This window comes from Kitasatospora sp. NPDC051702, assembly GCF_040681575.1.
Lineage (GTDB): Bacteria > Actinomycetota > Actinomycetes > Streptomycetales > Streptomycetaceae > Kitasatospora.
Window position 1 is genome coordinate 55,018 of sequence record NZ_JBFAZB010000004.1, and the last position, 55,901, is coordinate 110,918.

The following is a 55,901-nucleotide window of genomic DNA, read 5'->3' on the forward strand; positions in this document are numbered from 1 at the left end:
ACTTCCCCTGCGGGCAGGGGGACGCAAACAGCGGGGCCGAACGCCGCTGCTGTGCGAGCTCCTACCGTTCTGCCGACGGAAGGACGGGGGAGCAGGAGCGGCCCGCGTCCAGGGCCCGGCCGCAGAGCGAGCACCAGTCGAAGGGGGCGGTGGTGAGTGCGGGGACTGCGGCCCGCAGGGCGGATTCGGCTCGGTCGAGACCCGCGCCGTCCCGTGCGAAGCAGCGCACGATCCAGGTGTCACGGAGTGTCCGCGGCCTCCACCAGCTGTAGAGCTCCAGGTGGAAGGCCCACCTGCCGTCGAACCACCACGTGTCGGCGGGGCCGGTCGCCTCCGGTACGCGAGGTGGCAGGTGTTCCTCGGCGACGCGCGGGGCCACTCCGAGGCCGGTGGTGGTCCGCAGGACGAGGTGCGGCCACCGGTACACGCTCGCCAACAGGGCGTCGGCCTCCAGCCGCTGCTCGACGCTGCTGTTGAGCACCCTGTGCGCCAACCCCGGCACCGGTATCGCGGTGCGGCCGTCCGCGAGGACGTCCACCCGGACGGTCCCGGGGCCGTCGAGGATTCCGGGGAAGGCCCAGCCGTGGGACGTCCAGTGGGCGGACGGAACCCCGTCCAGACCGTACTCGTCGGGGTTGCCGCCCCGCGCTGAGTAGAACAGGCCGCCGTAGCGTTCCTCGAACCGGACCATCGCGTCCACGATCGAGGTCTCCGCGGGATGCTCGAAGCCGGCGTCGTCGACGGTCGTCGTCTCCTGCCTGATCCGGTCGGCAGACATCGGCGTATGCCGCCGTGCACGTGGCTCGAGGAAGCTGCGGAGCCGGGGCGACACAGTGGGGTCGTCAAGAATGTGTATGCCGCACAGGGTACGCCGCCCACGCCCAGTGAGTCCGTGGAATCGGCCGTCCAGGAGTGGGAAGTCGGCGAGGACGACTTCCCACGTCGAGCACCGGGAGTTGTTCGGGCTACGCGTCGAACTCGCCCGCGCGGACGGCGGTGACGAAGGACTGCCAGGCGGAGGAGTGGAAGAGGAGGGCGGGGCCCTCGGGGTCCTTGGAGTCCCGGACGGGCATCACGCCGGGGAAGCCGTCGGCGACTTCGATGCACTGGCCGCCGCCACTGCTGTGCGAGCTCTTCCTCCAGCAGGCGCCAGTCAGTTCGACATCCATTCGAGCTTCCTCCGTACCGAGCGGATCATGGCGAGTGAGTCGGCCTGGTTCATGGCCTCGACCACAAGCCGATCGTAGCTCCTGTCCAACTCCCTGGTCAGCGGAGAATTCCGCTCGATGTATCCACGGTGCTCAGTTTCCAGATATGTAAGCATTTTTTGATTCGGCATGGTAAGAAGCGTCACTGGACGAATGAACGGCCGGTTCTCGCCCAAGGAGAACGGGGCGATCTGGATGACGACGTTCGGCCGGGCGGCATACTCTGCGAGGTGGTTCAGCTGCTCCACCATGACCTCCTGGCCGCCGATGACGCGGCTGAGGCAGCTCTCGTCGAGTACCGCGTGCAGGAACGGTGGTGGTGTGCGGTCGAGGATCTGTTGCCGGGATACTCGGAACTGCACGCGTTCCTCGGCCTGTTCCGGAGTTGTGCTGCCTTGCCGCACATATCCGGCCTCGATTGCGGCCGCATAGGCTCGGGTCTGTAGAAGTCCGGGGATGACGCTGATCTCGAAGAGCTTGATCTGCTCCGCGCGCGTCTCGTAGTTGGCGTACTCCGGAAAGCCCTCCAACAACGCCGTGTGCTTGAGCTGCCAGTACATCAGGACCAGCGTGCCGCCGGTCTTCAGCTCCTGGTCGGCGAGTTCCGCCAGCTTCAGGCTCGGCGGCCGCTGCGCAAGTTCGACGTAGGAGAGGTGGGAGGCGGTGCAGTCCACCTTCTTCGACAGCTGGAGCTGGGTGAGCCCAGCGGCCTCTCGCGACCTGCGGAGTTGGACTCCGAAGGCAGCCCACGGGGATGACGTCGGGTCGATGGTCTTCTTGTTCATGGCAACCCCCAACTCGCGGCCGGCCCACCGGCAAGTCGCATTTCACTTCCGATGCTAGGCGACCCAGGGCCACCATGTGCACGGAACGTGAAAGAACGATCGCGGAGGGTTCCGTCCTCATGGCTCATGACCAAGCGCCCGAGCTCCACGGCTACGGGGTCCGGTGGGACCCCGAGGGGCGGTGCTACCGGGTGCGCAACGAGCGGGTGGGGGAGTGGCTGCGCCAACCCTCCGGGGAGCTCAGCGGGTTCACGTCCTTCGACGCGGCGTTCAGCGCGTGGCGGCAGTTCGAGCCGCCGCGCCCCCTGGGGGCGTGATGGGATCCGCCCTGAACCGCGTGACCGCCGACCAGCGCCGCCAGGCCGCCGACGCCCTGGACGACCTGACCACCGTGCTCGCCCTGGGCGGGGTGACGCTGCCCTCCGTCGAGGTGGACTGGGAGTACGGGCACCGCACCGGCTGCTACCTGATCGGCCTCGGATCCGCCCGGGCGCCCGAGGTGCTGCGCATCGTCGACCTGCTCCGCAAGGGGCTGCGCTACGAGCGCCTGACGTATGACGACTGACGATCTCCTCGCCCTGAGGAAGGACCCCTGATACGCGATCCCCGTTGCTGACCGTGCCGGACGAGTGGGAGGGCACTACGGTGGCGGGGCAGGGCGGTGATGCGGTCGGTGGTGACGGTGCCGCCGTCGAGAACGAGGACGAGGACGGGGACGCGCGAGGACGAAACGGCACACGGGCGGCCCGGCGAGAAGGCCACCTGCGACGTGATCGGGCCCCCACCGCGTTAGACAGACATGCACCGCACAACCACGAAGAGCCCGGAGCCGGGCGGCGAACCGCTCGACTTCCGGGAGTTCGCCGCGGCACGGGGGCGCCACCTGGTCAGGACCGCCTTCCTGCTCACCGGCGGCGACGCACACCTCGCCGAGGACCTCGCCCAGGAGGCCCTCGGCAAGCTGTACGGCAAATGGCGCCGCATAGCGCGCCTGGACAACCCCGCCGGGTACGCCCAGACCGTCCTGGTGAACGCCTTCCTCTCCCACCGCCGCCGGCGCAGCAGCGCCGAGCACGTGACCGACACCTTCGCCGAAGCCGCCGTCAGCGACCCCGACCCCGCCCTGCGGGTCACCCTGCTGCGCGCGCTGGGCGAACTGCCCGCCCACGACCGGGCGGTCCTGGTCCTGCGCTTCTGGGAGGACCGCAGCGTCGAGGAGACCGCCGCGGCGCTGCGCATCAGCGTCAGCGCCGTGCGCTCGCGCAGCGCCCGGGCCCTGACCAGGCTGCGCGCCGTCCTGGGCGCCGAGCTGGACGACCTCGCCCGCTCCTGAGCACCCACCTGCTCCCGAGCGCCCGCTCCCGAGCACCCGCCCGCTCCTGACGAGCGGACCCCCGGGCTCGGACCGACCGCCCGGGCACCCACCACCGACGAGGAAGCGGAGTACCGGCATGTCCCTTGACGCGCACGACGAACAGCTCGCCCGGATCCTCCGGGACGCGGCCGACCTGGCTCCGGACCCGCCCGGCGCGCTGCTGGCCGACGGCGCCGAGCGGCGCTGGCGCCGGGCCCGGCGCCGGAAGGCGGCGCTGGCCGGCAGCGCGGGCGTGGTGGCGCTGGCCGCCGTGGCCGCGGTGGCGCTGCGGCCCTGGGCGGCGCCGACCGACATCGCCCCCGCCGCGCCCGCCGGCGGCTGGCCCGAGCGGATCACCGCCGCGTTCATGGCGGACACCCTCACCGCGGTGCTGCCGCCCGGCCAGGTCACCGCCGCGGGCGGCAGCGGAAGCAACGACGGGCCGGTGCCGGGGCTGGCGCCGACGGCGCACCTGATCTACGACGACGGTCACGGCGCCGGGATGGTGACCCTGTCCGTGAACCGGGCCACCCTGCCGATCCGCGCCTCGACGTGGGGCACCGAGTGCCCCGACCCGGTCGAGGCGCCGACCGAGGCGTGCGAGCGGACGGTGCGCCCGGACGGCTCGATCGTGGTGGTCGCCAAGCTGAAGCCCGTCGAACCGATGAAGGTGCGCAAGTGGCAGGCGACCTACACCGGTGCGGACGGCCGGCAGGTGCAGATCTGGGAGGTCAACTCGACCAGCTTCGGTCCGCCGCTGAGCCGTGAGGAGCCGCCGCTGAGCGCCGACCAGCTCGTCGCGGCCGCCACCAGCAGCGCCTGGGACCCGCTCTTCGCCCAGCCCGGCAGCCCCGGCACGAGCCCGGCCGGCGCCGCCCAGGGCCGGACGCCGGAGCCCCAGGGCCCCGAACCGGAGCGCATCCTCGCCACCGTGGCGGGCGCGCTGCCGGCCGGCACGCGCACCGACAGCGGCGCGGCGCAGCACGTCCCGGGCCGGGCGCACGTCTCGGTCACGCTGGAGGGGCGCACCAGCATGCTGTCCGTCTCCGTGACGCCGGGCCCGGACACGGACGGCGGCGGGCGCGCGGGCTTCGAGGCGGATGCCGAGCCGGGGGCGCTGTCGCACACCGCCGACGGGTCGAGCGTGCTGGTGCGCGAGAGCGGTGCGACGAAGTCGGGCGGCGGGCCGACGGTGCTGTGGAGCGTGGAGGTGCGGCAGGCCGACGGGACGCGGGTGCGGGTGTCGCAGTGGAACGGCGCCGACGAGACCCAGATGACGCCCGGAAAACCGGCCCTGACGACCGATCAGCTCAAGGCCGTCGCCACCGCCCCCGGCTGGCGGCACTGAGGGCGCCGCGCCGGGCCCACCCGGGCCCGGCCGCGCGCCGGTGGACCGACCGTGCGCCGGCGACGGTGAACCGGGCCCCGGGCGGGGGGTGAACCCGCCCGCGCGGTGGGCACGTTCGCAGGAGAGGGGCGCGCAACGCGCCGCCGAACGGAAGGCCGAAGGAGCCACACCATGGGCATAGCACGTCGTGACCTTCTCAGGTGGAGCGCGGGAGTCGGCGGTGCGGCGGCCGTCGCCGGCCTCGGCGGCCTGGCCCTGCCCTCCACCGCCTGGGCCGGCGCCCGGACCACCCCGCGCGGGATGCCGACCGACAGCTGGATGCGCTACATCAAGGACGGCGTGCCCCTGCGCAGCCTCACGATCCCGGGCACCCACGACTCCTGCTGCGAGAACCCCAACTACGGCACCGAGTGGTCGCACACCCAGAACTGGGGCATCACCCAGCAGTTGCAGGAGGGCATCCGCTTCCTCGACATCCGCTGCAACGGCCTGCAGGGCGCGCCCAACGAGCTCGGGATCTACCACTCCAACGCCTACCAGTACATCCGGCTCCAGGACGTGCTCAACCAGTGCCGCTCCTTCCTGCAGGCGCACCCGTCCGAGACCGTCGTGATGCGGCTGAAGAACGAGAACGCCGGCGGCCAGGCGCTCGACGAGGTCGAGTTCCGCCGGCGGGTCAACTACTACTTCAACGAACTGGGCTTCCGCAGCCTGTTCCACTTCTACGGCTGGCCCACGATCGACGCCGCCCGCGGGAAGGTCGTGCTGCTCGCCGACTTCGCCAACGACTGGGGCCTGATCAACTGGTCCAGCAGTCAGAACAGTTACTTCGACACCCAGGACGTCTGGCAGATCGACGAGACCTTCCCGCTGGTCAAGAAGGGGAAGTACATCGTCGCCCAGTTCGACAAGGCCTTCCTGAACCCGGGCTCCTCGCAGATGTTCGTCAACTTCATCAGCTTCGCCAACGGCAACTGGCCCAAGAGCAACGCACAGACCCTGATGGACCAGACCGTCTACCCGTACCTGAAGGCCCGCACCGAGCAGCGGGCCCGGTTCGGCATCGTCCCGATGGACTTCCCGGACTTCCACGTCAACGTGCTGCACATGCTGATCGACAAGAACTTCGTCTAGCACGCGCCGGCCCCCGGCGGGCCCGGCGGTGGTCCCCTCCGGGGGAGGGGGGCCGCCGTCTCTCCACGGGGAATTGGCGTTTCGTCACATTCCGGGAGTGGCGGCGGGTGCGGCGAACGCGGCGACGTCCGCCAGCGACGGGTGGTAGCCGTCGGTGGTGTCCACGCACAGCCGGGGCACCGGCAGTGACAGGGGCGCGAAGTCGTCCAGCAGGTTGCCCGGCCCCGGCGGGGCCTCCAGCAGGGCGCGGTCCGCGTGCGCGGACCGGCCCGCCTGCCCGGCCCGTGCCGCCAGGCGGGCCCGGACCCGTGCGCGGGCCAGCGCCGGATCCACCCGGCAGTGCACGATCCGCAGCTCGGTCAGGCCGGTCAGCGGTGCCAGTCCGGGGCGCCACAGCCGGTCCTGGAACGCCGCCTCCGCCACCGCGCTCACCCCCGCGCGCACCAGAACCCCCAGCGCGTCGAAGAACGCCGCCCGCACCACCTCGTCCGGGTTCGAGGCCGCGGTCCCGGCGTGCACCAGGCCCTCCTTCACCTCGTCGCGGCACAGCGCCGGGCAGCCGACGGCCCGCGCCAGCGCGTGCGCCAGCGTCGTCTTCCCGCTGCCCGGCCCACCGCTGACCACGATCAGCACCGCGTCCTCCACCTGCCGCCCGGACCCCGCCGAACCCTCGCCGAACCCTCGCCGAACCCCACCGTAGGCCCGCCGCGGGCAGGTCAGCCGGATGCGGGCCGCAGGCCGTCCAGGAGCAGACCGAGGGCGAACGCGAAGCGGTCGTGCCCGGTGCCGGAGACCAGCTCGGCGGCATGGCGCCGGGTGTGCGGGAACTGTTCGGCGGGCAGTGCGCCGAAGCGCTCCAGCAGCTCCTCGGGGCCGAGCACCCATTCCTGGTCCTCGTGCCGGCGCCGCTGCCGGACCATCGACTGCTCCAGGGCGTAGGCGCCGACGTAGAGGGACAGCGCGTCGCGGGCCCAGCCGGCCGTCCTCGGGTCGAGGCCGCCCGCCAGCAGGATCGCCAGGATCCCCTCGCCGACCCGCAGCGTCGCCAGGTTGGTCGGCACCACGGCCAGCGCGGCGCGCGAGACCCCGGGGTACGTCAGGTAGAGGTCGCGGATCTGGGTGTACACCCCGACCAGCTGCCCGCGCCAGGCGCCCGGGTCCGGCGCGGGGACCACGACCTCGGCGTAGAGCCGGCCGACCAGCAGGTCGTCGAGGTCGTCCTTGTTGACGATGTGCGCGTACAGCGAGGACGGGCCGGTGCCGAGCACGGCGGCGACCCGACGGACGGTCAGCGCGTCGTACCCCTCGGTGGCGACGACCTCCAGCGCGGCGTCGGTGATCCGTTCGACGGTGATCGGCCTCTTGCGCGCCGGCGCCGCGGGGGCTTGCTCCGCGGGCTGGGCGTGGCGGGCCGCGCGGCGTCGGCGGGGATCGTCGGACATGCCGACCACTGTAGCTTGACGCGATCTAAGTTCGTCAATTAGAACTTAGATCGTCCGAACGAACTAAGTTCGTCACGATGTCCGGGAGGCATGTGATGCGAGTTTCCGTCGTCGGAGCCGGCCTGGGGGGCCTGACCCTCGCGCAGGGTCTGCGCGGGGCCGGGATCGAGGCCGAGGTGTTCGAACGCGACCCCGGCATCGCCGCACGCTTCCAGGGCTACCGCCTCGTCCTGGACCCGACCGGCTTCCAGGCGCTGCGCGCCTGCCTGCCGACGCGCTGGCACGCGCTGCTGGACGAGATCGTCATGCCCGCCGCCGCCGAACAACTGGTCCTGGACCCCCAGCTGAACGAGATCGGCAGGCTCGGCGCGGGCCGCACCGGCATCGTGGTCGACCGGCAGGTGCTGCGCCACCTGCTGCTGACCGGCCTCACCGTGCACACCGACGCCGCGCTCACCGGCTACGACCTGGCGGCCGACGGCCGGGTCCGCGCCCGCTTCGCCCACCGCGCCCCGGCCACCGCCGACCTGCTCGTCGGCGCGGACGGCATCACCTCCGCCGTCCGCGGGGTGCTGTCCCCGCAGACCGCCCCCACCGACACCGGCGTGCGCTTCGTCATCGGCCGCACCCCGCTGACCGACGAGTTCACCGCCCTGTCCAAGGCCTACGGCTCGAAGATCACGGGCAACGGCGTCAGCCTGCTGCTCGGCGCGATGCGCTTCCGCACCCCGCCCAAGCAGGCCGCCGAGCAGCTGGCCCCCGACGTCACCCTGCCCGACATCGGCGACTACGTGCGCTGGGCCATGATCCTGCCGCCGAACACCGCACCGACCACCGCGCCTGACACCCCGTCGGAAGACCCGACCGCGCAGCACGCCGTGCTGTCCAGGACGGAGGGCTGGCACCCGCAACTGCGCGCGCTCATCCGCCAGGCAGACCCGGACAACACCACACTGCTGTCCATCCGGGTGGTCGAACCCGGCGAACGCTGGGCACCCGGCCCCGTCACCCTGCTCGGCGACGCCGTCCACGCCACCTCCCCGACCGGCGGCAACGGCGCGAACACCGCCCTGCGCGACGCCGACCTGCTGCGCCGCCGCCTGACCGAGGCCGCCGAAGGCCGCCGGGACCTGCTCGACGCGGTCGCCGACTACGAGCGGCAGATGTTCGCGTACGGCGCCGAGGCCGTGCGCACCAGCCTGGAGAGGCTGCCCGCCTTCGCCCCCGACGCGAAGCTCGCCCGAGGCCGGTCCCGCTCGCGCGGACGTCAGGCCCGCGGCCCCAGGTGGGCGGAGCCGCAGCGCACTCCCCACGTGCCTTCGGGGGAGAGGACCTCGCCGGTCGCCCGGGTCACCGTCAGGACGCTCCTCATGCCGTCGAACAGGATCCGGTCGCCCGGCGCGAGGAACAGCGGGCTGCTCAGCGCGCAGTAGTAGCCGTCCGCCCTCCCGATGTCGTCGACCATCACGAACCGCGGGACCGGGGTCTCTCCATCCACAGCCAGGTGCATGCCCCGGATCGTGCCACAGGGGACGACGGACGCCGCGACCGGGGCACGGGACGTCAGGATCCGCCCACGGCGCGGTGCAGGCGCTCGGGGAGGGTGGGGTAGGGGCGGCAGTCCAGCACGGGCAGGTGGTGGGCGCGGGCCCGGGCGGCGAGCCAGTGCGAGTAGCGGGCGCTGACGGCCGCCCGGCGCTCCTGCGGGCCCGGGCCGGGTTCGCGCCGGGCGTAGTTGGCGCCGATCGCCGCCGGGTCGCCCTCGTGGAGGAACACCGCCCGCACCCGGCGGCCCGCTTCGGCGGCCTCGGCGCAGGCCCGGGCCGCGGCGGCCGGGGTGAGGTAGTCGCCCTCGACGACGGCCGGCACGTCCACGCTCAGACGGTTGCGCACCACGCCGAGCACGGCCTCCTCCAGGGCACGGGCGGTGGCGATCTGCCGGCGCAGCACCTCCTCGGCGCCCAGCGCCGCCTCCGGGTCCGGCCAGGCGTCGAAGAGGTGCAGGCCCGGGTGCTGCTCGGCGCTGGTGGCGGCGTGCAGGGCGGCGACGACGTCGTCGAACTCGACCACGAACGCGCCGAGTTCCCCGGCGATCCGGGCGGCCGCGCGGCTCTTGCCGACGCCGGAGGCCCCGCCGATCAGCAACACGTCCCAGGCCCTCGCGGTAGTTCGCACACGGGCACGCTACCGGCCCGCCCGCACCGGGCGGTAAGCGTTTTCGGGTGCCCCCGGGCTCCAGGAGGGTGGAGGGGAGGCCGGTCGGGGCTCCCCGAGCCCGGCCCCCGGCGCCCGACAGCCGGACCAGGCCCGGTCCCGTCCGTCACCCGCGCCCACCCGGGCCCCCGGGCCGCCACCGCGGCGCGGGTGACGGCCCACGGGCGGCACAGGAGCCGCGCGGGTCGGGTGCCTCGGACGCGATCGGGTTCGAAGTCGACAGCGGATTTCCCGTCCGGCCCGGCCGCGGCGGGCGGTCAGTCGTCGTCGGGCAGGGGGCGGCCCACCGCCCAGGGCAGGACGAACCAGAGCCCGGCGAAGATCAGCGCGACCACGCAGGCCATGGCCACGGCCACCGCCGTCCCCAGCACCACGTCCAGGACCAGCAGCACCGCGCCGGTGAGCGCGCAGGCGAGCAGCAGCAGGCCCAGCTGGGCGATGTGGGCGGAGATCCGCACGATCCGCGCCTTGCCCGGGTGGTGGAACAGCCCGCGGTGCAGCGCCACCGGGGTGGCCAGCACGGCCGAGGCGATGACCGCCAGCAGCAGGGTGGTGACGTAGATGTCCTGCTGGGCGTCGGTCAGCTCGACGAAGCGCGGGGTGAAGGCGACCCCGAGCATGAACGCGAACACGATCTGCACACCGGTCTGCAGCACCCGCAGCTCCTGCATCAGCTCCACCAGCCGCCGGTCGGCCCGCACGGCCGGGCTCTCCTGCCCGGGCTGCGCCCCGGGGGAGGGCCGCGGCTCGGGCCGCGGGTCGGGCCGCGGGTCGGGGTCGGGCTGGGACGGCGGCGGGGTGCTGGTCATGCGTCACATTGTGGCGCCGGGGCCCGGCACCGGGGTGGGCGCGACGCCCTGCCCGCGGGTGGCCCCGCCAGCCCGGACGGCCCGGCCCGCCGGTGTCCTCGGGCCCGGCGGTGCCCCCGGGGCCGGACAGCCGGCGTCCCCGCGACTCACCGACAAGCAGGTTTGTCTTGACAAATTTTTTTGTCGGCTGGACCCTGGAGGGGTGCTGGACGTCGCCGTGATCGAAGAACCCGCCGCCGCCGAGGCCTCCCTGGACCCGATACGGTCCCGGATCCTCGCGGCCCTGGCCGAGCCCGGCTCGGCCGCCATGCTGGCCGGGCGCCTGGGACTGCCCCGGCAGAAGGTCAACTACCACCTGAAGGAACTGGAACGCCACGCCCTGGTCGAGCTGGTCGAGGAGCGGCGCAAGGGCAACGTCACCGAACGGGTGTACCGCGCCACCGCCGCCTCCTACGTGATCTCGCCCAGCGTCCTGGCTGCCGTCAGCCCCGACCCGGCCCGCTCGCCCGACCAGCTCTCCGCGCACTGGCTGCTGGCCCTGGGCTCGCGGCTGGTGCAGGAGGTCGGCGCCCTGCTGGGCGGCGCCTCCCGGGCCCGGCGGCGGGTCGCCACCTTCGGCATCGACGCCGAGGTGCGCTTCGCCTCCGCCGCCGACCGGGCCGCCTTCGCCGACGGACTCGCCCAGGCCGTGGCCGCCCTCGTCAGCCGCTACCACGACGAGTCCGCCCCGCAGGGCCGCACCCACCGGGTCGTCGTCGGGCTCCACCAGATCCCCGCGGCCCAGCCCGACAGCCCGTCGAACACCCGGCCGGGCGCCCCGCAGGACGGGGACGCCGCGCAGCAGGAGGACCAGCGATGACCCACCCGTTCGAGATCGAGCTGGAGACCACCCTGCCGGCGAGCCCGGAACAGGTCTGGGAGGCCATCGCCACCGGGCCCGGCATCGACTCCTGGTTCATGGGACGCAACGAGATCGACCCGCGCGAGGGCGGCACCGCCGTCATGGAGACCGGCGGCCACCGCGCGCAGGCGCTGATCACCGCCTACGAGCCCGGCAAGCGCCTGGCCACCCGCACCGCCACCGGCGACGACGGCCGCTTCATGGCCTTCGAGTACCTCGTCGAGGGCCGCGAGGGCGCCGCCACCGTGCTGCGCGTCGTCCACAGCGGCATGCTCGGCGACGACTGGCAGGACGAGTACGACGCGCTGCGCCGCGGCTGGCCCTTCCACCTGCACACGCTGCACGAGTACCTGGCGCACTTCCCCGGGCGCACCGCGCTGCCCGTCTTCGCCGTGGCGCCCACCCCCGGGCGGCCGGTGGAACAGGTGCGGGCGGCGCTGGCCGCGGCCCTGTCGCTGCCGCACCCGGCGGCCGTCGGCGCCCGGGTGCACGCCGAACCCGCCGGCCTGCCGGCACTGGACGGCGAGGTGGTCTGGGCGGACGACGAACGCTTCGGGGTCCGCACCGCCGACGGCCTCTACACCTTCCACCACGGCCCCGGCGTGGTGCTGATGTTCCACCACCTGTTCGCGCCGGACACCGGCCGGGCCGCCGAGGCCGCCTGGCAGCGCTGGCTGAACGACCTGCTCGGCTGACCGCGCGCCGAAACCCGCGCGCCGAAACCCGGGTGCCGAACCCGGGGCGCCGAAACCCACCCCCCACCACCCCGTACCGAGACGTCAAGGAACTCCGATGCGCACTCTGATCAGCACCGCCTTCATCTCCCTCGACGGCGTCGTTGAGGCCCCTGGTGGCGAGTCCGGCTACCGCAACGCCGGTTGGACCTTCAAGGACGTCGAGTTCGTCCCCGAGGCCTTCGAGATCAAGGGGCGGGAACAGGAGGAGGCCGCCGCGATGCTGCTGGGTCGGGTCAGCTACCAGGCCTTCAGCCCGGTGTGGCCGGACATGGCGGAGTTCGCCCGCTACCGGACGCTGCCGAAGTACGTCGTCTCCACCACCCTCACCGAGGACGACCTGGTCCCGAACTGGGGCGAGACCACGATCCTGCGCTCGGTCGAGGAGGTCGCGGCCCTGAAGGAGGGCGAGGGCGGCCCGATCATCGTCCACGGCAGCGCCGACCTCAACCACGCCCTGTCCGACGCCGGCCTGGTGGACCGCTACCACCTGCTGGTCTTCCCGCTGCTGCTCGGCGCCGGCAAGCGCCTGTTCAGCACCACGGACAAGGACGCCCAGAAGCTGCGCCTGGTCGAGCACGCCGCCTACTCCAACGGCCTGCAGAAGCAGGTCTTCGACGTGGTCCGCTGAGCGCACCGCCGCCCCGCCGCCCCGCCGGGCCGCCGGCAGCACCGTCACCGGGGGGAGTCGAAGCCCGCTCACCCGCCCGGGAAGCCTCCGGGGGAGGCCTGCGCCTGGGCCGGCTGCACCTGGGCCGGCTACGCCGGGGAGGCTTGCGCCGGGGTGGCCTGTGCCGGGGTGGCCGCGGCGAGGCGGGTGATCTCGGCGGCGACGGCCCGCGGGTCGGCGGCGACGGTGACGCGGGCGACGCCGTCCAGGCCCGGGTGGGAGCCGACGCGCACCGAGTGGCGGGCGTTGCGCAGCAGGTCGAGGTCGTTGACGTCGTTGCCGAAGGCGTCGTACTCGTCGATGCCCAGCGAGGCCAGCGCCTCCCACTTGGTGGTGGTGCCGGGCGCGAAGTCGACGATGGCCTCGTCGAGGTGGCGGTTGACGGTCATGCCGAGCGCGCGTCCGGCCTCGGCGAGGGCCGCGAGGTCGGTGGCGTCGACGACGAGGAACTTCACCACCTCGGGCAGTTCGGCGAGTTCGACCCGGCGCGCCAGGCCGCCCTGGTCGACGCGGGCGCGGATCGGGTGGTCGGCCGGCCCGGTGTAGGCGTAGTCCCAGGGGCCGTCGGCGAGGTAGCCCGCCCGGTGGCGCTCGGCCTCGGCGAGCAGCGCGGCCAGCTCGGCGCGGCCGAACGCGGCCCGCGCCCGGACCCGGCCGTCGACCGAGACGAGGCTGCCGTTGCCGCCGATCAGCAGCGCCGAGGGGAAGGCCCCGCCGAGGACGGGCAGCAGGTCGCGCACCGGGCGGGCGGAGGCGAACACCAGCCGGCGCCCGGCGCGTTCGCAGGCCTCGAGCGCGGCGAGGATACGGGCGTCGATGGACCGGCCGTCGAAGCAGAGCGTGCCGTCGATGTCGAAGACCGTGGTGCGGGCGCTGGAGTCGATCACCGGGCGATGGTACCGAGCCGTCCCCGTACACGATCGACCGGCCGCCCCCGGTGGGGTGCCGGGCGGGGGAGCGGGGGTGCGGGGGCGCTCACGGGCGGCGGCGGGACCGGTCGGACGGGCCGTCGGCGGCCGGGAACTCCGCGCGCAGCCGGGTGCGGGTGCGCATCAGGATCCGGCCCAGCACGTTCCTCCCCGTCCCGGTGCGACCGCGCCCCCAGTAGTGGTCGGTGCCGGTGTCCTCGACGATCTCCTCGTCGCCGGTGGACAGCAGGACGGCCCGGATGTCGTCGTGGGTGCGGAACTTGGCCTCCACGGCGCGGCGCATCACGTCGTCCTTGACCCGCTCCCAGTCCCGGCGCAGCGGCCTGGACGGGTCCCGGCCCAGCTCGGCGGCGCGCAGCGCGGTGCGGGCCCGGCGCACGAGCTCGGCGTGGCGGGTGCCCGCGAACTTCTGGGCCTGGAAGTAGTGTTCCGAGGTCGGCCACAGCTGCCCGTCGAGTTCCAGGCCGTGCGCGGAGAAGTTGGAGAAGCAGCCGTAGGGCACGTCGTCCGCGCCGTAGAAGAAGATCGTCACCCGGGCCTCGAGGGTCGGCGGCCGGCACAGGGCGGCCGGCAGTGGTCGGTGGTGGGGCGTGCGCAGGGTTCCAGGCACCGGGCCGCACGCGCAAGCGGTTTCGCCCCGCCCGGCGCCGCACCGCCGGCCGTACCCCCGCGCCCGGGCCGGCGCCGAAAACCCGGTGACCGCGCGGCCCCGACGTCCCTACACTCGCCACTCGGACGAGCCGCAGCCCGCCCCGGACAGAGCCCGGGGCCGCGGCGCGCCCCCGTGACCCGCAGACGAGCAACCGAGAGGGAGGACCGGCCGTGCCGAAGCCGTACGCCGCCGCCCCCTCTCCCGCGTCGCGGTACGAGGTGATCCTGGTGTCCCCGCTGTTCCGGTGCCCGCTGCGCGGCCGGCACCGGGGCACGCCCACGACCGTCTGACACCCGCGAGCTCACACCCGCGAGCCGGAGGACCCGACCCGCCCGCCACCCGGCGGCCGCCGCGGGATCCCGGCGCCCCGCCCAAGGGGCCACCCCGGCACCACGTCTGACGAACCGTCGGCCCCATCGCGCGCCCACCCACCCCGCGGATCACCTCCGAAAGGCACCGGGCCATGCGCACCGACCTCACCACCACGACCGGCACCACCACCACGACGGCCACGGCCGGCACCACCACGGCCACCACGGCCGGCACCGCCGCAGCCGTCGCCGCCATCGCCGCCGTCCGCAACCTCGGCATCCTCGCCCACGTCGACGCCGGCAAGACCACCGTCACCGAACGGATCCTCTACCTCGCCGGCCTCACCCACAAGCGCGGCGAGGTCCACGAGGGCACCACCGTCACCGACTGCGACCCGCAGGAACGCGACCGCGGCATCACCATCTTCTCCGCCGCCGTCACCTGCGCCTGGGCCGGCCACCGGATCAACCTCATCGACACCCCCGGCCACGTCGACTTCGCCGACGAGGTCGAGCGCTCCCTGCGCGTCCTGGACGGCGCGATCGCCGTCTTCGACGCCGTCGCCGGCGTCGAACCGCAGAGCGAGTCGGTCTGGCGCCAGGCCGAACGCCACGGCGTGCCCAGGATCGCCTTCGTCAACAAGCTCGACCGCGCCGGCGCCGACCTCGACACCGCCCTCGCCTCCATCCGCGAACGCCTGCACCCGACCCCACTGGCCGTCCAACTGCCCATCGGCACCGAGGACTCCTTCACCGGCGTCGTCGACCTCGTCCACCTGCGCGCCCACACCTGGAACGACGAGGGCGCCCTCACCACCGGCCCCGTCCCCGCCGACCTCGCCGACCGCGCCGCCCGGCGCCGCCGCACCCTGGAGGAGACGGTCGCCGAACTGCACCCCACCGCCCTCGAGGAGTACTGCACCCACGCCACCCTGACCCCCGACACCCTCACCACCGCCCTGCGCGACCTCACCCGCACCGGCGAGGCCGTCGTGGTGCTGTGCGGCTCCGCCTACCGCAACCGCGGCATCGAACCCCTCCTGGACGCCGTCACCGCCTACCTGCCCTCCCCCCTGGACGCCCCACCCGTCCACGCCGCCGACACCAGCGGCCAACAGCGCACCGCCGACCCCCGACAGCCCCTCACCGCCCTGGCGTTCAAGGTGAACGCCGCCCCCACCGGGCGCCTCACCTACCTGCGCCTGTACGCGGGCACCCTCCGCAAGGGAGACACCGTGCTCGACACCGCCACCGGACGCACCGAACGCATCGCCCGCATCCTGCGCATCACCGCCGACCTCGCCACCGAGACCGACCACGCCCTGGCCGGCGACATCGTCGCCGTGATCGGCCCCAAGGCCGCCCGCGTCGGCGCCACCCTGTGCGCACCCGCACACCCGATCCTCCTGGAAGCCCCCGTCAGCGCCGAACCCGTCGTCACCGTCGCCGTCGAGGCCCGCCGCACCACCGACACCGACAAACTCGCCACCGCCCTGGCCCGCCTCGCCGAGGAGGACCCCTCGCTGCGCCTGCGCACCGACCCCGAGACCGGCCAGCGCACCCTGTCCGGCCTGGGCGAACTGCACCTGGAGGTCGCCGTGGAGAAGGTCCGCCGCGACAGCGGCGTCGACGCCGTCGTCGGCCGCCCGCAGGTCGCCCTGCGCGAACGCCTCGTCGAGGGGGTGACCGGCTTCGTCTACCGGCACGCCAAACAGGACGGCGGCGCCGGCCAGTTCGCGCACCTCGTCCTCGACGTCCACCCCCTGCCCGACGACACCACCGAAGGAGACCTGGTGTTCACCTCCACCGTCACCGGCGGCCGCGTCCCGCGCGAGTACGTGCACGCCGTCGAGGCCGGCTGCCGCGACGCCCTCACCGAGGGCCCGCTCGGCGGCCACCCCGTCACCGGCGTCGCCGTCACCCTCACCGACGGGGCCACCCACCCCAAGGACTCCTCCGAGCTCGCCTTCCGCACCGCCGGCCGCCTCGCCCTGCGCGAAGCCCTGCGCACCGGCCGCCTCCAGCTGCTCGAACCCCTCGCCCAGGTGGACGTCACCCTCCCCGAGGACGCGCTCGGCACCGTCCTCGGCGACCTCGCCGCCCGCCGCGGCCACGTCCAGGCCACCGCCGCCGGCACCGGCAGCCACGCCGGCACCGGCACCGGCACCGGCGCGGCCACCGTCACCGCGCTCGTCCCGCTCGCCGAACTCTTCGGCTACGCGACCCGCCTGCGCAGCCGCACCCAGGGCCGGGCCACCTTCACCACCCGCCCCGCCGGCTACACCCCGGCCCCGGCGCCCACCGCCTGAGCCGCGAACGGCCCGCCCCCGCCCACCCGCGGGGGCGGGCCCCCGCCGCCCGCCACCGCACCGCCGGCCGTCCGCCCGCCGTCCGCCCGCCGTCCGCCGGTCGTCCCCGCTGCGCCGCGCCGCCGCCCGCTGCCCGTAGGCTGGGCGGGCCGTCACCGGAACAGACCGTCACCAAAACGGACGAACAGGGCGCAACCGCCGGAAGGGCGGCGCACCACGGCACGGGCGGCAGCACACGACGGAGCGCGACGGAAGCGGGCAGGGGCATGCAGTTCGACGACCAGGGCGACCTCGACACCTCCCAGGTGGACGACCGGCGCGGGATCCCGGGCGGCAAGGTCGCCATCGGCGGCGGGGCCGTGGGCCTGGTGGTGGCCCTGCTGGCCATCCTGCTGGGCGTCGACCCCAAGCTGCTGGGCCTGTCCTCCGGCGGCGGCTCCACCACCTCCGCCGGCACCCGCACCACCGGCGAGGTGCAGCAGGCCTGCAAGAGCGGCGCGGACGCCAACAAGCGCCAGGACTGCCGGATCGTGGCGGTGACCAACAGCCTGCAGGACTTCTGGCGCACCGAGCTGCCGCGGCGCACCAACGCGGCCTACCGCGGCGCCGAGACGGTGCTGTTCACCGACCGGGTCTCCACCGCCTGCGGCCCGGCGACCTCGGCCGTCGGCCCGTTCTACTGCCCCGCCGACCGCAGGGCCTACGTCGACCTCGGCTTCTTCGACGAGCTCTCCAGCCGCTTCGGCGCCAAGGGCGGCCCGTTCGCCGAGTCCTACGTCGTCGCCCACGAGTACGGCCACCACATCCAGAACCTGCTGGGCACCACGCAGAAGGTCGGCGGCGACCGCCAGGGCGCCGACAGCGCCTCGGTGAAGCTGGAGCTGCAGGCCGACTGCTACGCCGGGGTGTGGGCACACCACGCCACCACCACCCCGCAGCCCTCCACCGGGCGGCCGCTGATCGCCGCCCTCACCGACCAGGACATCGCCCAGGGCCTGGACGCGGCCGCGGCCGTCGGCGACGACCGGATCCAGCGGCAGGCCACCGGCCGGGTCGACCCGGAGAGCTGGACGCACGGCTCCTCCGACCAGCGCAAGGCCTGGTTCACCACCGGCTACCGCACCGGCGACCTCGCCCGGTGCGACACCTTCGCCGCCCGGTAGCCGCCCGCCCCCGCCCCGGAGCCGTGGCGGCCCCGGAACCGCCCCCGCCCCGGAGCCGGTGCGGCCCCGCACCCGCCGCAGCCGCACCGGCCCTCCGTAGCCGAAGCAGCGGCGCGGGGCGCGGCGGCGCGCCCCTGTCAGATGTCAGGGACCGCGGCCGCCCCCGCGTTCCTAGGCTGCTGGTCACCGGCCCGACCACCCGTCAGGGCCGCCCACCAGCCAAGGGAGAACCACCCATGCGCAGGATCACCCACGCCGCCCTCGCCCTCGCCCTGGCGACCGCGGCCCTGACCACGCTCGGCGCGACCGGCGCCGACGCCGCCGACGGCTCCTGGGCGGGCTGCCCGTACGGCGCGGTCTGCGTGTACCCGCAGAACCAGGACCCGGCCTCCAGCCCGAGCGAGGTGTACTGGAGCTACGGCGCCCACAACCTGAGCAACCAGTACGGCAACCACTGGGTGCTGAACAACCAGTCCGGCGGTGCCCACGCGCACCTGTGCAAGAGCTCCGGCGGCGGCAACTGCGTCTACGACATCGCCGCCCAGAACGGCGTCTGGTACGACCTGGGCCCGATCAACTCGATCACCCTCGACCGTCCCTGACGCCACGTCACCGACCGGGGGGTGCCCGCCGCACGGGGGAGCGGCGGGCACCCCCCGTTCCCGCTTGACGTGCCCCTGACCTGCTGCGGCGGGCTGATCGAACTCTTGAAGGGCGCCCCGCGGCGCCGGCTCCGCCGCCTCACCGTTTGGAGGTTCCTCCAGGTTTCAACCCCCGGCCCAGCGTTCACAAAGATAACGAGTAGAGGCATATTTCGGCCTGCATGGATTTACTTATTGACGCCATACCTGCGCTCAGGTTTAACTCCCCACACCCCGCCGCAGAGCCGCGGCGACGTCAGGGAGAGGCACCCCCACATGAACGCCACGATGCGTCGCGCCGTCATCGCCACCACCGGCATATCGCTGGCCCTGTCCATGGCCGCCTGCGGCAAGGCCGGCGGCGACAAGAAGGACAGCGCCTCCGCCGGAGACGGCAAGTCCATCGGCCTGCTGCTGCCCGAGAACGCCTCCTCCACCCGCTACGAGTCCTTCGACCGCCCCTTCATCGAGGCCAAGGTCAAGGCGCTGTGCGCGGACTGCAAGGTGCTCTACAGCAACGCAGAGGGCAGCGCCGCCAAGCAGAAGCAGCAGTTCGACACCCTCATCACCCAGGGTGTGAAGGTGATCGTCCTGGACGCCTTCGACGCCAAGTCCACCCAGTCCTGGGTGCAGGAGGCCGCCGCCAAGGGCGTCAAGGTCGTCGCCTACGACCGCCTGGCCACCGGCCCCGTCGCCTCCTACGTCTCCTTCGACAACGAGAAGGTCGGCGAGCTCCAGGGCCAGGGCCTGCTGGACGCGCTCGGCGCCAAGGCCGCCGACTCCGACATCGTCATGATCAACGGCGACGAGGCCGACCCCAACGCCGCCCAGTTCAAGTCCGGCGCGCACAAGGTCCTCGACGGCAAGGTCCGCAAGGTCGTCTACGAGCAGTCCGGCGAGTGGAAGCCCACCGTCGCCGGCCAGAAGATCGGCGCCGCGATCACCCAGTTCGGCAAGACCGGCTTCCAGGCCGTCTACTCCGCCAACGACGGCATGGCCGGCGCCATCATCACCCAGCTCAAGTCCGCCGGCATCAGCGTCCCCGTCGGCGGCCAGGACGCCGGCCTCGACGCCGTCCAGCGCATCGTCGCCGGCGACCAGGCCTACACCATCTACAAGGCCTACAAGCCGCTCGCCGAGAACGCCGCCGAGCTCGCCGTCGACCTCCTCCAGGGCAAGGACGTCAAGGCCGTCGCGTCCTCCACCATCGACAGCGCCACCGACAAGGGCATCCCCGCCAAGCTGCTCGAGCCCAAGGTCGTCACCAAGGCGAACATCAACGACACCGTCATCGCCGACGGCCTCTACAAGGCCGCCGACATCTGCACCGCCGACTTCGCCGCCGCCTGCACCGCCGCCGGCATCAAGTAACCCGGCACCAGGGCCCGTCCGGCACATCCCGCCGGACGCACCGCCCGCCACCACGCCCGCCCGCGCGACGCGGCCACGGCGCTCCCCGCCCCGGCGGGGAGCGCCGCCCGGCCGTGCCCCGCCCCGCGCGCACCCACCACCCACCCCACCACGCACTACCCCGCAGGAGATGGTTCACGTGACGGGCGCACCCGTACTGGCGCTGCGCGAGGTCTCCAAGCGCTTCGGCGCCGTCCAGGCACTCACCGACGTCGACCTCGACGTCCACGCCGGCGAAGTCGTCGCACTGGTCGGCGACAACGGCGCCGGCAAGTCCACCCTGGTCAAGACGATCGCCGGCGTCCACCCGATCGACGAGGGCACCATCAGCTGGGACGGCCGCCCGGTCCGCATCGAGCGCCCCCAGGACGCCCAGGCCCTCGGCGTCGCCACCGTCTACCAGGACCTCGCACTCTGCGACAACCTCGACGTCGTCGCCAACCTCTTCCTGGGCCGCGAACTGCACCGCCGCGGCACCCTCGACGAGGTCGCCATGGAACGGCGCGCCAAGGAACTGCTGGACACCCTCTCGATCCGCATCCCCAGCGTCCGCATCCCCATCGCCGCCCTCTCCGGCGGACAGCGCCAGGTCGTCGCCATCGCCCGCGCCCTGGTCGGCGACCCCCGGATCGTCATCCTCGACGAACCCACCGCCGCCCTCGGCGTCGAGCAGACCGCCCAGGTCCTCGACCTCGTCGAGCGCCTGCGCGAGCGCGGCCTCGGCGTCATCCTGATCAGCCACAACATGGCGGACGTCAAGGCCGTCGCCGACACCGTCGCCGTCCTGCGCCTGGGCCGCAACAACGGGGTCTTCCCGGTCGCCGACACCTCGCACGAGGAGATCATCTCCGCCATCACCGGCGCCACCGACAACGCCGTCACCCGGCGCCAGGCACGCATCGCGGAGGAAGCGAAGTGAGCACCAGCCAGACCACCCCCACCCCCACCCCGGCCCCCGCCGCCCCCGCCACCGACCCCCGACTGCTGGTGCGCCAGCAGGGCCTGGCCGGCTACGCCGAGGAGTTCCGCCGCAAGATCAAGAGCGGCGACCTCGGCTCACTGCCCGTCATCATCGGCCTGATCCTCATCGCGATCATCTTCCAGAGCGTCACCGGCCACTTCCTGCAGGCCGACAACCTCACCAACATCACCAAGTGGATCGCCGGCCCCGGCCTGATCGCCGTCGGCGTCGTCTTCGTCCTGCTCCTGGGCGAGATCGACCTCTCCCTCGGCTCCGTCGCCGGCGTCGCCGCCGCCGTCACCTCCGTCCTCGCCGTCCGCGAAGGCCTCAACGAGGGCCTGGCCATCCTGCTCGCCCTCGCCACCGCCGTCGCCATGGGCGCCCTGCACGGCTTCTTCTTCGCCAAGATCGGCGTCCCCGCCTTCGTCGTCACCCTCGCCGGCATGCTCGCCTGGAGCGGCCTGCAGGACTACGTCCTCGGCAAGCTCGGCACCGTCAACAACATCAACGACGGCATCGTCGCCAACCTCGACACCTACTTCCTCGGCGACGGCGACGTCCTCTACGCCTGGCTCCTCGCCCTCCTCTCCATCGCCGCCTTCCTCGCCGCCCAGCTCCTGGACGCCCGCCGCCGCACCGCCGCCGGCCTGCCCGCCCGCAGCACCGGCGAGATCGCCCTGCGCACCGGCGCCCTCGCCGTCCTCGCCCTGGTCGGCGCCTACATGCTCAACCAGGACCGCGGCCTGCCGCTGCCCCTGGTCGTCCTGCTCGGCGCCGTCGTCCTCACCGACTTCATGCTGCGCCGCACCTCCTACGGCCGGCAGATCTTCGCCGTCGGCGGCGGCGTCGAGGCCGCCCGCCGCGCCGGCATCAACGTCGCCCGGGTGCGGATCTCCGTCTTCATGTTCTCCGCCTTCCTGGCCGGGCTCGGCGGCCTGTTCATCGCCTCCCAGCAGGGCTCCGCGGACAAGCAGCTCGGCAGCGGCAACGTCCTGATGAGCGCCATCGCGGCGGCCGTCATCGGCGGCACCAGCCTGTTCGGCGGACGCGGCAAGACCTGGTCGGCGCTGCTGGGCATCCTGGTCATCCAGTCCATCACCACCGGCCTGGACATGGTCCACGCGGCCCAGGCCATCCAGTACATGATCACCGGCGCCGTCCTGCTGGCCGCCGTCGTCCTGGACTCCGTCTCCCGCCGCACCCGCGCCTCAGCGGCCCGCTAGCGGACCACCCGCGGCCGGCTCCACCGCCGGCTCCGCCGCGCACCGACGCCCCGGTGCCCCCGCCCTCCCGGCGGGGGCACCGGGGCGTCCGCGTCTTGAGGACCTGCCCGGCCGCGGGGCCCGGGGCCGTCACTCCTCGGACGGAAGCGGCCCGCCCGGACGTGACACCGGCCCGCGGACCGGGCCCCGGGAACGGGCGGGTCTTCAGGCCTGCAGCAGGCCGGCGAATCGCTCCAGGGCCAGGTCGCAGCGCTCGCGGTCGCCCGTGGTGGTGAGGTCGAACAGCAGGCCCCGCACCACGGCCATCACCAGCGTGGGGGTGGCGGTGTCCCCGGGCCCGGTGGTCACGTCGTGCAGGGACGCCCGCAGCGGGACGAACCAGTCCGTGACGGCCCCGGCCTGGTCCGGATAGTTCTCCGGGTGGGCCAGCAGGTCGGCGTGCACCTCGAAGAAGAGCCGTACGAACGGGGCGCGTTCGGGCGCGCTCATCCACGCCCAGATCCCCCGCAGCCGCTCGCGCGGGCCGGCCTGCACGGCGCCCGGGGCCCCGCGGTGCGGCGGCAGGTGCTCGGCGAGACGGGCCGCGCCCCGGCGGCGCGCCTCGGCGAGGACGGCCGCCACCAGCTCCTGCTTGCTGCCGAAGTCGTAGAGCAGCATCCGCGGACTGGTCTCCAGCGCGGCGGCCAGCGGACGCAGGCTCAGCCCGGCCAGCCCGTGCGCCAGCACGTAGTCGGTGGCCCGGGCCAGGGTGCGCCCGCGGCGCTCGGGGTCCGGGGGGCGTCCCACGGGCGACCGTCCTTCCGCCGGTGCCGCGCTGAGGCGGCGTCAGTGATCACCAGGAGTATATGGTACGACTGTTTCAACAACGGGGAGGGGATACCGCCATGGACACCGGCGACCGCACACCGCACCACGCGCAGGACCACGCCGCCGAGCGGGCAGGCGACCGGGCGCAGGACCACGCCGCCCGCCGGACCGACGGGCAGGGGGCGCCCGACCGGGCCCTGGTCCTCGGCCCCGGCGGACGCCTGGGCGCCGCCTGGACGGCCGGACTCGTCCACGGCCTGCACCTGGCCGGGGCCGACCCGGCCGGCGCCGACCTGATCGTCGGCACCTCCGCCGGCGCCGTGGTCGGCGCCCTGATCGCCACCGGACAGGACCCGAGCCACCTCGTCGACCCCGCCCGCCGCACCGCCCCCCGCCCCGGCGCCCGCCGGCCCGACCCCGCCGGCGCGGGCGCCGTGTTCGCCGTCCTCGGCCAGGGCCTGGACCCCGCCGAGGCCCGCCGCCGCGTCGGCCGCCTCGCCCTCGACACCGCCGACCCCGACGCCGAACAGGCCCTGCTGGACAACCGGCGCGCCCTGATCGGCACCCACCCCTGGCCCCGGCACCTCCTGATCACCGCCGTCGACGCCGGCACCGGCGAACCCGCCGTCTGGAGCGCGCACGACGGCCTGCCGCTGCTGCACGCCGTCGCCGCCAGCAGCGCCTTCCCCGGCGTCGAACCGCCCGTCACCCTCCCCGACGGGCGCCGCTGCATGGACGGCTCGCTGCGCGCCGGCGCCAACGCCGACCTCGCCGCCGGCGCCCGCGCCGTCCTGGTGGTCGAGCCGCTGGCCCACCGCTTCCCGCGCCCGCCGGCGGACGCCGAACTGGTCCTCGCCCCCGACCCGGCCGGCCAGGCCGTCCTGGACTCCGACCGCGCGGACTGGGACACCTGGGAGCAGGCCTACCGCGAGGGCCTGCGCCAGGCGGGCGGGCAGGCCCGGGCCGTACGGGCGGCGTGGGGCGCGTCGACCACCTGACGGCGTACGGCGGTTCGGCCCCGGGGCGGCTCCGGGGCGGGCTCCGGGGCCGGGCCGCCCCGGTGGCGGGTGGCCGGTGGCGGGTGGTCATCGGCGGGTGGTCGGTGGGGCGGGATCCTTCGGAGCGGCCCACCGCGGGCGCGGCCGCGGGCCGGGGCGGGCCGCCGCGGCGGTGGGGTTGCTTCCGGATGCGGCGGTGACCGGCACCGCAGTGCCGCTGCACAGGGGTGATGGCAAAGTCAAGGAAACTCACCCGAACGAGTGAGACCAGGGGTACGCCGAAGTGGGTGGTGATGTTCAACACCCTGGTACGGCAGTCGAGTTGACTGATAGACATCACCCCCGGGGGGCCCGACGAACAGTTCACACATTCGGAGGGAACCATGAAGAACCGCTTCGTACGTCGTGCCGGAGTCGTGGTCGCCGGCCTCGCTCTTGTCACCGGTCTCGGCAGCACGGCGGCCCTGGCCGCCACCCCGGCCGCGGCCCCGGCCCCGGTCGTCGTGGTCCAGGACGTCGCCACCGCCGCCGCGGAGGTGCAGACCTGGACCTACGTCACCGGTCCGCTGGAGACCACGCTCACGCTCGACACCACCGCCCGTTCCGCGTCCATCGTGGTCTACGCCAACGTGCCGCTGCTCGGGAAGAAGAAGGTCGGCAGCGCCTCGGGCAGCCTGACCGAGGGCATCACCTTCCACCTGGGCCTGTCGCCGTTCGTCAACGGCACGCAGAGGTTCTACCTGGTGGGCGACGACGTGCACCTGTACTACGACTTCGACGCGCTCGGCAAGCACTACACGGGCGACGTCAAGCTCGGCACGCTCCCGCCGCTGTAGCCCGTACGGCGCCGCCCGCCGCCCCGGAAGGTACCCCGGGGCGGTGGGCGGCGCCCGTTCGGCGTTCCGCGTTCGTTCGGCGCCGGCCCGTCGCGCGTTCGGCGCCGGCGGGCGCCCGCCGGCGTCAGCTGTCGAAGGAGACCTGGTCGACGGTCCAGAACGCGCTGTTGGTGCCGGTGTAGCGGAACTGGAAGCGCACGCTGCTCGCGCCGGCCGGCACCGTCACCGGCAGGTGCTCGACGGTGTTCAGGTCCGCGCGGTAGGACTTCACCAGCTGCGGGGCGCCGTTGTCGAAGACCGCGTACACGTCGCCGGTCTGCGGGCCGTCGACCTTGTAGTCCGTCGCGAAGGACAACGTGGCCCGCCCGGGCCCGGCCACCGGGTAGGCGGGGCTGACCAGGGTGGAGTCGAACTGGCCCGCGCCGTGGGTCTTGTCGTCCCACTCGTCGGAGTCGGCGACGGCGAACACGTTGCGCGCCCGCACGTTCGTCTCGCGGCTCTGCCCGAGCTGGGCGGCGGTCCAGAACTCGTCGGTGGCGAAGGCCCAGCCGCGCCACTCCGTCACGCCGCCGCCGGGCATCCGGGAGTTGTCGATGCTCCAGCCGGCGGGCGGGGTGTGGGTCCAGCCCTTGACGCCGGCCGGGATGCCGCTCTCGTCGGCCCGGGCCTGCAGGGCCGGGCGCAGCGCGTCGAAGGCGTCCGGGACGATCCGGTCGATCGGCTGCCCGTCGAGCTGCCAGGCCGGGTCGATCGCGGCGCCCTCGTGCGCGAGGACGGTCGGTGCGACGTCCACCGGCTTGACGTCGTAGCGCCGGGACCCGGCCGGGTAGCCCGCGCCGTCGGCGATCACGAAGGTCTGCCGCTCGTTGGCGCTGTTGCCGCCGTGGCCGCCGGCGTCGGTGTGGCCGTGGTCGGTGGTGACGACGATCAGCCAGTCCTCCGACCCGTACGTGGCGCGGGACTTGACGGCCTGCACCACCTGGCCGACGAGGGCGTCGACGGAGTGGATGGCGGCCGTGTACTGGGGGCTGGCGCCGCCGTAGGAGTGTCCGGCCTCGTCGACCTCGTCGAAGTGCAGGAAGGTGGCGTCCGGGTTGCCGTTGGCGAGGTAGTCGGCGGCGTCGGAGGCGGTCTTGGCGTCGTTCTCGCTCTCGGCGATCCGCACGTCGGCCCGGCCGTTGAAGACGTTGGCGGTGATCGGGTTCCACGAGCCGATCACCAGGGTGGAGGTGGCCGGGTCGGCGTTCTCCAGGCGGCTGGCGAAGTCGGGGTAGAGGTCGAAGCGGGCGCCCGCGAAGGTGTTGTCCTTGACCTGGTGCTTGTCCGGCCACACGCCGGTGCCGATGGTCGACCAGCCCGGTCCGGACAGGGTGGGCGCCAGCGGGTTGGCGTACAGGTTGCCGGTGGCGGTCATGCCACCGGCCATCAGTGCCTTCAGGTTGGGCGCGTCGGCGCTCAGCAGCTTGTCGTAGCGGGTGCCGTCGACGCCGATGACCAGCGTCTTGGCCTGGCGCACGCCACCGGGCAGGCCCTTGTACGGGGCTGCGGCGGCGTCCGTGCCGGCGGTCGCGGTGCCCGCGCCGGCGGGGGCGGCGGTGGCGGTGACGGGGGCGAGCGGCAGCAGCGCGGCGGCCACGGCGGCGGTGGTCAGGGCGGTCCAGGTGGAGCGGGGGATACGCACGGGGGCTCCCAACTCGGGGGCGGCGGGGTGCGGTTGCACCGGCACCGAGAATGGGGCGGCCGGACGAGGAGGACCCCTCCCATCTCCCACGCCGGTATGAACAACTGCCGAAATTCAGTCCAGACCGGTTATCAATCCGTTACCTGAGGGGTGTGACACCACCGCTCGATACAGTGGCGCGGTGAACCACGGCACCCCGCAGGCCCCCCTCGCCCCCGCCCGCTCCGGCGTCCCCGAGCACGGCCGGGTGCCCAAGTACTACCTGGTCAAGGCCCGCCTCGAGGACCTCATCGCCGAACTCGGCCCCGGCGGACGCCTGCCCACCGAAGCCGACCTCGCCGAACGCCACCACGTCGCCCGCGCCACCGTCCGCCAGGCCCTGCGCGAACTCCTCCTCGAAGGCCGCCTGCGCCGCCAGGGCCGCGGCACCGTCGTCGCCGGCCCCAAGATCGAACAGCCGCTCTCCCTCGCCAGCTACACCGAGGGCGTCACCCGCCAGGGCCTGCGCCCCGGCCGCACCCTCATCACCCTCGACCGCCTGCCCGCCGACCCCGCCATGGCCGAACGCCTCGACGTCCCCGCAGGCGAACCCCTCTGGCACCTGGAGCGCGTGCTGCGCGCCGACGAGGAACGCGTCGGCCTGGAGTCCACCTACGTCCCCGTCGCCCGAGTCCCGCACCTGGACGAGGAGTTCGACCCCGAAGGATCCTTCTACGGGCACCTGCGTGAACGCGGCATCCACCTCGGCGGCGCCGACGAACGCATCGAGACCGTCCTCGCCACCCCCCGCGAAGCCCTCCTCATCGGCACCCCGCCCGCCCTGCCCATGCTGCTGCTCCACCGCCGCAGCCGCGACGACGCCGGCCGGCCCCTCGAACAGGTCCGCACCCTCTACCGCGGTGACCGCTTCAGCTTCACCCTCGCCCTGCACGCCCCGACCACCGACTGACCGCGTCACGGCCGGCGCCGCCACCTCGCCCCAGGAGCAGCCGGCCGTCCTGGTGGTCGTGGTCTCCCTCGTCGACGCGGCGAACCGGATGAACGTCCCGGCCCGCAACCCCGGCGGCGGCCGGGTCGTCAGGCCCGGCGCACCCGGGGGAGCCCGGTCACCGCCATGACCACGGAGTACAGCGAGGTGGTCGCGGTGAGGAAGAGGCGGTTGTTCTTCGGCCCGCCGAAGGCGATGTTGGAGACGGGCTCGGGGGTGAGCAGGCGTCCGATCAGCGTGCCGTCCGGGTCGTAGCAGTGCACGCCGTCGTCGAAGGCGGCCGCCCACAGGCGCCCCCCGTCGTCGAAGCGGATGTTGTCGAATCCGCTGTCCGGGGCCTCGGCGAAGACCTTGCCGTCGGAGAGGGTGCCGTCCTCGCGCACGTCGAAGACGCGGATGTGCCGGGCCCGGCTGTCGGAGACGTACAGCTGCCGCTCGTCGGCGGAGAAGACCAGGCCGTTGGGGCCGGTGAAGCCGTCGGCGACCAGACGGATCGTGCCGTCGGCGGGGTCGATGCGGTAGACGTGGCAGCCGTCGAGCTCGGGGTCGGCGCGGTGGCCCTCGTAGTCGCTGGTGATGCCGAAGTCCGGGTCGGAGAACCAGATCGAGCCGTCGGAGTGCACCACGGCGTCGTTGGGGGAGTTGAAGCGCCGGCCCCGGTAGCGGTCGGCCAGGACGGTGAGGGTGCCGTCGTGCTCGGTGCGGGTGACGCGGCGGTTGCCCTGCTCGCAGGTGACGAGCCGGCCCTCGCGGTCCAGCGTGTTGCCGTTGCTGTGGCCGGCGGGGGAGCGGAAGACGCCGACGGTGCCGGTGGCCTCGTCCCAGCGCAGCATGCGGTCGTTGGGGATGTCGCTCCAGATCAGCTGGCGCCAGGCGGGCAGGTAGACCGGCCCCTCGGCCCACCGGCAGTCCCCGTGCAGCTTCTCCAGCCGCACGTCCCCGTTGGCGCACTTCCCGGCCCGGAACCGGTCGTCCAGAACCTCGTACAGGCCGTACAGAACATTGCCAGACACAGTCCACCCCTTGCTGCTCAACTCCGAACCTCATTCGGTTCGGCATGAGTATGGCAGAAGCGGATATGGTTCCACCATGGCATCGGAGAACCTCGACGAGACCGACCGCGCGCTGGTCGCGCTACTGCAGCAGGACGCCGGGCAGGCCTACGCCGCACTGGGCAAGGCGATCGGACTCTCCGCGGGCGCGACCCACGAACGGGTCCGCAAACTGCGCGAACGCGGCGTCGTACGGCGCACCACCGTCGACGTCGACCCCAAGGCGCTGGGCCTCGGCGTCCTCGCCTTCGTGATGGTCGAGTCCTCGGCCTGGATGGGCGACTCCGCCCAGGCCTTCGCCGCGATCCCGGAGATCGAGGAGGCCCACATCATCGCGGGCAGCGCCTCCGTCCTGGTCAAGGTGCGCACCCCCAGCACCGAACAGCTCCAGGACGTGCTGCGCCGCCTGTACGCCATCGACGGCGTCAGCGGCACCCAGGCGACCGTCTCCCTGGAGACCTTCTTCGAACGCCCGCCCTCCCCCACCCGCTAGGACGCGCCCGGCGCCGCAGCCCACATCGACAGCCGCTGCGGCAAAGGGAGTTCGGCCATCAGGCCACCATCACCTCGGGGAGTGGACCTCCGGGGCCACCCGCCGCCCCGCCACCCACCCCGGCCGACCCCGGACCACAGTGTGGTGGCTTCCCCGCCCCGGACATCACCGAATCCCGTCGCCGCCGCGGGACGTCCCGCTAGGCTTCCCCCAAATCGCGTTCGGCACAGGGGAGATGCGGTTCGTGGCAGACATCGCCGAGATGGTCCAGCAGGCCGGAACGCTGATGACGGCTGCCGTGGCCGCCCACGGCCGGCAGGTGCTCGCACCGTCGCCGCCGGCCACGGCCGACCGGGCCGCCGCAACCGGGCACCGGTTGCTCCGGGCCGTCTGGGAGCACCAGGACGCCACCCGGCGCTCCGCCCTGGAAGCGGTGCTGGCGGACCTGGCGCAGGACACCCGCGACCCCGACGCCCTCGCCGCGCTGCGCATGCACGTGCGGCGGGCCCTGCGCGAGAGCGTGGACCTCTACCGCGAATGGTCGGCGCTGCTCCCGGCACCCGGTGACACCGTGACGATCAACGCCTCCGGTGAGCGCTCGATCGCCGCCCAGTCCGTCTCCAACACCATCCACGGCGGTGCCTTCCGCGGGACCGTCATCCAGGCGGGTGCCATCGGGGACGTCCGAACGCCCGGCGGGAACGGTTCCCCCCGGCGCCCCCCGCAGGACGCCGCCGTCCGGGACCGGGCCTCCGGCACCGCCGAGGACCTCACCGCCCGCAACAACGAGGCGATCGTGGCGCACGCGACGGGAGACCTCGAGCAGGCCACCGCCCTGATGGAGCGGAACGTCGCCGAATCCGCCCGGCTGCTCGGCCCCCACCACCCGGACACCCTGGCCGCCCGCAACAACCTGGCCAGTGCCTACCAGGAGGCCGGGGACCTGCACCGGGCCGTCCCGCTGCTCGAAGCGACCCTCCAAGCGTTCGAGCGGGTCTCGGGCCCCGAGCACCCCGACACGCTGACCACCCGCAACAACCTGGCCAGCGCCTACCGTGCGGCCGGCGACCTCGGGCGCGCCATCCCGCTGCTGGAGTCCACCCTCACGGAGCGCATCCGGGTCCTGGGGCCGGAACACCCGTCCACGCTCACCAGCCGCAACAACCTGGCCAGCGCCTACCGTGCGGCCGGCGACCTCGGACGTGCCATCCCGCTGCTGGAGGACAACCTCGCCGCCTCCGAACGGATCCTGGGGCCGGAGCAGCAGTCCACGCTCACCAGCCGCAACAACCTCGCCGGTGCGTACGTGGCCGCGGGGGACCCGGGCCGCGCCATCCCGCTGCTGGAACGCAACCTCGCCCTGTCGGAGCAGCTCCTGGGGGAAGAGCACCCCGGCACCCTCGGCGCGGCCAACAACCTGGCCGGCGCGTACCGCGCGGCCGGGGACCTGAAACGCGCCGTTCCGCTGCTGGAACGCAACCTCGCCCTGTCGGAGCGACTCCTGGGCGGGGAACACCCGCGCACCCTCGCCACCCGGCAGGACCTCGCGCTCGCCTACCACAGCGCGGGGCGCCTGCAGCAGGCCGTCGTGCTGCTGAGGATCACCCTCGGACAGTACGAGCGGATCTTCGGCGACACCCACCCCCTGACGCTGGCCTGCCGTGACGACCTCTCGGCCACCGAGCGGGAGCAGGCCGCAGGAGACCGGCGGTGACCGGTGACTCCCAGCGGACCAGGATCATCATCATCGAGCTCAGCGAGAACGACACCACCGACCTCCCGACCCTGATGCGCGCCCTCACCGAGGGCCGGCAACCGGCGATGGTGGTCGTCGAAGGAGGATTCACCATGGGCGACACCTACAACGTCGACGGACAGGCCGGTGCGGTCGGCCCGCACGCCAAGGCCAGCGACAACACGTTCATCCAGCTGCGGATGCCGGACGGCTCGCCGGTGGACCTGCCCGGCCTCGCGGCCCAGCTGGAACAGCTGCGCCTGGCCCTGAAGAGCGAGGCGGTCACCCTGGAGCACGACACCGCGGTGGGCGCCGTCGCCCAGGCCGAGGTGGCCGCCCGGCAGGGCGACGAGAACGGCGCCCTCGCCCACCTGAAGGCCGCCGGGGCCTGGGCCCTGGGGATCGCCCGCAGGATCGGCGTCGAGGTGGCCGCCCTCGCCATCGCCCACGCGATCGCCGGTGGCTGACCGGACCCGGCCGGAGTGGGACGTCGGCCGGGCCGACTTCCCGCTCGCTCCGGTGGCCGGTGGCCCGGGACCGTTGGGTGGGCCTGCGCCGGGTCATGCGCACCGACCTGGGCCTGGAGGGCTGAGGCCCGCACCCGCCGGGCCCCGACGCCCCCCGCCGGGGCCCCGGCGGGTCAGGTGGTGAGGGGGGTCAGGAGGATCCAGACGTGGCCGAAGGGGTCGCGGAGCATGGACTGCCGTGCGCCGTAGGGCATGTCGGCGGCGGGGGAGAGCAGCCGGGCGCCGGCGTCGACGGCGCGGGCGGTCAGTGCGTCGACGTCCGGTACGTAGACGTGCAGGGCGACGGAGGCGGCGCCGGGGGCGGGCGGGGCGAAGGGGGCGGCGTGGGCGTCGCCGAGCATCAGCGTGGCGCCGTGGACGGTGATCTCGGCGTGGGCGATCCGACCGTCCTCGCCGTCGAGCCGGAAGAGCTCGGTGGCCCCGAACGCGGTCGTGTAGAAGTCGATCGCCTCGGCGGCCCCGTCGACCATGACGTGGGGGACGACTGCGTGCCGGTGGTGCTCGGGAATCCTCATGTGGATCAAGGTAGAGCGGTGCCGGGTGCCGGGGCATTGGGCGCAGGCCCCGCCCGGTCTGCGACGAAGGGAGTAGGACCGAGGTCTCACCGGCCGGCGCCGGACCGCGGTGGCCGGACCGCGGTGTCGGGGCGCGGTGGTCGGGGCGCGGTGGTCGGGGCGCGGGACTTTGGTCCCCTCCCGGCCGGGGGTGGGGGTCACGCACCCTGGGAAGGGAGACCACGGGCCGTGAGGCAGAGAGGAAGAGTGCCGGACGCATGTCGGACGAGTCGACTGCCCACCGCCTGATCGAGGCCTACTTCACCCACTGCGACACCTGTCGCGAACCGCACGATCCGGACTGCCACTCCCGCTCGCACTGGCGGCTGTACCTGGATCTCGACCCGGCCACGCTGGAGCGCCTGCGCCGCTGGGCCCAGGCCCCGGACCCGCACCACCCGATCACCGACACCGAGCGTGCCGTCCTGCTGCACTGGCTGGAGGCCCGCGCCGCCTGAGCGGCGCGGGCCCGGGGCTCAGTTGTCGGAGCCGACGGTGGCGTCGTTCTCGGCGTTGATGATGTCGTCGCCGGCGATCTGGTTGCCGTCGCCGATGATCACCGTCCAGAAGTTGCCGCCGGCGACCTGCGCGGCGTCGTCCATCGCGCCGCCGGCCACCTGGCCCGAGCCGTTGTGGGAGCCGACGGTGGCGTCGTTGCCCGCGTTGATGATGTCGTAGCCCGCGACCTGGTTGCCGTTGCCGATGATCACCGTCCCGTGGTTGCCGCCGGAGACCGTGTCGGCCGAGGCGGTGCCCGGGACGGCGGCGGCCACGCCGGCGGCGGCGAGCAGGGTCAGCGCCCACGTGATGCTGCGGGTCGTACGGGTCATGGGTGTTTTCTCCGCTTCTGTCGGGTTTCGCCCCGAACGGGGCCAGGCGACAGTAGGAGCCGCGGCGGCGGTGGTGGGCGACCTTCCCCCGGTGGGCGGCGTGTCGGCCCGGTGCCGCGGTGCCGGGTGCGGCCGCAAGGTTTCGCCCGGCACCCGCGCCCCCGCGGCCGCCGGGACGGCCCGCCCGCCGCGCGCCCGCCACGTCAGACGATCTTCATCGTCCCCATCATGCCCATCGCCGCGTGGTCGATCAGGTGGCAGTGGTACAGGTACTCGCCGCGGTACCCGGTGAAGGTCGCCTGCAGCTTGACGCTCTCGCCCGGCAGCAGCGACACGGTGTCCTTCAGGCCGCACTCCGGGCCGGAGGTGACCGGTTTGCCGCCGCGCTCCAGCACCCGGAACTGCACCAGGTGCAGGTGGAAGTTGTGCGGCATCCGCTGGTTGGTGTTGGTGACGGTCCAGATCTCGGTGGAGCCGTACGGGATCACCGTGTCGATCCGGTCCGAGTCGTAGACCAGGCCGTTGATGTAGGCCATCGGCATCGCGCCGGGCGTGGCGGGGCCCTCGTCCATGCTGAGCCTGAAGTCGCGGGTGGTGGTGGCGGCCGGCAGCTCGGGCAGCGTGCGCAGGGTGTCCGGGAGCGGCTCGGTGTCGTCGCGCTCCCGGCGGGTGACCCGGAACTGCAGGACCTGCGCGGTGGGGGCGCTCTGGTCGCCGAAGGTGTTCTTCAGCACCAGGGTGGTGCCCACCGGGTAGTGGCCGAAGTCGACGACGACGTCCGCCCGCTCGCCGGGGGAGAGGAACACGCTCGTGGTGGTCAGCGGCGCGGGCAGCAGCCCGCCGTCCGAGCCGATCTGCTGGAACGCCGAGCCGTCGGACAGCGCGAGCTTGAAGAACCGCTGGTTGGAGGTGTTGAACACGCGGAAGCGGTAGCGCCGGGTGGCGACCTCGAAGTACGGCCAGGCCTTGCCGTTGGCCAGCACCACGTTGCGCAGGCGGTCGCCCATCACGTAGACGAGCTGGCCGGCGCTGTCGAAGCGTGCGTCGCGCAGGGCGATCGGCACGTCCTGCTCCTCGTCCGGCAGGTCCAGGCCGTCCTCGACGTCGTCGGTGAGCAGGTAGAGGCCGGCGAGCCCGCGGAAGACGTTCTCCGACTCCATGTGGTGGGCGTGGTCGTGGAACCACAGGTTCGCGTGCGGCTGCTGGTTCGGGTAGACGTACGTCCGGCGGCCGCCGCCGGCCGCGATCAGGTCCATCGGCGCGCCGTCGCTCTTGGCCGGCACGTGGCCGCCGTGCAGGTGGACCGAGGTGTCGACGCTCAGCCGGTTGGTCTGGTGGATCACCACGGGGCGCCCGGAGGTGGCCTGGATGAGCGGGCCGGGGAAGCTGTCGCCGTAGGTGCGCACCGCGGTCCTGAAGCCGGGCACGATCTCGGCGGTGGTCTCCTTCATCGTCAGCTTGTAGACGTCCGCGTCGCCGTCGTCGGAGTACGGCTCGAGCGGCTGCGGGACGGGCATGGCCTGGGCGAACTTCGGGATGGTGGAGGCGTCGAGGTCGGCTGCCTGCGCGACGTCCGTGAGCGCGGGGAGCAGCAGGCCGGCGGTCCCGAGCGTGGCGCTGGCCGCCACGCCGGTCCGGAGCAGGGTCCTACGTGTGATCACTGGTGTCCCCCGGGGAGAACGTCGGGCTCCCGGCGCCTGGCGGCACCCGAAGCGGTGAAGAACAGCGGGGCGACCCTTGCGCACGGGGCTCAAGATCGGCTTGCTTTCCGCTCGGATGTTCGTGTCCCGAACGAACGGCTGACACCGCGGCCCGGGCCGGCCGGGCCGGGTCCCGCTCCCGGCGGCCGGTCAGGCCAGCGCCTCCAGCACACCCTGCGCGCTCCAGTGCCCGGCCGCACCCGGACGCGAGGCCAAGTAGCGGGCGGTGCGCCGGCTGTCCCAGCCGTGGGCCTGCGCCAGGCCCGCGGCCAGGGTGCGCAGGTAGGCGGCGGAGGGCGGGTTGAGGTCGGCGCCGGCCAGGCCGGTGGGGGCGGTGAGGGTCAGCAGGGGGAGCCCGTCCAGTTCGCCCGCGTGCACCAGCGTCTCGTAGCGGCCGGGGCCGAGCGTGGCGCGCCCGGTGGCGAGCACCCCGGTGAGGTCGAGGTCGGTGCCGGGGGAGCGGTACATCTCCTGGGCGGCGATGTCGCTGAACTGGCCGAGCGTCAGCAGGTAGGCGCGGCCGGGGGCGGGTCCGGCGGCGTCCGGGTCGTAGAAGCCGCGGCCGCCGCCCCACACCGCGGACTCGGTGGCGAAGTACAGCAGCCCGGGCAGCAGCACGGGCACGTCCCGCAGCGGCGGGCGCGGGTCGCGGCAGCCGGGGCAGGCGAGGGCGCCGCCCTCGGGGCGCCCGCCGAGCAGGTAGCGGGCGAGCCGGGGGGCGTGCAGGTTCGACCCGTACGCGGCGTACCAGACCAGCGCGCCGCTCCCGGCCGCCGGAGCGCCGCCCGCACCGCCGGGCCGGGCCGCCGCACCGCCGGGCCGGGCCGCCGGCCGGTCGGGGCCCGGCGTGCCGGGGCCGTCCACCCGGTCGGGGCCCGGCGTGCCGTCACCGGGCCGCATCGCGCTCACGGACGGGGACGCTAGCAGCGCCGGCCCCGTGGCGGGCGGGCGGCGGGCCCGCCACACCGCGCCGCGGGCACCGGGCCGCCGAGCGGCTACCCTTCACCAGCGAAAACGCCCACACCCGCCCGAAACGACTTTCGAATCATCGGGCCGCCACCCCCGGCCGGCACCGATCATGAGAATTTCCTTTGACCGTACCTCCGCTGCATCCAGCCAACTCCCAGCGGAGTCATGGTGAGTGGGCGCTTCCCGCCAAGCGACACCCCGCACCACCCGTACGCGGCGAAACCCGCGCACCCGCACCGACGGAGCCGAGGACACCACCCCATGGACGCACGCCAGGACACGGTCGGCCCGGGCACCCTGCACCACCCCCACCCCCACCCCGCCCCCGCCGCCGGCTGGCCGGTGGCCCCGCCCGCCCACCCGCGCAGCCTGCTCGACATCGTCGACGCCACCGCCCGGACCCACCCCCACGCACCCGCCCTGGACACCGGCACCGCCGTCCTCGACTACCGCACCCTGCTGCACGAGGTCGACACCCTCGCCGGCGTCCTGGCCGGCCACGGCATCGGCACCGGCGACCGGGTCGGCGTGCGCATCCCCTCGGGCACCGCCGACCTCTACGTCGCCGTCCTCGCCGTCCTGCGCTGCGGCGCCGCCTACGTCCCCGTCGACGCCGACGACCCCGACGAACGCGCCGCGATGATCTGGCAGGACGCCGGGGTCTGCGCCGTCCTGGGCGCCGAACGGCACCTGTACGCCGGCCCCGGCCCCCAACCCGGAGGCCGCCCCGCCTGGCCCGGCCCGGCCGACGACGCCTGGATCATCTTCACCTCCGGCACCACCGGCCGCCCCAAGGGCGTCGCCGTCACCCACCGCTCCGCCGCCGCCTTCGTCGACGCCGAGGCCCGCCTCTTCCTGCGCCGCCGACCGCTCGGCCCCGGCGACCGCGTCCTGGCCGGCCTCTCCGTCGCCTTCGACGCCTCCTGCGAGGAGATGTGGCTGGCCTGGCGCCACGGCGCCTGCCTCGTCCCCGCCCCCCGCGCCCTCGTCAAAGCCGGCACCGACCTCGGCCCCTGGCTGGTCAGCCGCCGCATCACCGCCGTCTCCACCGTCCCCACCCTGCTCGCCCTGTGGCCGCAGGAATGCCTGGAAGCCGTCCGCCTGATCATCGTCGGCGGCGAGGCCTGCCCCGCCGAACTCGTCGAACGCCTCGCCACACCCGAGCGCGAGTTCTGGAACACCTACGGCCCCACCGAGACCACCGTCGTCGCCACCGCCGCCCGCCTGCTCCCCGGCCGCCCGGTGCGCATCGGCGCCCCCCTGGACGGCTGGGAGATCGCCGTCGTCGACCCCGCCGGCCACCCCGTCCCCTGGTACGGCACCGGCGAACTCCTCATCGCCGGCGCCGGCACCGCCCGCTACCTCGACCCCGCCAAGGACGCCGAGAAGTTCACCGCCCACCCCGCCCTGGGCAGCACCCGCGTCTACCGCAGCGGCGACCTCGTGCGCAACGACCCCGAAGGCCTGGTCTTCCTCGGCCGCGCCGACGACCAGGTCAAACTCGCCGGCCGACGCATCGAACTCGGCGAGATCGACGCCGCCCTCCAGGCCCTGCCCGGCGTACGGGCCGCAGCCGCCGCCGTCCGCACCACCCCCGCCGGCACCGACCTGCTCGTCGGCTACCTCGTCCCCCACCCCGGCACCACCCCCGACCTCACCGACGCCCGCCGCCACCTGCTGGAACGCCTCCCCGCCCCGCTCGTGCCCGTCCTCGCCCTCGTCGACTCCCTGCCCACCCGCACCTCCGGCAAGGTCGACCGCACCGCCCTGCCCTGGCCGCTGACCACCACCGCCCCCCAGCACACCCCCGACGACCGCCCCACCCCCACCGACGGCACCGCCGGGCGACTCGCCCGCCACTGGGAACGACTCCTCGGCACCACCCCCACCACCGACGACGACTTCTTCGCCCTCGGCGGCTCCAGCCTCACCGCCGCCCGCCTCGCCTCCGACCTGCGCACCACCCACCCCGGCGTCTCCGTCGCCGACCTCTACGCCCACCCCGTCCTCGGCGACCTCGCCGACTACCTCGACACCCTCACCGGAGACCCCGACCCCACCCCCGGCCCCACCGCCGCCCCCGGCCCCGCCCGCCCGGTACGCCGCACCCCCACCAGCGCGGGCCTGTGGCAGACCCTCGTCCTGCTCGGCGTCTTCACCCTCGCCGGCCTGCGCTGGACCCTCGTCCTCGTCGCCCTCGACAACCTCACCGGCAACCACCTCGCCTGGGCCCCCCACAGCTCCTGGTGGCCCGTCGCCGCCGGCCTCCTCCTCTTCTACAGCGCCCCCGGCCGCACCCTCCTCGCCGCCGGCGCCGCCCGCCTGCTCACCGCCGGCCTACGCCCCGGCAGCCACCCCCGCGGCGGCCCCACCCACCTACGCCTGTGGGCCGCCGAACGCGTCACCACCCTGCTCGGCGTCGCCGCCCTCACCGGCACCCCCTGGGCCCCCCGCTACGCCCGCGCCCTCGGCTGCCGCGTCGGCCCCGGCGTCCTGCTGCACACCCTGCCCCCCGTCACCGGCCTCGCCCGCCTGGGCGCCGGCGCCACCATCGAACCCGAAGCCGACCTCGCCGGCTGGTGGCTCGACGGCGACACCCTCCACCTCGGCCGCGTCGACATCGGCGAAGGCGCCCGCATCGGCCACCGCGCCACCCTCATGCCCGGCGCCCGCGTCGGAGCCCACGCCGACATCGCCGCCGGCTCCTGCGTCACCGCCACCGTCCCCGCCGGCGAACACTGGCACGGCTCCCCGGCCCGCCCCGCCCCCCACACCCCCACCCCCTGGCCCGCCCCCACCACCACCCGCTCCCGCACCTGGAACCTCGCCCACACCCTCGGCCTCACCCTCTTCGGCCTGCTCCCCCTCCTCGCCGCCCTGCCCGCCCTCGCCGTCGTCTACCCCATGATCGACACCGAGCGCACCCTCACCGACGCCCTCCTCCACCTCCTGCCCGCCACCATCCCCCTGGCCGCCCTCACCCTGCTCTGCCACGCCGCCCTGACCGCCCTGCTCGTCCGCCTCCACTCCCGCCCGCTGCGCCCCGGCTTCCACCCCGCCCACGGCCGCACCGCCTACTGCGCCTGGGCCGTCACCCGCCTCGGCGACACCGCCCGCCGCACCCTCTTCCCCCTCTACGCCAGCCTCCTCACCCCCACCTGGCTGCGCCTGCTCGGCGCCAAGGTCGGCCGACGCGTCGAGGCCTCCACCGTCCTGGCCCTGCCCGCCCTGATGCGCGTCGACGACGGCGCCTTCCTCGCCGACGACACCCTCGTCGCCCCCTACGAACTACGCGCCGGCTGGCTGCACCTGGGCCCCTCCCACATCGGACGCCGCTCCTTCGTCGGCAACTCCGGCATCGTCGCCCCCGGCCGCACCCTGCCCGACAACTCCCTCGTCGGCGTCCTGTCCGACACCCCCGCCCACGCCCCCGAAGGCTCCTCCTGGCTCGGCCGCCCCGCCTTCGCCCTGCCCCGCGTCGCCGACACCGGCACCGACACCCGCACCTACGACCCCTCCCGCCGCCTCATCGCCGCCCGCGCCGGCGTCGAACTCTGCCGCCTGCTGCCCGTCATCCTCGCCGCCCTCCTCGGCGACCTCGTCCTCGCCACCCTCCAGGAACTGCGCGACGCCTACGGCCTGCCCCTGGCCCTCGCCACCGGCGGCCTCGTCCTGGCCGCCGCCGCCCTCACCGCCTGCCTGCTCACCACCGCCGCCAAATGGCTGCTCGTCGGACGCTTCCGCGCCGCCGAACACCCCCTGTGGTCCCCCTTCGTGTGGCGCAACGAGCTCTACGACACCTTCGTCGAGGAACTCGCCATGCCCTTCGGCGGCCACAGCCTCACCGGCACCCCCTACCTCAACGCCTGGCTGCGCACCCTCGGCGCCCGCATCGGCCGCGGCGTCTGGTGCGAGACCCACTGGCTGCCCGAGAGCGACCTCGTCACCGTCGGAGCCGGCGCCAGCGTCAACCGCGGCACCGTCCTGCAGACCCACCTCTTCCACGACCGCGTCATGCGCCTGGGCCCCGTCCACCTCGGCCCCGGCTCCACCACCGGCCCGCACTCCGTCGTCCTGCTCAACTCCACCCTCGGCGCCGGCTCCACCGTCGGCCCCGCCTCCCTGGTCATGCGCGGCGAGAACGTCCCCGGCGCCACCCGCTGGCTCGGCAACCCCGTCGCCGCCTGGAACACCGACCCCACCCCGCCCCCCGGCCGCCGACGCCGCCGCCCCGCCACCCTCTGATACGAAAATCCCCCGCCCCGGCCGGCCCGCCCCGCCCCCGGGCCGGCCCGGCGACCGCCCGACCCCGACCTCCCCCGGAAACCCCCGCCCGCGCCACCGCCACCGCACCCCACCGGTGCCACACTGCCCGGATGGACACCACACGGGGGAGTGGAACGCCAACCGGCCTGCCGCCGTTCGCGGTTCGGCCCGTCCTCGCGATCGCCGGCGCGCTCGCCGCGCTGCTCATCGCCCTCTCCGGACGCTACGGCTTCCACCGCGACGAGCTCTACTTCCTCCTCGCCGGCCACCACCCGGCCTGGGGCTACACCGACCAACCACCCCTCACCCCGATCCTCGCCCGCGCCACCGCCCTCCTCGGCGACGGCCCCACCGCCCTGCGCACCCCCTCCGCCCTGCTCAGCGCCGCCACCGTCACCCTCACCGCCCTCACCGCCCGCGAACTCGGCGCCCACCGCCGCGCCCAGACCCTCGCCGCCGCCTGCTGTGCCGCCAGCGGCTACACCCTGGCCGTCGGCCACCTGCTCTCCACCAGCACCTTCGACCTCACCGCCGAACTCGCCGTCCTGCTCACCGCACTGCGCCTGCTGCGCACCCGCGACCCCCGCTGGTGGCCCGCCCTGGGCGCCGCCGTCGGCACCACCCTGCTCAACAAGCAACTCGTCCTGCCCCTGCTCGCCGCCCTGGCCGCCGCCCTGCTCCGGGAACACCGCCACCGGATCCACCGCCACCGCACCCCGCCCCACGCCCCCACCCCCACGACCCGGACCCCGCCCGGCGCCGCCTGGGCCCTGCTCGGCACCGCCCTGGCCCTGCTCATCGCCGGCCCCACCCTGTGGTGGCAGGCCATCCACGGCCTCCCCGAACTGAAGGTCGCCCACGAACTCGCCGCACAGAACGGCTGGGCCGGCCGATGGCTCCTCCTGCCCCTCCAGGCCCTCCAGTTCTCCCCGTTCCTGCTACCCGTCGCCCTCGCCGGCTGGCGCGCCCTGCGCCACGACGACGCGCTGCGCCACGCCCGCCCGCTGGCCACCGCCTACCCGGTGCTGTGCGCGATGGTCATCGTCGGCGGCGGCAAGCCGTACTACCCGCTGCCGCTGCTGCTCGTCCTCACCGCCGCCGGCTGCGAACCCGTCCTCGCCCGCACCCGCCGCAGCGCCCGCGCACTGGCCCGCACCCTGGCCGCGGCCACCGCCGTCAGCGCCCTCGCCACCCTGCCCCTGCTGCCCGCCGGCGCCCTCGCCCTGCCCAACGCCGTCGACCCCGACCAGGGCGAACAGGTCGGCTGGCCCGAACTCACCGCCGCCACCGCCACCGCCTGGCACGACCTGCCACCCGACCGGCGCGCCCACGCCGTCCTGCTCACCTCCAACTACGGCGAGGCCGGCGCCCTCGCCCACTACGGCCCCGCCCTCGGCCTGCCGACCCCCTACTCCGGCCACATGAGCCTCGCCGACTGGGGCCCGCCGCCGGCGGACGCCACCGGCCCCGTCCTGCTCGTCCACCCCGCCGGGCATCCCGCGCTGGAGGCCCCGTTCACCGGCTGCCGCACCGTCGCCAGGGTCGACAACGGGCACGGCGTCGACAACCTGGAGCAGCACGCCGCCGTCGTCCTGTGCGACCCGGCCCCGCGGCCCTGGAACGAGCTGTGGCCGCAGCTGCGGCAGTACTGATGCGCCCGCGCCGGTCCGGTGTGCGCGAGGGACGAACGGGTGAATCCTCCGAGACCGTCGGCCAAGTCACCTGGGCGGATCGTCAGTTGGCCGGTCCTCTCCCGCATCCGGATGGCAGTTTCGCCACCGCCGCCGTGTAGGTTTCTGTCCGTCGCCCCCCACGGGTGCGGTGTTCCTCCCCCTCCTCTGAACCCGGCCCGGGCCGACCGGCCCGGGCGTCGTACGGAGACGGGAGGAGACCGAGTGGAAGGCGACGAGCCGCCCCGGACACGGAGGTCGGAGCTGATCGGACGGTGGCTGCGGCGCAACGCCGGGGTCATCACGGCGCTGGCGACCGTGGCCGCAGTGGTGGTGGCGGCGGTGAAGTAGGGCCCGGCAGGGCCCCGGTGAACCGCCGGGCGGGCCCCGGTGAACCGCCGGGCGCGCAGGGCCCGGTCCGTCCACCCGCCCGCACACGAAGGGCCCCCGACCAGTCGCAGTGGTCGGGGGCCCCTCCGTTCGCCCCACACGCTACCGCACCGGGCCGCCGCCCACCGGCCCCCCGTCCACCGGCACGCCGCCGGTCAGCCGCGCCGCCAACTCCTCGGCCAGCACCGCCGACGGGCCCCGCCGCCGGCGCGACAGCACCAGCCCCAGGTGACGGCACGGGCCCGGCGGGGCCAGCGGCAGCGCGACCAGCTCCCCGTCCCCGCTCAGACCGATCTCCGGGATCAGCGCGATGCCCACCCCGGCGTGCACCAGCGCCTGCGCGAACCCGTAGTCCGTCGCCGTGCACGAGATCCGCAGCCCCACACCCGCCGACTCGGCGTACCGCGCCAGCTGCACCGCGGACTTGCGGCACCCCAGGATCCAGCGCTGATCGGCGAGTTCGGCCAGCCGCAGCGGCTCGGGCCGCGCCCGGTAGCGCACCGCCACCGGATGGCGGCGCGGCAGCACCACCCGCAGCGGGTCCTCGCCCAGCGGCGTCCACTCCAGCCCCGAACGGTCCCCGGGCCGCCCCGGCGCCGGGGCGTCGTCGAAGTGATAGGCCAACGCGAGGTCGGCACGCCCCTCGCGCACCCCCGGCAGGCTCTCCTCCGGCTCCTCCTCCAGCACCGTCACCTCCACCTCCGGATGATCGGCGACGAAACCGGCCAGCGCCGCCGGCAGCAGCCGCCGCCCCGCACTGGCGAACGTGGCCACCGTCAGCACCGTCTGACCGGCCGCCAGCCGCTCCAACCGCTGCCGGGTGTCAGCCAGTTCGGCGGCGATCGCCTCCGCCGCCTCCACCAGCAGCCGCCCCGACTCCGTCAGCACCACCCCGCGCGTGGAGCGCACCACCACCGCCGCGCCCAGACCGCGCTCCAACGCCGCGACCTGCTGCGAGACCGCCGAGGCCGTACACCGCAGCGCCACCGCCGCCCGGTTGAAACTCCCGTGCCGGGCCACCTCACGCAGCACGGCCAACCGCTGGACATCGATCAACAGTTTCCCTAACGACGAGCCAATCCGATCGATACTACCGCTGGTGACCGCCGTCCAGCAGGCTGAACCCCGACACCACAGGACGGGCCGAAAGGGGCCACCGCAAATGGACGTGTGCGTGATCGGCGGAAGCCGCCACTTCGGACGCCGACTGATCGAGGAACTACGCGACGGCGGCGCCACGGTGACCGTCGTCAACCGGGGCTCCACACCCCCGCCCCCCGGCGTGACCCACCTGCTCGCCGACCGCGACGACGAACGGGCCCTGCACACCGCCCTCGCCGACCGGCACTTCGACACCGTCGTCGACCAGGTCTGCTACACGCCCCGCCAGGCCGCCATCGCCACCCGGGTCTTCGCCGACCGCACCCGCCGCTACGTCCTCACCTCCACCGTCGAGGTCTACGCCGAGACCGGCCGGCCCGGCGGCCCGGCCCTGACCGAATCGGCCGTCGACCCCGCCACCCAGCAGATCGACCTCGAACTTCCCTGGCACGAGCAGCAGTTCATCGCCGACCACTACGGCGAGGGCAAACGCCAGGCCGAAGCCCTGCTCACCCGGCAGGCCCCCTTCGACACCGCCCTCGTCCGCACCGCGCACGTCCTCGGCGGCGCCGACTTCACCGGCCGCCTCGCCCACTACGTCCGGCGCATCGAAGCCGGCCTGCCGGTGGCCGTCCACCCCGCACCCCAGCCCGCCTCCTTCGTCCACGCCCCCGAGATCGCCCGCTTCCTGGCCTTCACCGCGACCGCCGACTTCACCGGCCCGGTCAACGCCGCCTCCCACGGCCCGCTCGACGCCCACGAGTTGTCCGCCGCCATCGCCCGCGAACTCGGCACCCGCACCGAGCCGGTCGCCGCCGCGGACGTGGCGGTGGACGTGGCGGTGGACGCGGAGACGGACGCACTGTTCTCGCCGTTCTCCTTCGACCGCTGCTACGCCATGGACACCACCCGCGCCGCCGGCCTGGGCTTCCGCTTCTCCCCGGTCGCCGACTGGCTGCCCCAGGCCGTCCGGGAGGCCCGGGCATGACGCGCACCCCTGACGCCCCCGCGGTTCCCGCCGGCTGCGCCGGTCCCGGCGCTCCCGCCGTTCCTGCCGGTCCCGCCGGTCCGGTGGTCCGGAGCATCGGGGCAGTCGCGGTGGGCGCCATCGGCCTCGGCGCGATGCCGCTGTCCGTCGAGGGCCGCCCGGGCGAGGAGCAGGCCGTCGCCGTCGTCCACGCCGCCCTCGACGCGGGCGTGCGGCTGATCGACACCGCCGACTCCTACCACTGGCACGCCGGCGAACTCGGCCACAACGAACGGCTGATCGCCCGCGCCCTGGCCTCCTACGGCGGCACCCGCGGCGCCGACGAGGTCCTGGTCGCGACCAAGGGCGGCCGGGGCCGCCCCGGCGACGGCACCTGGACGGTCGACGGCGACCCGCGCCACCTGCGCCGCGCCGCCGAGGCCTCGGCCGCCCGGCTCGGCGTGGCCGCCATCGGCCTCTACCAGCTGCACAAGCCCGACCCGGCCGTCCCCTTCGCCGACTCGGTCGGCGCGCTGCGCGACCTCGCCGACGCCGGCACGATCCGGATGGTCGGCCTCTCCAACGTGGACACCGAGCAGATCCGCATCGCCCGGGAGATCCTCGGCCCGCGCCTGGTCTCGGTGCAGAACCGTTTCTCCCCGGCCCACTCCGCCACCCGGGACACCCTCGACCTGTGCACCGGGCTCGGCCTGGCCTTCCTGCCGTGGAGCCCGCTCGGCGGGATCTCGCCCAGCGCCGTCGACGACCCCGGCGGCCCCGCGCCGGCACCCGACACGCCCTTCCACGCCCTGGCGCGCGAGCGCGGCGTCAGCCCGCAACAGGTCTGCCTGGCCTGGCACCTGGCGCAGTCGCCCGTCGTCGTCCCGATCCCGGGCGCACGCCGGCCCGCCTCCGTGCGCGACTCGGCCGCGGCGGCCGCCCTCACCCTGTCGTCGGCCGAACTGGCCGCCCTGCGGCCGGAATCGGGCTGACGCCGCGCGCGGGGCCCCGCGGTCGCGTTCGGGGCTCCGGCGGGCCCTGCCGGCCCGGGGCCGCCTGCGGCACGATCGGAATCCAGGCGGCCCCGGGACCGGACGGGTCCGTACGGGCGGGGCATCGACCGCGGTGCCCGTACGGCGCGGTCGGGACCCATTCGACGACGTCAACCGGGCTTGAAGTCAAGCCCCGGCCGTCGCCACTCCCGGACGCCCGGCCGTCGCCCGTCGCGGATGCCCGGTCGCGCCCCGGATGCCCGGTCCCGCCCCGCGCGCCCGGGGCCGTCCGGGGCGGGGTAGCCTCGCTCCCGGTGGGGGCGGCGGACGAGCTTTCAGGGGCGGGGATGGACGAGCAGCAGCGCGGCTACTGGCGGGTCGCGGACGGGGCGGCGGTCAGCGCCACCCAGGCGCAGGTGGCCTGGACCAGGGCCGCCTACCCGGCCCTGGTGGACGTGGCGGGCCGCTACCACGCGGTGATCACCTACGCCGAGCTCGCCGAGGAGGTGCAGCAGGCCGCCGGGGTCCGCACCCGGGTCCACCAGCGCAACTGGATCGGCAAGGTGCTGGCCCTGGTGGTGCGCGAGGCGCACCGGCGCGGCGACCCGCCGCTGACGGCGCTGGTGGTGCACTCCACCGACGGCATGGTCGGGGCCGGCTACCAGGAGGTGCTGGCCGTCGCGGGGGAGCCCCCGGTGGCCGGGGAACTGGACCGCGAGTACCACGCCGCCGCCGCCCGGCTCGCCTGCTACCGGCACTTCGGCGCGACGCTGCCCGCCGACGGCGGCACGCCCGCGCTGGCCCCGCGCCTGAAGGCGTCCGTGGAGCGCAAGGCGGCCGCCGCCGCCCCGCCGCGGCCGCCGGCGATCTGCCCCTCCTGCTTCCTGGAGCTGCCCGCCACCCGCATCTGCGACTCCTGCGGGGAACGCGCCTGACGGGGGCCGTCCCGGCGGGCGGCCCCGTTCTCACACGCGTGCGGGCAGACGGCCGGGCATCCGCCAGCCCTCGGCCAGGCGGGACGGCGACAGGCGCTGCCCCTCGCCGAAGAACTCGCAGAACTTCATGATCAGCGGGTCCCAGCCCAGCGGGTCGACGTAGTGGTCGGTGCCGGGGACGATCAGGGACTCCTCGACGTGCGCCCGCACGACGGTCACCTCGAAGGCGGTGCACCCCGGGTTGCCGGCCAACGGGACGGCCGCCTCCAGCCGGCACTCCAGCTGGACGGGGCACTCGGCCACGCGCGGCGCGCGCACCAGCTCGGACGCCTGCTCGGTGAGCCCGGCGGCGGCGAACTTGCGCCGCTCGTGGCGGTAGCCCTGGCGCTGCCGGTACTCGGTGATGTGCGGGTTGGCGGTCAGCAGCGCGAGCCGGTCCACCGCGTCGACCAGTACGGAGGAGGGCAGGTTGAGCACGCACTCGCCCTCGCGCCGCAGGTTCTGCGAGGTCTGCGAGCTGTTGCCCAGGCCCAGGACGCAGGACTGCCCGAGCCACCACGCCGAGGACATCGGCGCCAGGTTGGCGCTCCCGTCCTCGTTGCGCGAACCGATCAGCACCACCGGGGTGCCGAAGTAGAGGACCTTGAGGTCGGTGACCTTGTGCACGTGATGCCGTCCTTGCCCGTCGTCGTGGAACGTTGACCGGGACCGACTCTGCCCGCCCGCGCCGCGTGGCGCTGGCGGAGATCGGACACGGCGTTCGGGCCACGGGGCTCGGGTGACGGTGTTCGGGCGGCGGCGTTCGGGCCGGGGCCCCGGGCCGGGTCCGCAGGCGCGTCCGACGGGGTGCGGGGTTCGCCGTACCGGCCTGAACGGCCCTGCGGCGGTGCTATGTTCGGCCCGTCAGACAGCCCGACCAGCCGCCGCACCGACCGGGGCCGTGACCATGACCCACACCGACCAGCCGTCCGCCGCCGAGACGGCGGCCACGCGCGCCTTCCTCGACGAATACGCCTCCGGCGTCCGCGAGTTCACCGGCCGCGAGTTCACCGGCCTGCGGCTCGGCCGCGAGGACCTCTCCGACGCCGTCTTCGTCGACTGCGCGTTCGACAACTGCGTCCTCGCCTTCGGCGACCTCTCCCGGTGCATCTTCCGGCGCTGCCGCTTCCGCCGGATCAACGCCCTGTACGCCCGGTTCATCGAGGCGCGGTTCCTCGACTGCGACCTGAAGAAGGCCGCGTTCGGCACCGCCGACTTCTTCCGCGCGGTCTTCGACGGCGGGACGTTCGAGGGCAACTACCACGACGCGTTCTTCCTCCAGGCCACCTTCCACCGCGTCACCTTCGTCGGCGCGATCTTCGAGGGCGCCCACTTCGGCCTCGGGGTCTTCGCCGGCTCGAAGTTCCTCGCCTCCACGCTCGACCCGGTGGTGGTCAACGGTCTCTGCCGGGTCGACGAACGCACCGTCGCCGACTCCTTCCAACTCAACCACCAGGCGCTGGAGCTGGCCCGGGAACAGCTCGGCGACCAGGAGGCCGTGCGGGAGCTGCGCACCGACCTCGCCGGCCTGGACCGCTTCTTCACCGCGGTGGGTGCCGACCCGGACATGGTCCGCGCCCACCGCGACAGCGTGCCCGACCTGGCCGGGCCCGACCGGCCGAGCGCCTTCATCAGCTACTCGTCACGGGACGAGGCGTTCGCCGCCCAGCTGCACCGGATGCTGGAGGCCAACGGGGTGGACACCTGGTTCGCCCCGCACGACATCCGCGGCGGGCGCACCGTCCTGGAACAGATCACCGAGGAGATCCAGCGGCGCGGCCGGATGATCCTCGTGCTGTCCGAGGCGAGCATGGCCAGCAACTGGGTGGCCACCGAGATCGGCCGCGCGGTGCGCGCGGAACGCGAGAGCGGCACCCGCAAGCTCTTCCCGATCCGCATCGTCGCGCACGAGCGCCTGCTCGACTGGGAACTCTTCGACGCCGACGCCGGACACGACCTCGCCCGCACCATCCGGGCCTACCACATCCCCGACTTCTCCACGGCCGCCAACCCGCTCACGCTCAGCGAGGCGGTCAGCCGGCTGGTGCGCGACCTGCGCCAGGACTGACCCCCCACCGCCCGGGCGGCGGCAGGGGGTCCGGTCCGGGTCCGGTCGGGTCGTGTCCGGTCCGGTCCGGGTCCGGTCGGGTCGTGGTGGACGGTCGGGTCGGTCGGGTGGGTGATCAGTCGGGGTCGCCGACCGGGCCGCGGGCGGCCACCGTACGGGCCTGGCCGTCGTGCAGCCGGTAGGACAGCCCCACCACGGCCGCCTCGCCCGCCGCCACCTTGGAGGCGAGCACCTGGGAGCGCTCCAGCAGCAGGTCCACGGTCTGGCGGATGTGCTCGTCCACGATCGCGTCCGGGTCCTCGATGCCCGCCGCCCTGGCCGCCAGCACGCTCGGGGTCACCCGCTCCACCACGTCGCGCACGAAGCCGCCCGGCAGGCGCCCCTGGTCGAGCGAGTCCCGCGCCGCGGCCACCGCACCGCAGGAGTCGTGCCCCAGCACGACCACCAGCGGGCACTCCAGCACGCTCACGCCGTACTCGATGCTGCCCAGCGCCTCCGCCCCGGTGACGTGCCCGGCGGTACGGACCACGAACAGGTCGCCCAGCCCCCGGTCGAAGATGATCTCGGCCGCCAGACGCGAGTCGGAACAGCCGAACAGCACGGCGAAGGGCCGCTGTGCCGGAGCGAGGGCGGCCCTGCGCCCGGCGTCCTGGTTGGGGTGCTCCGGGCTGCCCGCGACGAACCGGGCGTTGCCCTCCAGCAGGACCCGCAGCGCCTGGTCGGGGCCGGATATCGGTGAGGAGATCATGCCAGCACCCTAGATCGGCGCTGGTGGGGACCGCACCAGGGGGGTCCGTCCGGCGTTCGTCCGCTGCCGTCCGGTGTCCGCTGCCGTCCGATGGCCGATGGCCGATGGCCGATGTCGTCCGCGGCCCCGGGGGCTGGGCGCGGGCTCAGAAGGCGTAGCGCACCCGCAGCCAGGGGGCGTGGCGCTCGATCAGCACCCCGAGCTCGGCCAGCGCGGCGGCCTTGGTCCGGGCCCGGTAGCGCACGTTCCAGGCGCCGTTGCCGGAGAGCTTGGGCTCCTGCAGCGCCGGACGCCACAGCACCTGCTCCGCCTTGGGATGCCAGCCGAGGTTGACCTCGTGCAGGTCCTGGTTGTGGGTCAGCATGATCACCTCGGCGGCCGCCTGCGCCTTGACCGCGGGCCCCAGCACGTCGTCCATCCGCCGCAGGAGCTCGGCCCAGTCGGCCTGCCAGCCGGGGCGCAGCACGACGGGGGAGAGGTTGAAGTGCACCTCGTACCCGGCGGCCAGGAAGTCGTCGGCGGCGCGCACCCGCTCGGGCACCGGGCTGGTGCGGACGTCCAGCAGCCGGGCGTCGGCCGGCGGCATGACGGAGAAACGGATCCGGGTGCGCCCGCGCGGGTCCAGCTCCAGCAGGTCCCGGTTGACCCACTTGGTCGCGAAGGACGCCTTGGCGGTGGGCCACTGCCGGAACGCGGCGACCAGGTCGGCGGTGTTGTCGCACACCAGGGCGTCCACCGAGCAGTCGTTGTTCTCCCCGATGTCGTACACCCACGCCAGCGGGTCGCGCTGGTCGGGCACGCTCTTGCGGCCCTGGCGGGCGACGTGCCCGCCCAGGTAGCCGATGATCCGGTCGATGTTGGTGAACACCGTGATCGGGTTGGCGTAGCCCTTGCGCCGGGGCACGTAGCAGTAGGCGCAGGCCAGCGCGCAGCCGTTGGCCGAGCTCGGCGCGATCCAGTCCGCCGAGCGGCCGTTGGGCCGGGCCGCCAGCGACTTCTTCACGCCCAGGACCAGCACCTCGCGCTTGATCCGCGCCCAGCGACGCACGTTGCCCGCGTTGCCGTGCAGCTGCGGGATCGCCCAGTGCGAGGGCACCTCGACGACCCGTGCCCCGGGGAAGCGCGCCAGCACCTGCCGTCCGCGCGGCGAGGCCAGGGCCGCCGGCTCGGCGTGGATCTCGCGGATGTCCAGCAGCGCGGCGGTGGTGGTGGCGGGCCGGGGGGTCGGGGCGCCGGAGTCAGGGGTTCCGGGCGCGGCCGGCACACCCGGCACACCCGGCATGCCCGGCAGGTGGGGCTGGTCGGTCACCGCGCGTCCCGCCCGGGGCCGGGGCGCCGTTCCGGTGCCGGCACCGGGACCGGTGCCCGCGCCGGTCCCGGCGCCCGCTCCGCCAGGTCCGCGAGCACCTCCCGGGCCGCCCGCGCGCCCGAGGCCAGCGCCCCCTGGACCGAGGCGGTGGCCCGGTGGTCCCCGCACACGTACTGCCCCGGCGCCCAGCGCGCGCTCCGGCTGAGCGGCAGCGGCGCCGGCCCGGCCGGCAGCGCATCGGCGATCCGGTAGTCCGTCAGCGTCCGCCACCGCGAGGTGTCCACCCCGTACAGCTCACCGGCCCGCGACCGGGCCGCCCCCTCGTCCGCGTCCAGCCCCAGCACCGAGGTCGACACCAGCGCCCGCCCGTCCGGCGAACACCGCGGCACCACCTCCGACAGCACCACCGTGTTCAGCACCCGCCGATCCGCGTCCACCACCAGCGTCGGCTCGCGCAACGGACTCACCGGCGCCACGTGGTAGAACGTCGTCACCGCCCGCCCCGCCGGTACCGGCAGCCCCGGCAGCAGCCGCGCCGCCTGCGCCATCCCGGTCGCCACCACCACCGCGCCGCCCGCCCGCAGCACCGACCCGTCCGCCAGCAGCACCTCCTGCCGCCCCACCCGCTCCACCCGCGCCCCGCACACCACCCGCCCCGCCGCCAGCCCCCGCGCCAACTGCCGCGGCACCGCACCGATCCCCTCCTGCGGCAGGCACAGGCTCCCGCGCAGCATGCTGCGCCACACCAGGTGGAACAGCCGGCTCGACGTCTCCAGCCCCTCCTCCAGGAACACCCCGGCCAGGAACGGCCCCAGCACCCCCTCGACGGTGCGCCGCGACACCCCGGCCGCCCGCAGCGCCCGCGCGGTGCTCACGTCCGGCGCCCGCTTCAGCACCCCGGCGGGCAGCACCGCGTCCCGCAGCCCCAGCAGCCCCAGCGCCGGCACGTCACGCAGCGGCACCGCCCCGCCCGGGCGCAGCAGCTCCAGCGCCAGGCCCGGGCGCCGGGTCGGATCCACCACGGGGAACCGGCCGCGCCCGCCGGCCAGCAGGAAACCGGGCGTGAACGGGTGCAGCCGCAACGCCTTCAGGTCGACGCGCCGGCGCACCTGCGGATAGGCGGTGTTGAACACCTGGAACCCCCGGTCCAGCCGGAACCCCTGCACCACGTCGGTGCGCATCCGGCCGCCGACCTCGTCCCCGGCCTCCAGCACCAGCACGTCCCGCCCGGCCGCGGTCAGGTCCAGCGCGCAGGCCAGCCCGGCCGGGCCCGCCCCCACGACGATCACCTCGGCGGCGGTCTCCCGTCCCGTTCCCATGGCGGGCCGTCCTCTCGTTCCTCCCGCGGGCCGCGCTGCGCGTCCGCGGTCCTGCTGCGGTCCTTCCGGGGTCCTGCTGCGGTTCCTTCTACGGTCCGCCGGGACGCGCACCGCGTCGCGCACCGGTCGAAACGTGCTTCGGATCCGCCCGGCGCCGTGGATTGGACCCGCCCCGCCCCGCCCGAGTCCCGCCCCGCCCGGGTCCCGCCCCTCCTCGCCGGGCCGGCCCGGGGCGCCCTCCCATCCGTTCCGGCGGCGGCACCGAACCACCAGGCACCGTCCTGCTGCGCCGGACACCGTCCGCCGGACACCATCGGGAGGCCCGCCATGCCAACCGTCGAACGCCGCATCACCGTCCACCGCCGGCCCGCCGACGTCCTCGACTACCTCGCCGACTTCGGCCACACCGAGCAGTGGGACCCGGGCACGCTCTCCTGCACCCGCCAGGACGACGGGCCGATCGCGGTCGGATCGCGCTGGACCAACGTCTCCCGCTTCCGCGGCCGCGCCACCTGGCTCGACTACCGCCTCGCCCGCCGCGACCCCGACCGCCTGGTGTTCATCGGCCACAACGCCACCGTCACCGCCATCGACGACATCACCGTCCTGCCCGCCGGCGGGTCCACCGTCGTCCACTACCGCGCCGACCTGCGCCTGAACGGCCTCGCCCGCCTCGCCGGACCCTTCCTGCGCCCCGCCTTCGAGCGCCTCGCCGACGAGGTCGCCCTGCGCCTGCCGCAGGCCCTCGCGGCCGGTGACCCGGCGGCGGGCGACCCCGTGGGGCGGTGACCCCGCGGGGCCCGTCGGCCCGCCGGGTCCGCGGCGCCCCACCATGCGTCCCGCCACAACGCTGCGCAAACGATGCGAGTAGCCCTCCGGACCTCCACTACGCGACGGTCGCACTGTGGAGGAACCGGCACCGTGACAGCACTGATCGACCGCCCGGCCACCCGGCCGCCCGCGGACCAGGCCCCCGGCGACGGCGGGCGGGCCGCCCTGCGCACCCTGGCCGCACGCGTCGCCCACGGCGACGAACGGGCCTTCGAGGAGCTGTACGGCGCCACCGCCGGCGCCGTGCTCGGACTCGTCCTGCGGGTCCTGCGCGACCGCGCCCAGGCCGAGGAGGTCACCCAGGAGGTCTTCTGGCAGGTGTGGCGGGAAGCCGCCCGCTACCGCCCCGAACGCGGCGAGGTCCTGCCCTGGGTGCTGACCCTCGCCCACCGGCGCGCCGTCGACCGGGTCCGCTCCGCCCAGGCCGCCGCCGACCGCGACCGCACCGCCGCCCTGCGCGCCTACACCCCCGTCTTCGACGAGGTCGCCGACCAGGTCGAACGCGACCTCGAACGCGACCGGGAACGCGAACGCCTGCGCCGCGCCCTGGCCACCCTCACCGACGTCCAGCGCGAGTGCCTGCTGCTGGTCTACTTCGGCGGCCGTACCCAGGCCCAGGCCGCCCAGGACCTCGGCGCCCCCCTCGGCACCGTCAAGACCCGCATCCGCGACGCCCTGCTGCGCCTGCGCGCCCAACTCGCCGCCGACACCCCCGCCCACCAGGCGTAGACCCGTGCCCACCACCGCTCCCGGCCCCAGCCCCGTCCGTCACCGGTGCCACGGACGGCCGGCGACTGCCCGTGCCCACCCCACCGCCGCCCCCACCCCGGCCCGCCCGGCGAGCGTCGTGCACCGGCCGGCGCGTCCGGGTCCTCGCCTTCGCCCCGCCGCTGTCCTCGGTCGTCCCGGGGCAGGGCCCGGACCGGGTCGGGTCTCCGTCGGGCACCCCGGGTCGGCAGGCCCCCTGCGGCGGCCGGCTCACTCCCGCTGTCCCGTGCGGGTGCACGCATGGCCGGGCCCGGGGCGAGGGCCCGTCCGCGGGCCGGTCGGGCGGCTGGCGGCCGACTCCGGGCCGGCCGTCGGCGGCCCGGCGCGTCGGCAGGCCGCCTCCCCGACACCGGTCCGCTGCCCGGGGCGTCGCCCCGGCACCGGCCCGGCCCGTCCGGCGTAGGCTCGCGCACGTGTCCGCCCCCGCCTCCGCCTCCGTCGGCCGGCCGTCGGCCGAGGCCAGCCTGACCACCGGTGCCCTCGCCCGCCGGCTCGGCGTCTCACCGACCACCGTCCGTTCCTGGGAACGCCGTTACGGCATCGGCCCGGCCCACCGGGACCCCGGGCGCCACCGGCAGTGGAGCCCGCGGGACGTCGCCGTGCTGGAGGAGATGTGCCGCCTGACGGCCCGTGGCGTCACCCCGGCCGAGGCCGCCCGCCTCGCCCTCGCCGTCGATACCGGCGCCGACGTCGACCGGCCCGCACCGCCCGCCGTCGCGGCCCCGCCCGCCGGGCCGACACCGTCCGCCACGCCCACGTCCGCCACGCCCACGCCCGCCACCGGGACGGCGCCCGGCGGCCACACCCTGCCCGTCGGCACCGTACGACCCGAGTGCCGGGGCCTGGCCCGCGCCGCCGTCCGCCTCGACGCGCCCGAACTCGCCCGGATCCTGCGCCGCAGTATCGAGGAGTTCGGCGCCGTCACCGCCTGGACGGACGTGATGATGCCCGCGCTGCGCGCCGCCGGCCGCAAGTGGGCCACCGAGGGCGAACGCTACGTCGAGGTCGAGCACCTGCTGTCCTGGCACGTCGCCGCCGCGCTGCGCCGCGCCGCCGACCGGGCCGAGCCGCCGCAGGGGCCGGCCGTCCTGCTCGCCGGCATGCCCACCGAGCTGCACGCCCTGCCGCTGGAGGCGCTGGCCGCCGGGCTGGCCGAACGGGGGCTGCCGTTCCGGATGTTCGGCCCGGCGCTGCCGCCCGAGGCACTGCTGGAGGCGGTGCGGCGCACCGGGCCGCCGGCCGTGCTGCTGTGGTCCCAGGTCGCCCGCACCGCCGACCGGGCGCTGGCCCGTCGCGTCGCCCAGACCAGCTGGGGCCCGCACGGCGCCCGGATACACCCCGCCCTCCTCATCGCCGGCCCCGGCTGGACCGCCCCCCGCCGCCCCCCGGGCGCCCTGCACCCCCGGGACCTGCCCACCGCCCTCGACCAGCTGCAAAACCTGCTCCGCTGACCCCTGCCGCCGCAAGCCCCGGACGGCTCCTGACGTGTCGAAGCGGAGCCGGTGAGCCTCGGCGCCCGGGCCGTGGGGCCGGCGAACCGGCGTGCACTCTTCGGCGGTGTGGGCGGTGTGGGCGGTGTGGGCGGTGCGGGCGGTGTGGGCGGTGTCAGGGGGATCGGCTTTGATGTGGCTGTGCCTGTTTCTGACCTGATCCGCCAGTTGCCCGAGATCTCCCTCGTCCGGGACCGCTCCCGTGCCATGGCGATGCTGGACGCCATCCTGAGCCCGGAGTGGCGGGACCGGTACTTCTCGTTCGACTCCCGTTGGTCGCCGACGGAGGAGATGGCCTCGATGCGCGACGGCTCCGGCAACGAGTACTCGATCGTCTTCTCACCGGCAGGCGCTTATGCCCGCGGTTTCGATCACGAGTCGCCGATGACCCCGTACCGGGTGACGCCTCCGGCGCCGTGGCCGGGCCTGTTCGACGGGGTGCCGGAGGCACTCCGCGCGCACGTCGCGGAGCCCGCCTTCAGCGACCACGGGACACCGCGGGCGACGGTGTGCTTCTGGCGCGAACGATCAGACGGTGCGTGGAGGGCAGGGGCCGTCGAGCCCCTGCCGGAGGGCGTGGAGGACGACGGCAGCGCCGAGTGGTTGTTCGACGTACTGCTGGACGGTCGGCCCGAGGCGTATCAGCGGTTCGCTGAGGAGTACTACGAGGTGGCGGTCGACATGGCGGCCGTCCGGCACGTCTACGCCCTGCGCCCTCTCACCCGGCACGTCGTGTCCTCGCTGAACCCGGAACCGGACACTGCCCACCTGGCGGAGGACGCCGCCCAGATCGGATATCCGGGCGGATATCCGGCCCAGGAGTGACGGTCCGCCCCGGGATGGTCGGAGTGGAGGCCGCGCGGATTCACATGACAGCTGCGGCCGGCTCGGCGATCCCTTGCCGATGGCCACGGAACCGGACCTGCTCCGTCTGACCATCGTCTGCCCACCGCCCGGCGAGGGCGGCTGGGCTACCCGTGGCCGTAGCCGGGCGACCCGCCGTTCACGGGAACGGCGGGAAGACCGCTGGGTATAGTGCAGGCGTTTCGGGGGGCCAACGGCGGGAGTCCGTCGATGTGACGCGCCACCGCGCGGTCGCGGACAGCCAGGACGCTGCGGGAGCCCCGATGACTCGTATCGCCGAGGAGGCCGCCCCATGGAACCCGTCACGCTGATCACCGGCGGCTCGACCGGAATCGGTGCGGCCACCGCCCGCGCCCTGCTCGGGCAGGGCCACCGCGTGGCCGTCACCGGACGTGACGCGGACAAGCTGGCCGCCTTCGCGGCTTCGGCCGGAGCGGGCGAGCGGCTGCTGACGATCACCGGCGACGCCGGCGACGAGCACGACGTCGCCTCCGCCGTGCGCCGCGTGGTGGACGCGTGGGGCCGGCTGGACAACGTCATCGCCAACGCCGGCTTCTCGCTGCTCGGCAACCTGGAGAGCCACGCGCCCGAGGACATGCGCGCGATGGTCCTCACCAACGTCCTGGGCCCGGCCCTGCTGGTGCGGGAGACCCTGCCGCACCTCAGGGAGTCCAAGGGCCGGATCGTGATCATCGGTTCGGTCGCCGGGGTGCGCAACACGCCCGGCAACCTGTACTCGGTCACCAAGTGGGCCGCGCACGCGCTGGCCGAGAACA

Annotated in this window: 55 protein-coding genes (1 of these 55 running past the window's edge); 34 read left to right on the forward strand and 21 right to left on the reverse strand. The window is 74.6% G+C overall.

Going from position 1 to position 55,901, the window contains the following annotated elements; genetic code table 11:
* Window positions 1–61 precede the first annotated feature (61 nt).
* From AB0N04_RS05140 to AB0N04_RS05150, 3 genes are all read right to left on the reverse strand, one after another.
* Window positions 62–778: a hypothetical protein gene (locus AB0N04_RS05140; protein ID WP_360206834.1), complete on the reverse strand. Its 717-nt coding sequence runs from the start codon at window positions 776–778 to the stop codon at window positions 62–64.
* 187 nt (window positions 779–965) lie between these two features.
* Entirely contained in the window at window positions 966–1,169 is a 204-nt protein-coding gene (locus AB0N04_RS05145) for a DUF397 domain-containing protein (protein WP_360206837.1), read from the reverse strand.
* Window positions 1,154–1,993 carry a helix-turn-helix transcriptional regulator gene (locus AB0N04_RS05150; RefSeq protein ID WP_360206840.1) on the reverse strand — a complete coding sequence of 280 codons (840 nt, stop codon included), beginning with the start codon at window positions 1,991–1,993 and terminating at the stop codon, window positions 1,154–1,156. Before AB0N04_RS05150 ends, AB0N04_RS05145 begins: the two co-directional genes overlap by 16 nt.
* A 119-nt stretch (window positions 1,994–2,112) precedes the next feature.
* On the opposite strand from AB0N04_RS05150, the gene AB0N04_RS05155 reads away from it, so the two are divergent.
* The 5 genes from AB0N04_RS05155 (at window position 2,113) to AB0N04_RS05175 (ending at window position 5,829) form a co-directional block, all read left to right on the forward strand.
* The gene (locus tag AB0N04_RS05155; RefSeq protein ID WP_360206842.1) at window positions 2,113–2,310 is read left to right on the forward strand and encodes a hypothetical protein; all 198 of its coding nucleotides are present in this window, start codon (window positions 2,113–2,115) and stop codon (window positions 2,308–2,310) included.
* Window positions 2,311–2,330: 20 nt separating this feature from the next.
* The gene (locus AB0N04_RS05160; RefSeq protein WP_360206845.1) at window positions 2,331–2,558 is read left to right on the forward strand and encodes a hypothetical protein; all 228 of its coding nucleotides are present in this window, start codon (window positions 2,331–2,333) and stop codon (window positions 2,556–2,558) included.
* Window positions 2,559–2,792: 234 nt separating this feature from the next.
* Window positions 2,793–3,326, forward strand: a complete 534-nt coding sequence (locus AB0N04_RS05165; RefSeq protein WP_360206848.1) for a SigE family RNA polymerase sigma factor — start codon at window positions 2,793–2,795, stop codon at window positions 3,324–3,326.
* A gap of 118 nt (window positions 3,327–3,444) precedes the next feature.
* On the forward strand, window positions 3,445–4,695 hold the full coding sequence (locus tag AB0N04_RS05170) for a hypothetical protein (RefSeq protein WP_360206851.1): 1,251 nt from the start codon (window positions 3,445–3,447) through the stop codon (window positions 4,693–4,695).
* Window positions 4,696–4,866: 171 nt separating this feature from the next.
* On the forward strand, window positions 4,867–5,829 hold the full coding sequence (locus AB0N04_RS05175) for a phosphatidylinositol-specific phospholipase C (protein ID WP_360206854.1): 963 nt from the start codon (window positions 4,867–4,869) through the stop codon (window positions 5,827–5,829).
* A gap of 84 nt (window positions 5,830–5,913) precedes the next feature.
* On the opposite strand, the gene AB0N04_RS05180 is transcribed toward AB0N04_RS05175, so the two are convergent.
* Together AB0N04_RS05180 and AB0N04_RS05185 are read right to left on the reverse strand one after the other, a co-directional pair.
* Window positions 5,914–6,462 carry an AAA family ATPase gene (locus tag AB0N04_RS05180; protein ID WP_360206857.1) on the reverse strand — a complete coding sequence of 183 codons (549 nt, stop codon included), beginning with the start codon at window positions 6,460–6,462 and terminating at the stop codon, window positions 5,914–5,916.
* 83 nt (window positions 6,463–6,545) lie between these two features.
* Entirely contained in the window at window positions 6,546–7,271 is a 726-nt protein-coding gene (locus AB0N04_RS05185) for a TetR/AcrR family transcriptional regulator (RefSeq protein WP_360206860.1), read from the reverse strand.
* A 95-nt stretch (window positions 7,272–7,366) separates the two neighbouring features.
* Here AB0N04_RS05185 and AB0N04_RS05190 point away from each other — a divergent pair, with 95 nt between their 5' ends.
* Entirely contained in the window at window positions 7,367–8,704 is a 1,338-nt protein-coding gene (locus AB0N04_RS05190; RefSeq protein ID WP_360206864.1) for an NAD(P)/FAD-dependent oxidoreductase, read from the forward strand.
* Between the two features lie 130 nt (window positions 8,705–8,834).
* On the opposite strand, the gene AB0N04_RS05195 is transcribed toward AB0N04_RS05190, so the two are convergent.
* Window positions 8,835–9,446, reverse strand: coding sequence for an AAA family ATPase (locus AB0N04_RS05195; protein WP_360206867.1), 612 nt, complete (start codon window positions 9,444–9,446; stop codon window positions 8,835–8,837).
* A 296-nt stretch (window positions 9,447–9,742) separates the two neighbouring features.
* On the reverse strand, window positions 9,743–10,294 hold the full coding sequence (locus tag AB0N04_RS05200) for a DUF6328 family protein (RefSeq protein WP_360206870.1): 552 nt from the start codon (window positions 10,292–10,294) through the stop codon (window positions 9,743–9,745).
* 202 nt (window positions 10,295–10,496) lie between these two features.
* Here AB0N04_RS05200 and AB0N04_RS05205 point away from each other — a divergent pair, with 202 nt between their 5' ends.
* The 3 genes from AB0N04_RS05205 to AB0N04_RS05215 all read left to right on the forward strand — a co-directional run bounded on the left by AB0N04_RS05205 (window position 10,497) and on the right by AB0N04_RS05215 (window position 12,560).
* Complete coding sequence (locus tag AB0N04_RS05205) at window positions 10,497–11,153, forward strand: helix-turn-helix domain-containing protein (protein ID WP_360206873.1); 657 nt, start codon at window positions 10,497–10,499, stop codon at window positions 11,151–11,153.
* Window positions 11,150–11,890, forward strand: coding sequence for an SRPBCC domain-containing protein (locus tag AB0N04_RS05210; RefSeq protein WP_360206876.1), 741 nt, complete (start codon window positions 11,150–11,152; stop codon window positions 11,888–11,890). Before AB0N04_RS05205 ends, AB0N04_RS05210 begins: the two co-directional genes overlap by 4 nt.
* A gap of 97 nt (window positions 11,891–11,987) precedes the next feature.
* Window positions 11,988–12,560 (forward strand): dihydrofolate reductase family protein, encoded by a 573-nt coding sequence (locus tag AB0N04_RS05215; protein WP_360206879.1) that lies wholly within the window; start codon window positions 11,988–11,990, stop codon window positions 12,558–12,560.
* Between the two features lie 128 nt (window positions 12,561–12,688).
* Here the strand turns inward: AB0N04_RS05215 and AB0N04_RS05220 are convergent, their stop codons facing one another.
* The gene (locus tag AB0N04_RS05220; protein WP_360206882.1) at window positions 12,689–13,486 is read right to left on the reverse strand and encodes an HAD family hydrolase; all 798 of its coding nucleotides are present in this window, start codon (window positions 13,484–13,486) and stop codon (window positions 12,689–12,691) included.
* Between the two features lie 88 nt (window positions 13,487–13,574).
* A complete protein-coding gene (locus tag AB0N04_RS05225) occupies window positions 13,575–14,060 on the reverse strand; it encodes an NADAR family protein (protein ID WP_360206885.1) in 486 nt (161 codons plus the stop codon).
* A gap of 583 nt (window positions 14,061–14,643) precedes the next feature.
* On the opposite strand from AB0N04_RS05225, the gene fusA reads away from it, so the two are divergent.
* From fusA to AB0N04_RS05255, 6 genes are all read left to right on the forward strand, one after another.
* Complete coding sequence (fusA, locus tag AB0N04_RS05230) at window positions 14,644–16,800, forward strand: elongation factor G (protein ID WP_360206889.1); 2,157 nt, start codon at window positions 14,644–14,646, stop codon at window positions 16,798–16,800.
* Between the two features lie 266 nt (window positions 16,801–17,066).
* Window positions 17,067–17,963: a neutral zinc metallopeptidase gene (locus AB0N04_RS05235; protein ID WP_360206892.1), complete on the forward strand. Its 897-nt coding sequence runs from the start codon at window positions 17,067–17,069 to the stop codon at window positions 17,961–17,963.
* A gap of 236 nt (window positions 17,964–18,199) precedes the next feature.
* Window positions 18,200–18,565: a hypothetical protein gene (locus AB0N04_RS05240; protein WP_360206895.1), complete on the forward strand. Its 366-nt coding sequence runs from the start codon at window positions 18,200–18,202 to the stop codon at window positions 18,563–18,565.
* A gap of 315 nt (window positions 18,566–18,880) precedes the next feature.
* The gene (locus tag AB0N04_RS05245; RefSeq protein WP_360206898.1) at window positions 18,881–19,975 is read left to right on the forward strand and encodes a substrate-binding domain-containing protein; all 1,095 of its coding nucleotides are present in this window, start codon (window positions 18,881–18,883) and stop codon (window positions 19,973–19,975) included.
* 169 nt (window positions 19,976–20,144) lie between these two features.
* Window positions 20,145–20,933, forward strand: a complete 789-nt coding sequence (locus AB0N04_RS05250; protein WP_360206900.1) for an ATP-binding cassette domain-containing protein — start codon at window positions 20,145–20,147, stop codon at window positions 20,931–20,933.
* Window positions 20,930–22,198, forward strand: coding sequence for a sugar ABC transporter permease (locus tag AB0N04_RS05255; RefSeq protein WP_360206903.1), 1,269 nt, complete (start codon window positions 20,930–20,932; stop codon window positions 22,196–22,198). Before AB0N04_RS05250 ends, AB0N04_RS05255 begins: the two co-directional genes overlap by 4 nt.
* A gap of 204 nt (window positions 22,199–22,402) precedes the next feature.
* Here AB0N04_RS05255 and AB0N04_RS05260 read toward each other — a convergent pair whose 3' ends face one another.
* Window positions 22,403–22,984: a TetR family transcriptional regulator gene (locus AB0N04_RS05260; RefSeq protein WP_360206906.1), complete on the reverse strand. Its 582-nt coding sequence runs from the start codon at window positions 22,982–22,984 to the stop codon at window positions 22,403–22,405.
* Window positions 22,985–23,082: 98 nt separating this feature from the next.
* Between AB0N04_RS05260 and AB0N04_RS05265 the strand changes: the two genes are divergently transcribed.
* Entirely contained in the window at window positions 23,083–24,003 is a 921-nt protein-coding gene (locus AB0N04_RS05265) for a patatin-like phospholipase family protein (RefSeq protein ID WP_360206908.1), read from the forward strand.
* Window positions 24,004–24,386: 383 nt separating this feature from the next.
* A complete protein-coding gene (locus AB0N04_RS05270) occupies window positions 24,387–24,839 on the forward strand; it encodes a hypothetical protein (protein WP_360206911.1) in 453 nt (150 codons plus the stop codon).
* Window positions 24,840–24,963: 124 nt separating this feature from the next.
* On the opposite strand, the gene AB0N04_RS05275 is transcribed toward AB0N04_RS05270, so the two are convergent.
* Window positions 24,964–26,520, reverse strand: coding sequence for an alkaline phosphatase family protein (locus AB0N04_RS05275; protein WP_360206913.1), 1,557 nt, complete (start codon window positions 26,518–26,520; stop codon window positions 24,964–24,966).
* A gap of 181 nt (window positions 26,521–26,701) precedes the next feature.
* Between AB0N04_RS05275 and AB0N04_RS05280 the strand changes: the two genes are divergently transcribed.
* Window positions 26,702–27,469, forward strand: coding sequence for a GntR family transcriptional regulator (locus tag AB0N04_RS05280; RefSeq protein WP_360206916.1), 768 nt, complete (start codon window positions 26,702–26,704; stop codon window positions 27,467–27,469).
* Between the two features lie 128 nt (window positions 27,470–27,597).
* Here AB0N04_RS05280 and AB0N04_RS05285 read toward each other — a convergent pair whose 3' ends face one another.
* Complete coding sequence (locus AB0N04_RS05285; protein ID WP_360206918.1) at window positions 27,598–28,521, reverse strand: SMP-30/gluconolactonase/LRE family protein; 924 nt, start codon at window positions 28,519–28,521, stop codon at window positions 27,598–27,600.
* Between the two features lie 76 nt (window positions 28,522–28,597).
* Between AB0N04_RS05285 and AB0N04_RS05290 the strand changes: the two genes are divergently transcribed.
* The 3 genes from AB0N04_RS05290 to AB0N04_RS05300 all read left to right on the forward strand — a co-directional run bounded on the left by AB0N04_RS05290 (window position 28,598) and on the right by AB0N04_RS05300 (window position 31,255).
* A complete protein-coding gene (locus AB0N04_RS05290) occupies window positions 28,598–29,053 on the forward strand; it encodes an Lrp/AsnC family transcriptional regulator (RefSeq protein ID WP_360206921.1) in 456 nt (151 codons plus the stop codon).
* Window positions 29,054–29,297: 244 nt separating this feature from the next.
* Window positions 29,298–30,767, forward strand: coding sequence for a tetratricopeptide repeat protein (locus AB0N04_RS05295; RefSeq protein WP_360206924.1), 1,470 nt, complete (start codon window positions 29,298–29,300; stop codon window positions 30,765–30,767).
* On the forward strand, window positions 30,764–31,255 hold the full coding sequence (locus AB0N04_RS05300) for a hypothetical protein (protein ID WP_360206926.1): 492 nt from the start codon (window positions 30,764–30,766) through the stop codon (window positions 31,253–31,255). Before AB0N04_RS05295 ends, AB0N04_RS05300 begins: the two co-directional genes overlap by 4 nt.
* A gap of 173 nt (window positions 31,256–31,428) precedes the next feature.
* Here the strand turns inward: AB0N04_RS05300 and AB0N04_RS05305 are convergent, their stop codons facing one another.
* Window positions 31,429–31,830 (reverse strand): VOC family protein, encoded by a 402-nt coding sequence (locus AB0N04_RS05305; RefSeq protein WP_360206929.1) that lies wholly within the window; start codon window positions 31,828–31,830, stop codon window positions 31,429–31,431.
* Window positions 31,831–32,087: 257 nt separating this feature from the next.
* Here AB0N04_RS05305 and AB0N04_RS05310 point away from each other — a divergent pair, with 257 nt between their 5' ends.
* Window positions 32,088–32,327, forward strand: a complete 240-nt coding sequence (locus AB0N04_RS05310) for a hypothetical protein (protein WP_360206932.1) — start codon at window positions 32,088–32,090, stop codon at window positions 32,325–32,327.
* 18 nt (window positions 32,328–32,345) lie between these two features.
* On the opposite strand, the gene AB0N04_RS05315 is transcribed toward AB0N04_RS05310, so the two are convergent.
* The 3 genes from AB0N04_RS05315 to AB0N04_RS05325 all read right to left on the reverse strand — a co-directional run bounded on the left by AB0N04_RS05315 (window position 32,346) and on the right by AB0N04_RS05325 (window position 35,299).
* A complete protein-coding gene (locus tag AB0N04_RS05315; RefSeq protein ID WP_360206934.1) occupies window positions 32,346–32,699 on the reverse strand; it encodes a hypothetical protein in 354 nt (117 codons plus the stop codon).
* Between the two features lie 203 nt (window positions 32,700–32,902).
* Window positions 32,903–34,360, reverse strand: coding sequence for a multicopper oxidase domain-containing protein (locus tag AB0N04_RS05320; RefSeq protein ID WP_360206937.1), 1,458 nt, complete (start codon window positions 34,358–34,360; stop codon window positions 32,903–32,905).
* A 189-nt stretch (window positions 34,361–34,549) separates the two neighbouring features.
* Window positions 34,550–35,299, reverse strand: coding sequence for a histone deacetylase (locus AB0N04_RS05325; protein WP_360207172.1), 750 nt, complete (start codon window positions 35,297–35,299; stop codon window positions 34,550–34,552).
* Window positions 35,300–35,629: 330 nt separating this feature from the next.
* On the opposite strand from AB0N04_RS05325, the gene AB0N04_RS05330 reads away from it, so the two are divergent.
* The 3 genes from AB0N04_RS05330 (at window position 35,630) to AB0N04_RS05340 (ending at window position 41,655) form a co-directional block, all read left to right on the forward strand.
* Window positions 35,630–39,613: a Pls/PosA family non-ribosomal peptide synthetase gene (locus AB0N04_RS05330; protein ID WP_360206940.1), complete on the forward strand. Its 3,984-nt coding sequence runs from the start codon at window positions 35,630–35,632 to the stop codon at window positions 39,611–39,613.
* A 131-nt stretch (window positions 39,614–39,744) separates the two neighbouring features.
* Window positions 39,745–41,286 (forward strand): glycosyltransferase family 39 protein, encoded by a 1,542-nt coding sequence (locus AB0N04_RS05335; RefSeq protein WP_360206943.1) that lies wholly within the window; start codon window positions 39,745–39,747, stop codon window positions 41,284–41,286.
* 243 nt (window positions 41,287–41,529) lie between these two features.
* Entirely contained in the window at window positions 41,530–41,655 is a 126-nt protein-coding gene (locus AB0N04_RS05340; protein WP_360206946.1) for a hypothetical protein, read from the forward strand.
* Between the two features lie 141 nt (window positions 41,656–41,796).
* On the opposite strand, the gene AB0N04_RS05345 is transcribed toward AB0N04_RS05340, so the two are convergent.
* On the reverse strand, window positions 41,797–42,750 hold the full coding sequence (locus AB0N04_RS05345; RefSeq protein ID WP_360206948.1) for a LysR family transcriptional regulator: 954 nt from the start codon (window positions 42,748–42,750) through the stop codon (window positions 41,797–41,799).
* A 106-nt stretch (window positions 42,751–42,856) separates the two neighbouring features.
* Here AB0N04_RS05345 and AB0N04_RS05350 point away from each other — a divergent pair, with 106 nt between their 5' ends.
* The 3 genes from AB0N04_RS05350 to AB0N04_RS05360 all read left to right on the forward strand — a co-directional run bounded on the left by AB0N04_RS05350 (window position 42,857) and on the right by AB0N04_RS05360 (window position 45,689).
* On the forward strand, window positions 42,857–43,783 hold the full coding sequence (locus AB0N04_RS05350) for an NAD-dependent epimerase/dehydratase family protein (protein ID WP_360206950.1): 927 nt from the start codon (window positions 42,857–42,859) through the stop codon (window positions 43,781–43,783).
* A gap of 110 nt (window positions 43,784–43,893) precedes the next feature.
* Complete coding sequence (locus AB0N04_RS05355) at window positions 43,894–44,754, forward strand: aldo/keto reductase (RefSeq protein WP_360206953.1); 861 nt, start codon at window positions 43,894–43,896, stop codon at window positions 44,752–44,754.
* A 347-nt stretch (window positions 44,755–45,101) separates the two neighbouring features.
* Window positions 45,102–45,689, forward strand: a complete 588-nt coding sequence (locus AB0N04_RS05360) for a hypothetical protein (RefSeq protein WP_360206955.1) — start codon at window positions 45,102–45,104, stop codon at window positions 45,687–45,689.
* Window positions 45,690–45,719: 30 nt separating this feature from the next.
* Here AB0N04_RS05360 and AB0N04_RS05365 read toward each other — a convergent pair whose 3' ends face one another.
* Complete coding sequence (locus AB0N04_RS05365; protein ID WP_360206958.1) at window positions 45,720–46,355, reverse strand: flavin reductase family protein; 636 nt, start codon at window positions 46,353–46,355, stop codon at window positions 45,720–45,722.
* 280 nt (window positions 46,356–46,635) lie between these two features.
* Here AB0N04_RS05365 and AB0N04_RS05370 point away from each other — a divergent pair, with 280 nt between their 5' ends.
* Window positions 46,636–47,796 (forward strand): TIR domain-containing protein, encoded by a 1,161-nt coding sequence (locus AB0N04_RS05370; protein WP_360207174.1) that lies wholly within the window; start codon window positions 46,636–46,638, stop codon window positions 47,794–47,796.
* 115 nt (window positions 47,797–47,911) lie between these two features.
* On the opposite strand, the gene AB0N04_RS05375 is transcribed toward AB0N04_RS05370, so the two are convergent.
* From AB0N04_RS05375 to AB0N04_RS05385, 3 genes are all read right to left on the reverse strand, one after another.
* The gene (locus tag AB0N04_RS05375) at window positions 47,912–48,544 is read right to left on the reverse strand and encodes a carbonic anhydrase (RefSeq protein ID WP_360206960.1); all 633 of its coding nucleotides are present in this window, start codon (window positions 48,542–48,544) and stop codon (window positions 47,912–47,914) included.
* A 145-nt stretch (window positions 48,545–48,689) separates the two neighbouring features.
* Complete coding sequence (locus tag AB0N04_RS05380) at window positions 48,690–49,853, reverse strand: spore photoproduct lyase family protein (RefSeq protein WP_360206962.1); 1,164 nt, start codon at window positions 49,851–49,853, stop codon at window positions 48,690–48,692.
* Window positions 49,850–51,172 carry an NAD(P)/FAD-dependent oxidoreductase gene (locus AB0N04_RS05385; protein WP_360206965.1) on the reverse strand — a complete coding sequence of 441 codons (1,323 nt, stop codon included), beginning with the start codon at window positions 51,170–51,172 and terminating at the stop codon, window positions 49,850–49,852. Before AB0N04_RS05385 ends, AB0N04_RS05380 begins: the two co-directional genes overlap by 4 nt.
* A gap of 327 nt (window positions 51,173–51,499) precedes the next feature.
* On the opposite strand from AB0N04_RS05385, the gene AB0N04_RS05390 reads away from it, so the two are divergent.
* The 5 genes from AB0N04_RS05390 to AB0N04_RS05410 form a co-directional block, all read left to right on the forward strand.
* Entirely contained in the window at window positions 51,500–51,961 is a 462-nt protein-coding gene (locus AB0N04_RS05390) for an SRPBCC family protein (protein WP_360206968.1), read from the forward strand.
* A 207-nt stretch (window positions 51,962–52,168) separates the two neighbouring features.
* Window positions 52,169–52,732 (forward strand): ECF RNA polymerase sigma factor SigK, encoded by a 564-nt coding sequence (gene sigK, locus AB0N04_RS05395; protein WP_360207176.1) that lies wholly within the window; start codon window positions 52,169–52,171, stop codon window positions 52,730–52,732.
* Between the two features lie 452 nt (window positions 52,733–53,184).
* Entirely contained in the window at window positions 53,185–54,222 is a 1,038-nt protein-coding gene (locus AB0N04_RS05400; protein ID WP_360206970.1) for a MerR family transcriptional regulator, read from the forward strand.
* Window positions 54,223–54,273: 51 nt separating this feature from the next.
* Complete coding sequence (locus AB0N04_RS05405) at window positions 54,274–55,086, forward strand: hypothetical protein (RefSeq protein WP_360206973.1); 813 nt, start codon at window positions 54,274–54,276, stop codon at window positions 55,084–55,086.
* A gap of 331 nt (window positions 55,087–55,417) precedes the next feature.
* On the forward strand, window positions 55,418–55,901 hold the 5' portion of the coding sequence (locus AB0N04_RS05410) for an SDR family oxidoreductase (RefSeq protein WP_360206976.1). It continues 215 nt past the right edge of the window; 484 of the gene's 699 nt are visible here — the first part of the coding sequence; the start codon lies at window positions 55,418–55,420; its stop codon lies beyond the right edge, outside the window.

Excerpts from the sequence above, each read along its gene's own strand:
- AB0N04_RS05140 (WP_360206834.1), bottom strand. The coding sequence starts at position 778 with ATGTCTGCCGACCGGATCAGGCAGGAGACGACGACCGTCGACGACGCC.
- AB0N04_RS05145 (WP_360206837.1), bottom strand. The coding sequence starts at position 1,169 with ATGGATGTCGAACTGACTGGCGCCTGCTGGAGGAAGAGCTCGCACAGC.
- AB0N04_RS05150 (WP_360206840.1), bottom strand. The coding sequence starts at position 1,993 with ATGAACAAGAAGACCATCGACCCGACGTCATCCCCGTGGGCTGCCTTC.
- AB0N04_RS05155 (WP_360206842.1), top strand. The coding sequence starts at position 2,113 with ATGGCTCATGACCAAGCGCCCGAGCTCCACGGCTACGGGGTCCGGTGG.
- AB0N04_RS05165 (WP_360206848.1), top strand. The coding sequence starts at position 2,793 with ATGCACCGCACAACCACGAAGAGCCCGGAGCCGGGCGGCGAACCGCTC.
- AB0N04_RS05170 (WP_360206851.1), top strand. The coding sequence starts at position 3,445 with ATGTCCCTTGACGCGCACGACGAACAGCTCGCCCGGATCCTCCGGGAC.
- AB0N04_RS05175 (WP_360206854.1), top strand. The coding sequence starts at position 4,867 with ATGGGCATAGCACGTCGTGACCTTCTCAGGTGGAGCGCGGGAGTCGGC.
- AB0N04_RS05185 (WP_360206860.1), bottom strand. The coding sequence starts at position 7,271 with ATGTCCGACGATCCCCGCCGACGCCGCGCGGCCCGCCACGCCCAGCCC.
- AB0N04_RS05190 (WP_360206864.1), top strand. The coding sequence starts at position 7,367 with ATGCGAGTTTCCGTCGTCGGAGCCGGCCTGGGGGGCCTGACCCTCGCG.
- AB0N04_RS05200 (WP_360206870.1), bottom strand. The coding sequence starts at position 10,294 with ATGACCAGCACCCCGCCGCCGTCCCAGCCCGACCCCGACCCGCGGCCC.
- AB0N04_RS05210 (WP_360206876.1), top strand. The coding sequence starts at position 11,150 with ATGACCCACCCGTTCGAGATCGAGCTGGAGACCACCCTGCCGGCGAGC.
- AB0N04_RS05215 (WP_360206879.1), top strand. The coding sequence starts at position 11,988 with ATGCGCACTCTGATCAGCACCGCCTTCATCTCCCTCGACGGCGTCGTT.
- fusA (WP_360206889.1), top strand. The coding sequence starts at position 14,644 with ATGCGCACCGACCTCACCACCACGACCGGCACCACCACCACGACGGCC.
- AB0N04_RS05235 (WP_360206892.1), top strand. The coding sequence starts at position 17,067 with ATGCAGTTCGACGACCAGGGCGACCTCGACACCTCCCAGGTGGACGAC.
- AB0N04_RS05240 (WP_360206895.1), top strand. The coding sequence starts at position 18,200 with ATGCGCAGGATCACCCACGCCGCCCTCGCCCTCGCCCTGGCGACCGCG.
- AB0N04_RS05245 (WP_360206898.1), top strand. The coding sequence starts at position 18,881 with ATGAACGCCACGATGCGTCGCGCCGTCATCGCCACCACCGGCATATCG.
- AB0N04_RS05250 (WP_360206900.1), top strand. The coding sequence starts at position 20,145 with ATGGTTCACGTGACGGGCGCACCCGTACTGGCGCTGCGCGAGGTCTCC.
- AB0N04_RS05265 (WP_360206908.1), top strand. The coding sequence starts at position 23,083 with ATGGACACCGGCGACCGCACACCGCACCACGCGCAGGACCACGCCGCC.
- AB0N04_RS05270 (WP_360206911.1), top strand. The coding sequence starts at position 24,387 with ATGAAGAACCGCTTCGTACGTCGTGCCGGAGTCGTGGTCGCCGGCCTC.
- AB0N04_RS05290 (WP_360206921.1), top strand. The coding sequence starts at position 28,598 with ATGGCATCGGAGAACCTCGACGAGACCGACCGCGCGCTGGTCGCGCTA.
- AB0N04_RS05305 (WP_360206929.1), bottom strand. The coding sequence starts at position 31,830 with ATGAGGATTCCCGAGCACCACCGGCACGCAGTCGTCCCCCACGTCATG.
- AB0N04_RS05310 (WP_360206932.1), top strand. The coding sequence starts at position 32,088 with ATGTCGGACGAGTCGACTGCCCACCGCCTGATCGAGGCCTACTTCACC.
- AB0N04_RS05315 (WP_360206934.1), bottom strand. The coding sequence starts at position 32,699 with ATGACCCGTACGACCCGCAGCATCACGTGGGCGCTGACCCTGCTCGCC.
- AB0N04_RS05325 (WP_360207172.1), bottom strand. The coding sequence starts at position 35,299 with ATGCGGCCCGGTGACGGCACGCCGGGCCCCGACCGGGTGGACGGCCCC.
- AB0N04_RS05330 (WP_360206940.1), top strand. The coding sequence starts at position 35,630 with ATGGACGCACGCCAGGACACGGTCGGCCCGGGCACCCTGCACCACCCC.
- AB0N04_RS05335 (WP_360206943.1), top strand. The coding sequence starts at position 39,745 with ATGGACACCACACGGGGGAGTGGAACGCCAACCGGCCTGCCGCCGTTC.
- AB0N04_RS05350 (WP_360206950.1), top strand. The coding sequence starts at position 42,857 with ATGGACGTGTGCGTGATCGGCGGAAGCCGCCACTTCGGACGCCGACTG.
- AB0N04_RS05360 (WP_360206955.1), top strand. The coding sequence starts at position 45,102 with ATGGACGAGCAGCAGCGCGGCTACTGGCGGGTCGCGGACGGGGCGGCG.
- AB0N04_RS05370 (WP_360207174.1), top strand. The coding sequence starts at position 46,636 with ATGACCCACACCGACCAGCCGTCCGCCGCCGAGACGGCGGCCACGCGC.
- AB0N04_RS05375 (WP_360206960.1), bottom strand. The coding sequence starts at position 48,544 with ATGATCTCCTCACCGATATCCGGCCCCGACCAGGCGCTGCGGGTCCTG.
- AB0N04_RS05385 (WP_360206965.1), bottom strand. The coding sequence starts at position 51,172 with ATGGGAACGGGACGGGAGACCGCCGCCGAGGTGATCGTCGTGGGGGCG.
- AB0N04_RS05390 (WP_360206968.1), top strand. The coding sequence starts at position 51,500 with ATGCCAACCGTCGAACGCCGCATCACCGTCCACCGCCGGCCCGCCGAC.